This window comes from Streptomyces yerevanensis (genome assembly GCF_000716805.1).
In the GTDB taxonomy this organism is placed as follows: domain Bacteria; phylum Actinomycetota; class Actinomycetes; order Streptomycetales; family Streptomycetaceae; genus Streptomyces; species Streptomyces flaveus.
In genome coordinates, this window is record NZ_JNWJ01000044.1 from 1 (window position 1) to 56832 (window position 56832).

The 56832-nt window shown below is 69.8% G+C and carries 57 protein-coding genes, 2 tRNA genes and 1 pseudogene (1 of these 60 only partly in view); 13 read left to right on the forward strand and 47 right to left on the reverse strand.

The features are described 5' to 3' along the window. Positions 1-185: 185 nt before the first annotated feature. The 6 genes from OP79_RS34630 to OP79_RS34655 form a co-directional block, all read right to left on the reverse strand. Complete coding sequence (locus OP79_RS34630; RefSeq protein WP_033325873.1) at positions 186-1343, reverse strand: FAD-dependent monooxygenase; 1158 nt, start codon at positions 1341-1343, stop codon at positions 186-188. Between the two features lie 154 nt (positions 1344-1497). Next, a complete protein-coding gene (locus OP79_RS34635) occupies positions 1498-2334 on the reverse strand; it encodes an MOSC domain-containing protein (RefSeq protein ID WP_033325874.1) in 837 nt (278 codons plus the stop codon). 25 nt (positions 2335-2359) lie between these two features. Further along, positions 2360-3115, reverse strand: a complete 756-nt coding sequence (locus OP79_RS34640) for an alpha/beta fold hydrolase (RefSeq protein WP_033325875.1) — start codon at positions 3113-3115, stop codon at positions 2360-2362. Continuing rightward, on the reverse strand, positions 3112-3765 hold the full coding sequence (locus OP79_RS34645; protein ID WP_078492189.1) for a HEAT repeat domain-containing protein: 654 nt from the start codon (positions 3763-3765) through the stop codon (positions 3112-3114). The genes OP79_RS34640 and OP79_RS34645 overlap by 4 nt, the downstream gene beginning before the upstream one ends. Positions 3766-3916: 151 nt before the next feature. Beyond that, entirely contained in the window at positions 3917-4336 is a 420-nt protein-coding gene (locus OP79_RS34650) for an Hsp20/alpha crystallin family protein (protein ID WP_033325877.1), read from the reverse strand. A gap of 147 nt (positions 4337-4483) precedes the next feature. Beyond that, complete coding sequence (locus tag OP79_RS34655; RefSeq protein WP_033325878.1) at positions 4484-5464, reverse strand: GlxA family transcriptional regulator; 981 nt, start codon at positions 5462-5464, stop codon at positions 4484-4486. 166 nt (positions 5465-5630) lie between these two features. Here OP79_RS34655 and OP79_RS34660 point away from each other — a divergent pair, with 166 nt between their 5' ends. Next, entirely contained in the window at positions 5631-6212 is a 582-nt protein-coding gene (locus tag OP79_RS34660) for a DUF2269 family protein (RefSeq protein ID WP_033325879.1), read from the forward strand. 27 nt (positions 6213-6239) lie between these two features. Here OP79_RS34660 and OP79_RS34665 read toward each other — a convergent pair whose 3' ends face one another. Beyond that, complete coding sequence (locus OP79_RS34665) at positions 6240-6599, reverse strand: VOC family protein (protein WP_033325881.1); 360 nt, start codon at positions 6597-6599, stop codon at positions 6240-6242. A gap of 74 nt (positions 6600-6673) precedes the next feature. Then, positions 6674-7708, reverse strand: coding sequence for a GlxA family transcriptional regulator (locus OP79_RS34670; protein WP_051745145.1), 1035 nt, complete (start codon positions 7706-7708; stop codon positions 6674-6676). Between the two features lie 44 nt (positions 7709-7752). Between OP79_RS34670 and OP79_RS34675 the strand changes: the two genes are divergently transcribed. Next, entirely contained in the window at positions 7753-9087 is a 1335-nt protein-coding gene (locus tag OP79_RS34675; RefSeq protein WP_051745146.1) for an MFS transporter, read from the forward strand. Here the strand turns inward: OP79_RS34675 and OP79_RS34680 are convergent. Both OP79_RS34680 and OP79_RS34685 read right to left on the reverse strand, forming a co-directional pair. Further along, positions 9082-10590, reverse strand: coding sequence for an MFS transporter (locus OP79_RS34680; protein ID WP_033325882.1), 1509 nt, complete (start codon positions 10588-10590; stop codon positions 9082-9084). The genes OP79_RS34675 and OP79_RS34680 overlap by 6 nt on opposite strands. A 57-nt stretch (positions 10591-10647) precedes the next feature. Continuing rightward, positions 10648-12018 carry a DUF445 domain-containing protein gene (locus OP79_RS34685; protein ID WP_033325883.1) on the reverse strand — a complete coding sequence of 457 codons (1371 nt, stop codon included), beginning with the start codon at positions 12016-12018 and terminating at the stop codon, positions 10648-10650. 220 nt (positions 12019-12238) lie between these two features. On the opposite strand from OP79_RS34685, the gene OP79_RS34690 reads away from it, so the two are divergent. Next, entirely contained in the window at positions 12239-13579 is a 1341-nt protein-coding gene (locus OP79_RS34690) for an SGNH/GDSL hydrolase family protein (RefSeq protein WP_033325884.1), read from the forward strand. A 168-nt stretch (positions 13580-13747) separates the two neighbouring features. On the opposite strand, the gene OP79_RS34695 is transcribed toward OP79_RS34690, so the two are convergent. The 4 genes from OP79_RS34695 to OP79_RS34710 all read right to left on the reverse strand — a co-directional run bounded on the left by OP79_RS34695 (position 13748) and on the right by OP79_RS34710 (position 17322). After that, a complete protein-coding gene (locus OP79_RS34695) occupies positions 13748-14641 on the reverse strand; it encodes a DUF1707 SHOCT-like domain-containing protein (protein ID WP_033325885.1) in 894 nt (297 codons plus the stop codon). Positions 14642-14651: 10 nt separating this feature from the next. Then, entirely contained in the window at positions 14652-15653 is a 1002-nt protein-coding gene (locus OP79_RS34700) for an ABC transporter ATP-binding protein (protein WP_245685554.1), read from the reverse strand. A gap of 3 nt (positions 15654-15656) precedes the next feature. Further along, positions 15657-16421, reverse strand: coding sequence for an ABC transporter permease (locus OP79_RS34705; protein ID WP_051745151.1), 765 nt, complete (start codon positions 16419-16421; stop codon positions 15657-15659). Positions 16422-16521: 100 nt separating this feature from the next. Continuing rightward, entirely contained in the window at positions 16522-17322 is an 801-nt protein-coding gene (locus tag OP79_RS34710) for an ABC transporter permease (RefSeq protein ID WP_033325886.1), read from the reverse strand. Between the two features lie 211 nt (positions 17323-17533). Here OP79_RS34710 and OP79_RS34715 point away from each other — a divergent pair, with 211 nt between their 5' ends. After that, on the forward strand, positions 17534-19897 hold the full coding sequence (locus OP79_RS34715; protein WP_033325887.1) for a transglycosylase domain-containing protein: 2364 nt from the start codon (positions 17534-17536) through the stop codon (positions 19895-19897). A 71-nt stretch (positions 19898-19968) separates the two neighbouring features. Here OP79_RS34715 and OP79_RS34720 read toward each other — a convergent pair whose 3' ends face one another. Both OP79_RS34720 and OP79_RS34725 read right to left on the reverse strand, forming a co-directional pair. Next, positions 19969-20310 carry a GroES family chaperonin gene (locus tag OP79_RS34720; protein ID WP_033325888.1) on the reverse strand — a complete coding sequence of 114 codons (342 nt, stop codon included), beginning with the start codon at positions 20308-20310 and terminating at the stop codon, positions 19969-19971. Between the two features lie 45 nt (positions 20311-20355). After that, entirely contained in the window at positions 20356-20745 is a 390-nt protein-coding gene (locus OP79_RS34725; RefSeq protein ID WP_033325889.1) for a DUF3618 domain-containing protein, read from the reverse strand. Between the two features lie 134 nt (positions 20746-20879). On the opposite strand from OP79_RS34725, the gene bcp reads away from it, so the two are divergent. Both bcp and OP79_RS34735 read left to right on the forward strand, forming a co-directional pair. Beyond that, a complete protein-coding gene (bcp, locus tag OP79_RS34730; protein WP_033325890.1) occupies positions 20880-21347 on the forward strand; it encodes a thioredoxin-dependent thiol peroxidase in 468 nt (155 codons plus the stop codon). A gap of 59 nt (positions 21348-21406) precedes the next feature. Next, a tRNA-Leu gene (locus tag OP79_RS34735) sits at positions 21407-21490 on the forward strand. Positions 21491-21545: 55 nt separating this feature from the next. Here OP79_RS34735 and rdgB read toward each other — a convergent pair. From rdgB to OP79_RS34755, 4 genes are all read right to left on the reverse strand, one after another. Then, a complete protein-coding gene (gene rdgB, locus OP79_RS34740; protein WP_033325891.1) occupies positions 21546-22148 on the reverse strand; it encodes an RdgB/HAM1 family non-canonical purine NTP pyrophosphatase in 603 nt (200 codons plus the stop codon). A 96-nt stretch (positions 22149-22244) separates the two neighbouring features. Further along, positions 22245-22649, reverse strand: a complete 405-nt coding sequence (locus OP79_RS34745; protein WP_033325892.1) for a hypothetical protein — start codon at positions 22647-22649, stop codon at positions 22245-22247. Between the two features lie 170 nt (positions 22650-22819). Beyond that, a complete protein-coding gene (rph, locus tag OP79_RS34750; RefSeq protein ID WP_033325893.1) occupies positions 22820-23557 on the reverse strand; it encodes a ribonuclease PH in 738 nt (245 codons plus the stop codon). A 98-nt stretch (positions 23558-23655) separates the two neighbouring features. Continuing rightward, positions 23656-23955: a PTS sugar transporter subunit IIB gene (locus OP79_RS34755; protein ID WP_342669568.1), complete on the reverse strand. Its 300-nt coding sequence runs from the start codon at positions 23953-23955 to the stop codon at positions 23656-23658. A 210-nt stretch (positions 23956-24165) separates the two neighbouring features. Between OP79_RS34755 and OP79_RS34760 the strand changes: the two genes are divergently transcribed. After that, the gene (locus tag OP79_RS34760) at positions 24166-25431 is read left to right on the forward strand and encodes a PTS transporter subunit EIIC (RefSeq protein ID WP_033325895.1); all 1266 of its coding nucleotides are present in this window, start codon (positions 24166-24168) and stop codon (positions 25429-25431) included. A 78-nt stretch (positions 25432-25509) separates the two neighbouring features. On the opposite strand, the gene OP79_RS34765 is transcribed toward OP79_RS34760, so the two are convergent. The 8 genes from OP79_RS34765 to clpS all read right to left on the reverse strand — a co-directional run bounded on the left by OP79_RS34765 (position 25510) and on the right by clpS (position 31259). Next, positions 25510-26262, reverse strand: a complete 753-nt coding sequence (locus tag OP79_RS34765) for an MBL fold metallo-hydrolase (RefSeq protein WP_033325897.1) — start codon at positions 26260-26262, stop codon at positions 25510-25512. A 357-nt stretch (positions 26263-26619) separates the two neighbouring features. Continuing rightward, on the reverse strand, positions 26620-27570 hold the full coding sequence (locus OP79_RS34770) for a PLP-dependent cysteine synthase family protein (protein ID WP_033325898.1): 951 nt from the start codon (positions 27568-27570) through the stop codon (positions 26620-26622). Positions 27571-27587: 17 nt separating this feature from the next. Continuing rightward, a complete protein-coding gene (locus OP79_RS34775; RefSeq protein WP_033325899.1) occupies positions 27588-27866 on the reverse strand; it encodes a MoaD/ThiS family protein in 279 nt (92 codons plus the stop codon). Positions 27867-27982: 116 nt separating this feature from the next. Continuing rightward, a complete protein-coding gene (locus OP79_RS58305) occupies positions 27983-28078 on the reverse strand; it encodes a putative leader peptide (RefSeq protein WP_020270288.1) in 96 nt (31 codons plus the stop codon). Between the two features lie 79 nt (positions 28079-28157). After that, positions 28158-28580 carry a M67 family metallopeptidase gene (locus OP79_RS34780; protein WP_033325900.1) on the reverse strand — a complete coding sequence of 141 codons (423 nt, stop codon included), beginning with the start codon at positions 28578-28580 and terminating at the stop codon, positions 28158-28160. A gap of 74 nt (positions 28581-28654) precedes the next feature. Further along, on the reverse strand, positions 28655-30085 hold the full coding sequence (locus OP79_RS34785; protein WP_033325902.1) for an amino acid permease: 1431 nt from the start codon (positions 30083-30085) through the stop codon (positions 28655-28657). Between the two features lie 238 nt (positions 30086-30323). Further along, positions 30324-30929, reverse strand: coding sequence for a DUF2017 domain-containing protein (locus OP79_RS34790; protein WP_033325904.1), 606 nt, complete (start codon positions 30927-30929; stop codon positions 30324-30326). 12 nt (positions 30930-30941) lie between these two features. Beyond that, complete coding sequence (clpS, locus tag OP79_RS34795; RefSeq protein WP_033325905.1) at positions 30942-31259, reverse strand: ATP-dependent Clp protease adapter ClpS; 318 nt, start codon at positions 31257-31259, stop codon at positions 30942-30944. 118 nt (positions 31260-31377) lie between these two features. On the opposite strand from clpS, the gene OP79_RS34800 reads away from it, so the two are divergent. After that, positions 31378-32706: a nicotinate phosphoribosyltransferase gene (locus OP79_RS34800; RefSeq protein WP_033325906.1), complete on the forward strand. Its 1329-nt coding sequence runs from the start codon at positions 31378-31380 to the stop codon at positions 32704-32706. Between the two features lie 186 nt (positions 32707-32892). Next, positions 32893-33477, forward strand: coding sequence for a nicotinamidase (locus OP79_RS34805; protein WP_033325907.1), 585 nt, complete (start codon positions 32893-32895; stop codon positions 33475-33477). Between the two features lie 85 nt (positions 33478-33562). Here the strand turns inward: OP79_RS34805 and OP79_RS57345 are convergent. Continuing rightward, positions 33563-33898, reverse strand: a pseudogene (locus OP79_RS57345) (hypothetical protein); the annotation flags it as partial. A gap of 493 nt (positions 33899-34391) precedes the next feature. Here OP79_RS57345 and OP79_RS34810 point away from each other — a divergent pair. Continuing rightward, positions 34392-34643: a hypothetical protein gene (locus OP79_RS34810; RefSeq protein WP_033325908.1), complete on the forward strand. Its 252-nt coding sequence runs from the start codon at positions 34392-34394 to the stop codon at positions 34641-34643. A gap of 9 nt (positions 34644-34652) precedes the next feature. On the opposite strand, the gene OP79_RS34815 is transcribed toward OP79_RS34810, so the two are convergent. After that, a complete protein-coding gene (locus OP79_RS34815; protein ID WP_033325909.1) occupies positions 34653-35288 on the reverse strand; it encodes an RDD family protein in 636 nt (211 codons plus the stop codon). Between the two features lie 93 nt (positions 35289-35381). Continuing rightward, positions 35382-36974, reverse strand: coding sequence for an RDD family protein (locus tag OP79_RS34820; protein ID WP_033325910.1), 1593 nt, complete (start codon positions 36972-36974; stop codon positions 35382-35384). Between the two features lie 323 nt (positions 36975-37297). On the opposite strand from OP79_RS34820, the gene OP79_RS34825 reads away from it, so the two are divergent. Then, positions 37298-37720 carry an SsgA family sporulation/cell division regulator gene (locus OP79_RS34825; protein WP_033325911.1) on the forward strand — a complete coding sequence of 141 codons (423 nt, stop codon included), beginning with the start codon at positions 37298-37300 and terminating at the stop codon, positions 37718-37720. Here OP79_RS34825 and OP79_RS34830 read toward each other — a convergent pair. Then, positions 37698-39104 carry an FAD-binding oxidoreductase gene (locus OP79_RS34830; protein ID WP_033325912.1) on the reverse strand — a complete coding sequence of 469 codons (1407 nt, stop codon included), beginning with the start codon at positions 39102-39104 and terminating at the stop codon, positions 37698-37700. The two genes, OP79_RS34825 and OP79_RS34830, sit on opposite strands and share 23 nt — an antisense overlap. 67 nt (positions 39105-39171) lie before the next feature. After that, positions 39172-40317: a 4-hydroxyphenylpyruvate dioxygenase gene (hppD, locus tag OP79_RS34835; RefSeq protein WP_033325914.1), complete on the reverse strand. Its 1146-nt coding sequence runs from the start codon at positions 40315-40317 to the stop codon at positions 39172-39174. A 122-nt stretch (positions 40318-40439) separates the two neighbouring features. Here hppD and OP79_RS34840 point away from each other — a divergent pair, with 122 nt between their 5' ends. Beyond that, positions 40440-40913, forward strand: coding sequence for an Lrp/AsnC family transcriptional regulator (locus OP79_RS34840; RefSeq protein WP_033325944.1), 474 nt, complete (start codon positions 40440-40442; stop codon positions 40911-40913). A gap of 13 nt (positions 40914-40926) precedes the next feature. Here the strand turns inward: OP79_RS34840 and OP79_RS34845 are convergent, their stop codons facing one another. From OP79_RS34845 to OP79_RS34870, 6 genes are all read right to left on the reverse strand, one after another. Next, positions 40927-41718, reverse strand: a complete 792-nt coding sequence (locus tag OP79_RS34845; protein ID WP_033325915.1) for a S16 family serine protease — start codon at positions 41716-41718, stop codon at positions 40927-40929. 260 nt (positions 41719-41978) lie between these two features. Beyond that, positions 41979-42626: an IclR family transcriptional regulator gene (locus OP79_RS34850; RefSeq protein WP_033325916.1), complete on the reverse strand. Its 648-nt coding sequence runs from the start codon at positions 42624-42626 to the stop codon at positions 41979-41981. 375 nt (positions 42627-43001) lie between these two features. Then, positions 43002-44798: a DEAD/DEAH box helicase gene (locus tag OP79_RS34855; protein WP_033325917.1), complete on the reverse strand. Its 1797-nt coding sequence runs from the start codon at positions 44796-44798 to the stop codon at positions 43002-43004. A gap of 116 nt (positions 44799-44914) precedes the next feature. Continuing rightward, positions 44915-45301: a type II toxin-antitoxin system death-on-curing family toxin gene (locus OP79_RS34860; protein WP_033325919.1), complete on the reverse strand. Its 387-nt coding sequence runs from the start codon at positions 45299-45301 to the stop codon at positions 44915-44917. After that, positions 45298-45498, reverse strand: coding sequence for a ribbon-helix-helix domain-containing protein (locus OP79_RS34865; protein WP_033325920.1), 201 nt, complete (start codon positions 45496-45498; stop codon positions 45298-45300). Before OP79_RS34865 ends, OP79_RS34860 begins: the two co-directional genes overlap by 4 nt. A gap of 76 nt (positions 45499-45574) precedes the next feature. Continuing rightward, positions 45575-47017 carry an MFS transporter gene (locus OP79_RS34870; RefSeq protein ID WP_051745147.1) on the reverse strand — a complete coding sequence of 481 codons (1443 nt, stop codon included), beginning with the start codon at positions 47015-47017 and terminating at the stop codon, positions 45575-45577. A gap of 218 nt (positions 47018-47235) precedes the next feature. Here OP79_RS34870 and OP79_RS34875 point away from each other — a divergent pair. Further along, positions 47236-47307: transfer RNA gene (locus OP79_RS34875), tRNA-Cys, on the forward strand. Positions 47308-47316: 9 nt separating this feature from the next. Here OP79_RS34875 and OP79_RS34880 read toward each other — a convergent pair. The 8 genes from OP79_RS34880 to OP79_RS34915 all read right to left on the reverse strand — a co-directional run. Next, positions 47317-47961 carry an SUKH-4 family immunity protein gene (locus tag OP79_RS34880; protein ID WP_051745148.1) on the reverse strand — a complete coding sequence of 215 codons (645 nt, stop codon included), beginning with the start codon at positions 47959-47961 and terminating at the stop codon, positions 47317-47319. Positions 47962-48163: 202 nt separating this feature from the next. Then, on the reverse strand, positions 48164-50473 hold the full coding sequence (locus OP79_RS34885) for a xanthine dehydrogenase family protein molybdopterin-binding subunit (protein ID WP_033325921.1): 2310 nt from the start codon (positions 50471-50473) through the stop codon (positions 48164-48166). Then, positions 50470-52080 (reverse strand): 2Fe-2S iron-sulfur cluster-binding protein, encoded by a 1611-nt coding sequence (locus tag OP79_RS34890; protein WP_033325923.1) that lies wholly within the window; start codon positions 52078-52080, stop codon positions 50470-50472. The genes OP79_RS34885 and OP79_RS34890 overlap by 4 nt, the downstream gene beginning before the upstream one ends. Next, positions 52077-52970, reverse strand: a complete 894-nt coding sequence (locus OP79_RS34895; protein ID WP_033325924.1) for an FAD binding domain-containing protein — start codon at positions 52968-52970, stop codon at positions 52077-52079. The genes OP79_RS34890 and OP79_RS34895 overlap by 4 nt, the downstream gene beginning before the upstream one ends. A 276-nt stretch (positions 52971-53246) precedes the next feature. Beyond that, positions 53247-54878, reverse strand: a complete 1632-nt coding sequence (locus tag OP79_RS34900) for a beta-N-acetylhexosaminidase (protein ID WP_033325925.1) — start codon at positions 54876-54878, stop codon at positions 53247-53249. Between the two features lies 1 nt (position 54879). Next, the gene (locus OP79_RS34905) at positions 54880-55737 is read right to left on the reverse strand and encodes a carbohydrate ABC transporter permease (RefSeq protein ID WP_245685555.1); all 858 of its coding nucleotides are present in this window, start codon (positions 55735-55737) and stop codon (positions 54880-54882) included. Positions 55738-55751: 14 nt separating this feature from the next. Continuing rightward, entirely contained in the window at positions 55752-56801 is a 1050-nt protein-coding gene (locus OP79_RS34910) for a carbohydrate ABC transporter permease (RefSeq protein ID WP_106972556.1), read from the reverse strand. 5 nt (positions 56802-56806) lie between these two features. After that, positions 56807-56832, reverse strand: partial view of an extracellular solute-binding protein gene (locus OP79_RS34915; protein ID WP_051745150.1) — the end only. It continues 1315 nt past the right edge of the window; the window shows 26 of its 1341 coding nt (coding positions 1316-1341); the start codon falls outside the window, past its right edge; its stop codon occupies positions 56807-56809.

Consider the following 56832-nt stretch of genomic DNA (forward strand, 5'->3'; position numbering starts at 1 on the left):
ACCCATAGGCAGACCATGCTGCTGGTCTCGTTACTCACGCACGTCTTGGACACGCTTGCAGCCTAACCAGCAGCATGATCGACCGGACAAGTCCTAGTCGCGTCGGGATGGGCCAACAGCAACTGTTCCCCGACTCCCCCGTGTTCGCCGCGATGATGCGCGAACCGTTGCACCAGGCGTGACCGTCACCCCAGCCCCGGCGGTGTCCAGTCCGCATGCCGCAGGACCGTGCGGATGGTCGCGCGGGAAGGGGCCAGCCGGAGAGCCGTGTTGCGTGCGGCGACGGCCAGGGGATGTGTCAACTGCTGGCCCATCCGGCCGATTTGGCGGGCAGCGCGGGCGATGGACCGGCAGCGCGGGCGGCGCTCGGCGTCGTAGCGGGCCAGTGCCGATTCGACGGTGGGCTCGGCGGCGAGTGCCGCGGCCAGGACGACGGCGTCCTCCAGTGCCAGGCTGGTGCCCTGGCCGAGGTTCGGGGTCATGGCGTGGGCCGCGTCGCCGAGTAGGACGATCCGGCCCGCGGTGTAGGCGGGCAGGGGCGTCACCAGTTCGTGGATGTCGTGGTGCAGGACCGCGTCGGGCCGGGTCGCGTCCAGCAGGGCGGGGATCGGATCATGCCAGTCGCCGAAGCGGCGGCGCATCGCGGCGAGGCCGTCCGTGTGCCGTACGCCGGGTGGCGAGTTGAGCACCGCGTGCCACTCGGCCCGGCCGTCGGCGAGCGTGATGTGACCGAACTCGGCGCCGTTCGCCCAGGTCAGTTCCAGGTCGCTGGCCAAGTCGACCGGATGGTCGGTGAGGGCGCGCAGCACGGTCGTCCCGCTGTAGGCCAGGCCGGGATGGCCGGGGAAGAGCTGGGCGCGCAGCCGGCTGCCCACTCCGTCGGAGGCCACGACCAGATCCGCCTCCAGGACGGCGTCGTCGAGGGGTATCCGCACCCGGCTCGGGTCGGAGCGGTCGACGGAGGCCACCTCGGTCCCGACGACCAGACACTCGGACGGCAGTTCCGCCCGCAGCAGCCTGTGCAGCACAGCTCGGGTGACACCGAGGACCGGCGTGCCCAGCGCACGCTCCAGCGCGGCCCCGTCCATCCGGGCCAGCCAGCCGCCGCCGGGGACGCGGGTGCCCCCGGTGTACTGAGGCCGGGCAGCCGCGCGCACCGCCTCGCCCACGCCGAGGACGTCCAGGGCCCGGACGCCGTTGGCGTGCAGCGAAATACCCCCGCCCACGTCGGCGAGTACGGGGGCGCGTTCGACAACCGTCACCTCCCAGCCGACCAGGCGCAGACCGATCGCCACAGCAAGCCCGCCGATGCCTCCGCCCACCACCACCGCGCTGCCACCCATACCGCCGGCCTCCCTCGTCCGCCCCGCCGTGGTCCCACGTAATTCTGCCGGGTGGGCGGGGCGGCGCCGCGCCGCAAGTGTCTGCCGGCGGGACGGCCATCGACCTGGCCTGCTCACCAAAACCAGGCCCACGACGGCCGACCTCACCACCGCACTACAACTCCGCCTCACCCCACAAAGCAACCCGCACCTCATCGCCCACGGACAGCTTCCCCGGCCGGAGCACGGCGTACTTCGTGCCGAAGGCCACGCCGCCCCCGCCCGAGACGGCTCGACGGTAGGTCGCAAGGGTGCGCAGGGGTTCGGGGCCGGCCCTCGTGCCGGCTTCCTGGTCGACCAGGGTGACGGCGCAGCGGATGGCGAGCTTGGTGTAACCGAGTTCCGTATCGGCGATGGTGATCCGGCGGACGCGGTCCTCGGTGTGGGGGTCGTCCCAGCCGCCGATGACGATGTTCGGCCGGAAACGGTCCATGGGGAGGGCATCGCCGCCCCGTTCGGTCAGCCGCTCGTTCAGCAGGTCCAGCGTGGACCGTGACAGGACGTGAACGGCGCTGCTGTCGGCGTAGCCGGAAGTGCCGGGGATCCGGCCGTCGGTGACTCGGTCGTGCTCGGGCGGTACGCGTACCAGACGGCTCGGCGCGCCGAGGACTTCGGACAGCCACGCGGCGGCTTCGTCACCCTGGTCGATTCCCGTGAACGGCGCGCCGAACAGGTTCACGTCCCGGCGCGGGCCGGATGTGTCCACGTCGATGTCCAACGCGTACGGGCGACTGGGAGCGTGGAGGGTGAGCCGCTCTCCGTCGGCGCTGATCCCGGGGCGGATCAGCGCCAACCGCGGCCAGCGCCGTTGCGTCCGGTACACGCCTTCCTCGCTGGTGACCATGAAGCTCCGGTCGTGCGCGAGCCCCGCGGGCGTCAGCACCGCGTCGTGCGCCGAGACGCCGGCGCATCCCTTGACCGGGTAATACGACAGCTCTACGACTCTGGCCACGTGCTCCCCTTATCTCGTACGTCGTTCATGCCGTACGTCGTTCATGCCGTGCCCGTGCCAGAAAAGCCCGCACCGCTTCGTACAGGAGCCGGGGCTGGTCCAGGTGCACGTCATGCCCCGCGTCCTGGATGACCTCGGTCTCGGTCGTCGTCGACGTCGGGCGGCGAGTTCGCATCTCCGCCGGCTCCGATGCCGGCATCGTGCCCTGTACACCGCGTACGACGAAGGTGGGGCAGCGGACCTGTTCCCACTCGGTCCAGTACGAGCGCTCGGCCAGTTCCGCCACCGCGGCCACCATCATGTCCCGGTCCGCGAAGGGCACCGGGGACTTGTCCAGCCAACCGCCTATCTCGATCGGCAGGTTGGGGCTCGGACCGGACGGGCCCGCCTCGATCAGGATCAGGGTGTCGATGAGGTTCGGGTGGGCCGCCGCGGTGAGAAACGCCGTGTGGCCGCCCAGGGACTGGCCCACCAGCGTTACCGGGGGCAGGGACAGGTGCTCGATCACGGCCACGGCGTCCGCCACGCAGGACGCCCTCGTCATGTCCCGTGGGCGGCGGGTACTGGCGGCGTGGCCTCGGGCGTCGTACCTCACCACCCTTTGGCCGTCCCTCTGGAGGCGGGTCGTCATGTCGTCCCACTCCCCCATGTGGCCTGCCAGGCCGTGCAGGAGAAGGAGTGGGGGCGACGGGCTGGAGCCACCTTGACCTTGGGTGTCGCTGTACGCGATGCGAGTGCCGTCAGGGACGGTGACATGCCCGGTGGCAGGGGTGGCTGTCATCGTCGGTCGCGGCGGCGTGGGCGTGGAGCCGTGCGGCGGTGGATGGGACCGCCGGGGGCGTACCAGCCTGTCTTCTTGCGGACCATTGGGGACGGGTCCGTCTCGTGGGTGTGGGTCAGGGCTGTCGCTGCTTCGGGGTGGGTGTGGACCCAGCGGCCCACCAGTTCCGCGGCCATGGCTCGTACGTGGGCGTCGGAGTCGTGGTGCAGCAGGTGGATGCCGAGTGGGAGGACCACCGCGCTGTCGGGACGGCAGGCGTCCGTCTTGCAGCGGTCGCAGGACAAGGCGTGCAGGGCGGCGTACCGGACCGGGGCGGCCGGGTCGTCGAGCATGGCGATCAGGTCGTCCAGGACCTCCGGTACGAGGAGGTGGTCCAGCAGGTTGCAGCACTGCTCGCGTACGCGGGGCTGGGGGTGGCGCAGGCCCCGGCGGATCGCGGGGATGGCGGCGGGGCCGTGGCGCATCAGCTCGCGGAAGGCCTCGGGGCGGCGGGGCTCGCTGCCCAGGGCGTGGACCAGGGCGTCCACCTGTACGTCGGGCAGCGCGTCAGCCCGTACGTCTGCCGAGGCTTCTCCCCGCACGACTTCCTGTACGTCGTCCCGTACGTCCGCCCGTGCCCGCGCTTCCTTGGGTGAGTCCGTCGCCGGCATGCGCTCCCCCGTCCACTCGCTCCCCGACGAGTCTGCGCATGCCCTCTCCGCGTCAACAACTTATTTAGCGATGGGCTCCGCCCCGCGGGCGAACCCACGGGGCGGTACGGCACGGCGGCCGTCGCGTTCTGTCAGCTGACGTCAACCGCCGTCAGCTGCTCAGCTGCTTCTTGGATCCGCCGCCGGAGATCTGGATCCGGCGCGGCTTGGCCTGCTCGGCCACGGGGATGCGCAGCGTCAGGACCCCGGCGTCGTACGAGGCGTCAATACGCTCCGTGTCGAGGGTCTCGCCGAGGAACAACTGGCGGGAGAACGTACCGGTGGGGCGCTCGGCGACGACGACCTCCGCGCCGTCGGGGGCGGGGGAACGGCGTTCGGCGCGTACGTTCAGCACGTTCCGTTCGACGTCCAGGTCGATCGACTCCGGGTCGATGCCGGGGAGGTCGAAGTGGACGATGAAGTCGTCCCCGGACCGGTAGGCGTCCATCTGCATCGCCGCGGGGCGAGCGGAGCTGAAGACCTGCTGCGCGAGCCGGTCGAACTCGCGGAAGGGGTCAGTACGCATGAGCATCACGGGTCACTCCTTTCGTGCGGTGGCTGGCTGCGATGCCCTACGGCTTCTTATATAACTCCCTAGAGGAAAGTTGACAAGCCCCGACTCAGCCTCGGGCCGACGAGCCCCTGCCCAGCCCTCACCGGGCCTCCGACCTGCAAGTCCTCAGTCCACGGCCACGCCCCGGAACGCCCTCCGATACGCCTGCGGGCTCGTACCCACCACCCGCTTGAAGCGGTCCCGGAACGCCGTCGGGGAGCCGAAACCCGCCTGCGCGGCAATCCGCTCGACGGGATGCGTGGTGTTCTCCAGCAGGTACTGGGCCCGGCGGACCCGCGCCCGGTGCAGCCACTGCAGGGGCGTCGTGCCGGTCTGTTCGCGGAAGCGGCGGTTGAGGGTGCGGGCGCTGGTGCCCGCGTGGGCGGCGATGTCGTCGAGGGTCAGGTCGTGCTCGGCGTTCTCCTCCAGCCAGCGCAGCAGGGGTTCCAGCGCACCGCCGGCCGGGGCCGGAGGCTGCGCGTGGACGATGAACTGGGCCTGGCCGCCCTCCCGTTCGAGCGGCATGACGGCGAGGCGGGCCGCGTCCGCGGCGACGGCCGAGCCGTAGTCCTTGCGGATCATGTGCAGGCACATGTCGAGGGCGGCGGCGGAGCCCGCCGAGGTGAGGAACTGGCCGTTGTCCACGTACAGGACGTTGGCGTCGACCTCCACGTCCGGGTACATGTCCGCCAGATGCGGGGCGGCCAGCCAGTGGGTGGTCGCCCGCAGCCCGTCCAGCAGCCCGGTCGCGGCGAGGATGAACGCGCCCACGCAGACGGAGGCGATACGGGTGCCGTTCGCGGCGGCCTCGCGCAACGCCTCCCGTACGCCGGGCGGCAGCGGGACGGTGGGATCGGCGACGCCGGGCAGGATGATCGTGTCGGCCCCGGCCAGCCCCTCCAGTCCATACGGCGCCCGCACCGTGAACGAGACCGCGTCCGCCGACCCCGCCAACGAGACCGCACTCACCTCCTCCTGAGGCGCACAGACCCGCACCCGGTAGGCGTCACGGCCGTCGGGCAGCCGGGCGCCCGAGAACGTGTCGATCGGGGCGGAGAGGTCGAAGGGGATGACCTGGTCGAGGGCGAGTACGGCCATGGTGTGCATGGCGAAAGGGTAGGCAAGGTGCGGGGACTGGCCAACGGGTGGAACCGCTGTTCAAGGTGCATGGGTGATACCGAATCCCTGCTGGCGGGCCCATGGCGAGAATCCGTTGCCCCCTGGCAATATCGCCACTTCTCGATGATCCCGTACGCCGCCTACCGTCCCTGGCGTGACCAAGTTCCTTCTCACCGTCCACGTCATCGCCGCGATCGTCGCCATCGGGCCCGTCACCGTGGCCGCCAGCATGTTCCCGCCCGCCGCGCGCCGGGCACTCGCCGAGCCGGGCGATCCGCGGGCGCTGGAGACCGTACGTCTGCTGCACCGGATCTGCCGGGTGTACGCCACAGTCGGAGTCGTCGTCCCGGTCTTCGGCTTCGCCACGGCCGGCAGCATGGGCGTACTGGGCGACGCCTGGCTGATCGTCTCGATCGCCCTCACCACGCTCGCGGCCGCGGCCCTCATCGCCCTGGTCCTGCCGCGGCAGGAGGCGCTCCTCGAAGCGGCGGAGACGGGCGAGACCGCCGGGGCCGGCACCGACAAGAGCACCGAGACAGCCGGGGGCCACAAGAACACCGGCAAGAACGCCGACGACAACACCGGCAAGAGCACAGAGACAGTCGCGGCCACCAAGACGGCCCCGGACACCCGCGCCACCGCTCAACTCGCCATGTACACCGGCATCTTCAACCTGCTCTGGGCGACCGTCACCATCCTCATGATCGTCCGCCCGGGTTCCACCACGGGCGCCTGACCCGGCTTCCGGCTGCCGACTACCGACTCAGCCGCGGTGCGTGAGCACGTTCACGACGCGCCCGTTCGGGTCCCGTACGAAGAAGCGCCGTACGCCCCACTCTTCGTCCCGGAGATCTCGTACGATCTCGGCGCCCGACACGAGTACCTCGGCGTACACCGCGTCGACGTCCTCGACCTCGATGCTCAGGTCGGGGACGACCGGCGCGGTGCGCTCCTCGGTGATGAAGATGAGCTGCGCGGTGGGGTCGGAGGGGGAGGCGAGAGTCATGACCCAGCCGAGATTCATGACCTCCTCAAGCCCCAACCGGCCGTAGAAATCGCGGCTTTGGGCCATCGACTCCTCGGAGTCGGTCTGGAAGTCGGGGACGATCCTGCGGACGGTCATCGGCCCTGATCAGCTCCTCTCAGATCCACTCAGTACGCGTACTCAGCCGTCGCCCGGGCCCTGCTGTCCATGCCCTACTGCCCAGGCCCTACGACTGTGCCCTTGAACGTCGCCCGGTACGCCCCCGGCGACACCCCCAGCGTCGCGTGAAAGTGCTGCCGAAGGGACGCGGCCGTGCCGAAGCCCGCCTCCGCCGCGATGCGGTCGACGGTGTGGTCGGTCTGTTCCAGCAGTTCACGCGCCCGGTCGACGCGGCGCTGGGTGAGCCACTGCATGGGCGTGAGGCCGGTCTCCTCGCGGAAGCGGCGGCTGTACGTACGGACACTCATCGCGTCCCGCGCGGCCAGCTCGCGCAGGGTCAGCGGGTCGGCAAGGCTGGCCAGCGCCCAGGCGCGCGAGGCGGAGGTGGTCGAGCCCGTCAACTGGCCGTCCGGCACCGGGCGTTGGATGTACTGCGCCTGGCCGCCCTCCCGGTGCGGCGGTACGACGGTACGGCGGGCCACGTTCGCCGCGACCGCCGCGCCGTGGTCCCGGCGGATCATGTGCAGGCACAGATCGATGCCGGCCGCCTCGCCCGCGGAGGTCAGTACGCGGTCCTCGTCGACGTACAGGACGTCGGGGTCCACGCTCACCGCGGGGAACGTCCGCGCGAAGAGGTCCGTCGACATCCAGTGCGTGGTCGCCCGCAGGCCGTCCAGGAGTCCGGCCGCGGCGAGGACGAACGCGCCTGTGCAGATGGAGGCGATACGCGCACCACGAGCGCGGTCCAGCGCTTCGGCCAGCTCCGCGCTCAGGCCGCCGGGCTTCAGGTACTCGTCCTCCTCGTGCGACGACGGGACGATCACCGTGTCGGCGGTCGCGAGGGCCTCCGGGCCATGGGGCGCGTAGATCGGGAAGTCCGCGTCCGTACGGATCATGCCGGGCGTGACGGCGCAGGTCAGGAGGGTGTAGAGCGGCCGGCCCGAGCGTGAGGCCGCGTTGCCGAACAGCTGGTGGGCCAGGCCCAGCTCCATCGGCAGGACGCCGTCCCGGACGAGGACGGCCACTCGGTGCGGCGCCTTTTCTGCCATCACGCGGTCCATGGCCAGATTCTTGCACATCATGGCCATCTGGCCACTCGTTGTGGTGCCTCCGGAAGCGGAGGGTCGACGTCATGACCACGGACACGCCCCGGACACCGGCCACCACTCGGATCTCGAACCGCACCCGGACCCCGAACCGCACCCCCTGGATCGTCGCCACCGCCGCCGCCCTCGCCATCGTCACCGCCGGGGCCTTCACCACCCTCGCGGGGCTGCTCGTCGGGCCGTTGCACGAGGAGTTCGGGTGGTCGCGGGGCACGATCGGGCTCGGGACGTTCGTGAGCATGGCGCTGTACGGGGCTACGGCGCCGTTCGCGGCCGCGCTGATGGACCGGTTCGGGATGCGGCGGGTCGCGACCACCGCCCTCGCCCTCGTCGCAGCGGGCGCCGGGCTGACCACGACGATGACGGCGTCCGCCCAGTTCGTCCTGTACTGGGGCGTGTTCGTGGGGCTCGGCACGGGTGCCACGGCGACGGCGTTCGCGGCGACGGTCACCGAGCGGTGGTTCGTGGCGCGGCGCGGGCTGGTCACGGGGCTGCTGACGGCGGCGAGCGTGGTGGGGCAGTTCGTGTTCCTGCCGGTGCTGTCGGAGGTGATCGACGCGCACGGCTGGCGGTCCGCCGCGCTCGCCCTGGCCGTGGCGGCGACGGCCGCCCTGCCCCTCGTATGGCTGCTGCTGCGGGACCATCCGGCGGATGTCAACCAACCTCCGTACGGGTCACGGGAGTTCGTGCCCAAGCCCGCGCCCGTGCCGGGTGCCGCCCGGCGTGCGGTCCGCGTCCTCGCCCGCGCCACGCGCACGGCGCCCTTCTGGCTGCTCGCCGGCACCTTCGCCGTCTGCGGGGCGTCCACCAACGGCGTCATGTGGACGCACTTCGCGCCCGCCGCACACGACCACGGGATGCCGGTGACCGTCGCCGCCTCGCTGCTGTCGCTCATCGGGATCTTCAACGTGGCCGGAACGGTCGGCTCCGGACTGCTGACCGACCGCCTCGACGCGCGCCGGCTGCTCGCCACGTACTACGCCCTGCGCGGCCTCACCCTCCTCGTGCTGCCGCTGCTGCTCACCGCGACCGTCGGGCCGCCGATCGTCACGTTCGTCATCGTCTTCGGGCTGCTCGACGTGGCGACGGTCCCGCCGACGCTGGCCCTGTGCCGCGCGTACTACGGTTCCGACGCACCGGTCGTCTTCGGCTGGGTCAACGCCGCCCACCAACTGGGCGCAGGACTCGTCGCCTTCCTCGGCGGCGCGGCCCGGGACGCCTTCGGGTCATACGACTTCGTGTGGGTGGCGGCGGGAGCCCTGTGCGCGATGGGCGCGCTGATGGCCCTGACGATCAGGCGGCCGACACAGGACGAACTGACCACAACGGTCCAGGAGCCGTACCGGACCGGCAGCCTATGAGCCGTACCGGGCCGCTGTCCCCGGAGCAGCCATCGTGGTCGTTGCCGTCAGCGGGCGGGCGATGTCCTCCAGGGAGCGGCGTTCGGCGCGTATCGCGAGGGCCGCCGCGACGAGGCCCGCCGCGCACATCAGGGCGGCGCCGATCTGGAAGGCGAGGACGGTGTCGGCGACGACGCCCGACTCGGTCAGCTTGGCGAAGAGCAGGGGGCCGCTGATGCCACCGGCCGCGGTGCCGATGGCGTAGAAGAAGGCGATGGCCATGGCGCGGGTCTCCATCGGGAAGACCTCGGAGACCGTGAGGTACGCGCTGGACGCGCCCGCCGAGGCGAAGAACAGCACCACGCACCAGCAGGCCGTCAGGGTCGTCGCGCTCAGCGAGCCCCTGTCGAAGAGCCAGGCCGTGCCGAACAGCAGCAGACCCGAGAGCAGGTACGTCGACGAGATCATCACCCGGCGGCCGACGGTGTCGAAGAGCTTGCCGAGCAGGAGCGGGCCGAGGAAGTTGCCGGCCGCGATGACGGCGAAGTAGTAGCCGGTGTCGGAGGTCGAGACGTCGAAGAACGTGGTGAGGATGGCGCCGAAGCCGAAGGTGATCGCGTTGTAGAGGAACGCCTGGCCGATGAAGAGGGAGAAGCCGAGCACGGCGCGACGGCGGTACTGCGAGAAGACCGTACGGGCGATGGTGCCGAAGCCGATACTCTCGCGCTGGCGGATGGTGATCTCCCCTGCGGGACGCGGGAGTTCGCGGCGGCCGGTGTGCTCCTCGTGTTCCTCGGCGACCTGCTCCTCCACCGAGGAGACCAGCCGTTCCGCCTCCTCTTCCCTGCCGTGGATGAGCAGCCAGCGTGGGCTTTCGGGGACGTTGCGGCGGACGAGGAGGATGACCAGGCCGAGGACGACGCCGAGGGCGAAGGTGAGGCGCCAGCCGACGTTGATGGCGAACAGGTCCGTGTTCAGCGCGACGATCGACAGCAGGGAGCCGCCGATCGCGCCGAGCCAGAAGCTGCCGTTGATGATCAGGTCGACCCGGCCGCGGTAGTGGGACGGGATCAGCTCGTCGATCGCCGAGTTGATCGCCGCGTACTCGCCGCCGATGCCGAAACCGGTGAGGAACCGGAAGGCGAAGAACCACCAGGAGTGGAAGGAGACCGCGGTCAGGGCCGTGGCGCCCAGATAGACGGCGAGCGTCACCATGAACAGCTTCTTGCGGCCGAAGAGGTCGGTGAGCCGGCCGAAGAACAGCGCGCCCGCGCAGGCCCCGGCGACATAGAGGGCGGCGGCGATGCCGGTGACCTGCGCGGAGGAGATCGGCAGTCCGCTGCCCTCCTCGGAGAGGCGTCCGGCGATGTTGCCGACGACGGTGACCTCTAACCCGTCGAGGACCCACACCGTGCCGAGGCCGATCACCACCGTCCAGTGCCAGCGTGACCATGGGAGGCGGTCGAGGCGGGCGGGGATGGCCGTGGTGACGGTACTGCCGGTCTGCGGCTCGGTGACGGACATGGGCTCGGCTCCCTCCTCGTCGAGCGAACCCCGGACGGGTCCCCGACTGCGGAGGGGTTACGCCCCCAATGCCCGCGACACCGTGTAGATGACCAGCCCCGCCAGCGAGCCCACCACCGTGCCGTTGATCCGGATGAACTGCAGGTCGCGGCCGATGTGCGCCTCGATCTTCCTGGTGGTGTGCTCGGGGTCCCAGCCCGCGACGGTGTCCGTGATGAGGGAGGTGATCTCGTCGCGGTACGTCGTCACCACGTACACCGCCGCGTCCTCGACCCAGCCGTCGATCTTCGACTGGAGGTTCGGCTCGGTGGACATCCGCCGGCCGAGCGACAGCAGCGAGGCCCGGACGCGCAGCCGCAGTTCGCTGCGCTCGTCCTCGGCGGCTGACACGATCATCTGCCGTACGGAGGACCAGGCGGAGGCGATGATGTCCTGCACCTCGCCACGGCCGAGGACCTCGCGCTTGAGGTTCTCCACGCGGCCGCGGGTGTCGGTGTCGGACTGCAGGTCGGCGGCGAAGTCGGTGAGGAAGCGGTCGAGGGCGCCGCGGGCCGGGTGGGCGGGCATGTCGCGCATCTCGGTGACGAAGCGCAGCAGCTCCTTGTAGACGCGCTCGCCGACCCGCTTGTCGACGAACCGCGGGGTCCAGCCGGGGGCGCCGCCCTGCACGGCGTCCATCACCTGGTCGTTGTGCAGGACCAGCCAGTCGTGGGCCCGTACACAGATCAGGTCGACGGCACGTTTGTGGCCGCCTTGCGCGACGATGCCCTCCAGCATCTTCCCGATACGCGGGGCGATCTCCGCCGAGTCGGCCCGCCGGTTGATGGCCTCCCCGACGATGGCCTGCACATCGGAGTCGCGCAGCACGGCGAGAGCGCCCCGCAGCGCGGTGGACAGCTCCGCGGTGACCCGGTCGGCGTGCTCCGGCTCGGCGAGCCACACACCGAGGCGGCTCCCGATGCCGACGGCGCGCAGACGTTTCCGTACGACCTCGTGCGACAGGAAGTTCTCGCCGACGAACTCGCCCAGGGAGACGCCCAGCTGGTCCTTCTTGGTCGGGATGATCGCGGTGTGCGGGATGGGCAGGCCGAGGGGATGGCGGAACAGGGCGGTGACGGCGAACCAGTCGGCGAGCGCGCCGACCATGCCCGCCTCGGCCGCCGCCGCGACATACCCGGCCCAGGCACCGGCGCCCGCGTGGGACGCCCACTTGGCGAGTACGTAGATGACGGCGACCAGGAGCAACATGCCGGTGGCCGTGATCTTCATCCGGCGGACGCCGCGGCGCTTCTCCTCGTCGGCGGCGCTGTAGTAGCCCATGGCCCGGTTGCTGGTGCGGCTACTGGTCCGGTTAGTGGCGCGGGCCGGCTGGGCACTTGGCCCTATGAGCTCGGTGCGCTCGACTTCATCCGCTTTCGTACGTTCCATCCACTCCACCCGTTCGCAGAACCCGTACCCATTGTCCCTTTCCCGCCGCCATCCCCCTTCCTGACCGACTCCTGGAACGGAACAGGAGTTCCCGGCGTCTTCCATTCGGGGGTTCGAGACGGGAACGGGGGGCCCGTCGGACACCTCCCGCGCCATGCCTCATCATGAGGTCATCACATCGGAGCCTTGGGCTCCCACTGCTCTAGGAGACCTGCACCGCATGACCAAGCGTCACGGTTATGCCCTGCTGTCGGCGATCATCGCCATGATCATGGCCGTTTCCGCGGCCATCTACGTCGGAGTCGGCTTCGACGACGGCGCCGCCCGGGACACGATGGCGGGCGGCCGTGGCCCGCACAACAACCCGGCGGCTCCCGCGTCCACCGGCGTCTGGGTCGGCACCTGGTCGACATCCCCGGCCGGTGCCGAGCCGGGCACCGAGACGAACGGCATGGCCGGCCGTTCCGTACGCAATGTCGTGCACGCGGGCGTGGGGGGCACCGCGGCGCGCGTCACCCTGTCGAACCTGTACGGGCAGCAGCCGCTCAACATCGCGCACGCCTCGATCGCCGTGGCGGCCACCGCGAACAACGCCGCCGCTGCCGCCGACACCATGCGCCGCCTCACCTTCGGCGGCAGCCCTTCGGTGATCGTCCCGCCCGGGCAGCAGGTGGTCAGCGATGCGGCACGGCTGCTGATCCCGCACGACACGGACATCCTGGTGACCACGTACTCGCCCACGCCGTCCGGTCCGGTCACCTATCACCCGACGGCGCGGCAGATCTCGTACACCGCTCAGGGTGACCGTACGGAGGACGTGACCGGGGTTCCGTACACCGGGCAGACCCAGGTCTGGCGCTATCTGACGGCGGTGGACGTGCTGAGCAACGAGTCCGAGGGCACGGTCGTCGTGATCGGCGACTCGCTCACCGACGGCGTGACCTCCAGCATGGGCGAGAACCGGCGCTGGACCGACGCCCTCGCCGACCGGCTGCGGCTGCGCGACCGAGACCGAGACGGCTCGGACGTGCCCCGCTACAGCGTCGTCAACCAGGGCATCAGCGGAAACCGTGTGCTGGCCGGCGGCGGGGGCCGCCCCGCCGGGAACCCGAGCGCACTGAACCGCTTCGACCGTGACGTCCTCGACCGCACCAACGTCAAGGCCGTCGTCATCGCCCTCGGCGTCAACGACATCCTGCGCACCCCGCACCAGACCGACCCCGACAAGATCACCTCCGGTCTGCGCGAGCTGACAGAGCAGGCCCACAACCGCGGGCTACGCGTCATCGGCGCGACCCTCATGCCGTTCCAGGGCCACCGCGGCTACCGCCCCAACCTCGAAGCCACCCGCCAGGCCGTCAACGCCCAGATCCGCTCGGGCGACATCTTCGACGACTACGTCGACTTCGACGAGGCGGTCCGCGACCCGTACAACCCGCGCCGCCTCAACCCCCTGTACGACTCGGGGGACCATCTGCACCCGAGCGACCGGGGGTACGAGCAGATGGCGAAGAAGTTCGACCTGGACATGCTGAAGGGGGCGGCTCCGGCGGAGCTGTGACGCTGGGGCCGCACCCCTGAGGCTGAAGGGGGCGCGGGAAGGCGCAGCGTCTTTGGGGCCGCGGGAACGCAGGCTTCGCGGGGAGGCGCAGTCTTTTAGGGGCGCAGGGAACTGCGCGACCAGCCCCGACGGACCCGCAGCCGACATACCGCCTCCCCCGCCGAGCTCTTAGTCCCGCTCGCGCCGCCGCTCGTCACGCTCCTCGTGACGAGCCCGGCGCCGCTCCTCCCGATGCTCCCGCATCAACTCCCGATGCTGCTCCATCGCATCACGGTGGACGGACCGAGCCTGGTCAAGCGCGTCCCGGGTCGCGGAATGACCCATGTCCAGCGCGTCCTGGTAGGAGGACCTGCCCTCCAACTCCTCCCGTTCCCCTTGGCGGCCAGCCTTCCGCTCAAGCTTCTCCTGACGCCGCTGCTCCTTGATCCGCAACCGCTCCGCCCTGGTCAGCTTCCGCTCAACCCCGACACCGCCCCAGAAGGCGAAGCCCGTCACGATCACGCGTGGCGCGCCGGGATCGCCGCGCACGCCCTCCTCGCGCTGGTCGAAGCCGCCCATGATGCCGATGCCGCGGACGACGACCTCGACGCCGGGCGGCACGATCACATCCAGGCCACCCATGATCGCGACGCAGTTGACGACGACCTCGCGGTCCGCGAAGTCCGCCTCACGCAGATCAATGGCGCCGCCACCCCAGAACGCGAACGCGTTGAACCGCCTCGGCATGGTCCAGCGCCCCTTGCGCTCGAACCCCGACATGATCGCGACGCCCCACTGCGACGAACCCTCACCCCCGACGATCCGCCCCGCCCAGTCACCCGCCCCGGACTCGGCGGGCTCCTTGACCATCGACACAGGGGACGGCGGCGTCACCCCGGCGGCAGGCAGATCGCGCGTGATCGGCGCGAGCTCCCCGTACGTACGCGCCTTGTACGTCGCGTCGAGCCGTTCCTCGAACTCCTCCATGTCGAGGCGGCCCTCCGCGACGGCCTCCCTGAGCACTTCGGCGACTCGTTCACGGTCTGCGTCTGACGCCCGCAATTCGGGGAGTTCTTCGGTCATATACCGAAGCCTACGAGGTTGCCTTCTCCGCGTACATGCGGCTGATGACGGCCTCGATGTCCGGTTCCCGTACCGAGAGGTCCACCAGCGGATACTCGGCGGCGATCCGCGCGACGAGCGGCGCCGCCGACGCCGAGGCCGGGAAGGCGAGCCACTGCCGCGGCCCTTCGACCTTCACCACACGCGCCGACTCGACCTCGATGGGCGGCAGTTCGCGCTCCAGGTCCACCACCAGGGTCCGCTCGCTGTCGCCGATCTCGTGCAGCCCGGTGAGCGGGCCGTCGTACATCATGCGCCCGTGGTCGATGACCATCACCCGCGAGCACAACTGCTCGATGTCCTGGAGGTCGTGCGTGGTCAGCAGCACCGTCGTGCCGCGCTCGGTGTTCACTTCCCGCAGGAACTCCCGGACATTCGCCTTGGAGACCACGTCCAGGCCGATCGTCGGCTCGTCGAGGTAGAGCACCTCCGGATCGTGCAGCAACGCCGCCGCGATGTCCCCGCGCATCCGCTGCCCGAGGGAGAGCTGCCTCACCGGGACGTCCAACAACGCGCCCAGATCGAGGAGTTCGACGAGACGGTCGAGGTTCTCACGATAACGGCCGTCCGGGATGCGGTACATGCGGTGCATCAGCTTGTACGAGTCGATCAGCGGAAGGTCCCACCACAGCGTCGTACGCTGCCCGAACACCACCCCGATCCGGTGCGCCAGCCGCGTCCGCTCACGGGACGGATCGATGCCGGCGACCCGCAGCCGGCCGCCGCTCGGCGTGAGGATCCCCGTCAGCATCTTGATCGTCGTCGACTTGCCCGCACCGTTCGGCCCGATGTAGCCGACCATCTCGCCGCGCGCCACGGAGAAGGAGATCGAGTCGACCGCCCGTACCTGGTGCCGCTCCCGGCGCAGGAAGCCGGTCTTCTTGCGTACGTCGAAGACCTTCTCGACACGGTCGAGCTCGATGAAACCGCCCGTCACACCGCCTGCCCCGACACCCGTCACACCATCTGCCACTGACTAACTCCCTGTACTCCGGTACGAACGAAGCCCCGCCCGCCACAGCACACCCGCCAGCGCACAGCACACCCCGGCGGCGAGCGGCGACAGATACGTCACCCATGTCGGCAGATCGAGCGGATACGGCCGCCCCAACACATAGGACGCGGGCAGCCAGTTGACGAATGCGAGCGGCAGCACGAAGGTCACCCCGCGCACCAGGTCCTTCCCGAACAGCGTCGGGGGGTACTGCAGCAGCGTGGTGCCGCCGTACGTGAACGCGTTCTGCACCTGGGCGGCGTCCTGCGCCAGGAACTGGAAGGCCGCGCCCGCGACGAAGATCGCCCCGAAGATCACCGCGCCGCTGACCAGCATCACCGGCACCAGCAGCGCCTTCGGCGCACTCCAGTCGACGTCGACGGCGAACAGCGCCCAGCCCAGCACCAACGACCCCTGTATGACCCGGCCGAACCGGCGCAGCGGGAACTGGTCCGCGGCGACCTGCGCGAGCACCGGAACGGGACGTACCAGCAGCGTGTCGAACGACCCGTCGCGTATCCGGGTGCCCAGGACCTCCGACGAGCCGAGCAGCAGGTCGGTGATCCCGAACGCCGTCACCGACAGGCCGTACAGGAAGGCCACCTCGGGCAGCGTCCAGCCGCCGAGCGAGTCGACCTGCGAGAACATCAGCAGGATGCCGACGAAGTCAAGGCCGGACAGCAGCAGGTTGCCGAAGACCGTGACGACGAAGGAGGTGCGGTAGGTCATGCCCGCCCGGATCCACATCCCGGCGATCAGCAGGTAGGCCCGCAGACCGTCCGTGAGCCTGGAGCCGACCGTGGAGCCGGTCGTCGTGGATGCGGTCGTGGAGTCGACCTTGGTTGTCTCACCCACCCTGCACCACCACCCGCCGCGTAGCCGCCGACTGCAACAGCCGCCCCACCGCCAGCAGTGCCACCGCCCACGCCGCCTGGAAGGCGAACGCCCCGAGCGGGGCGGTCTCCCCCATCAGGACATCCGCCGGGATCTGCAGCTGCGCGGCCCACGGCAACGCCTGGACGAGGTCACCGAGCGCGTCCGGGAAGGCGTTCAGCGGCAGTGTCATGCCCGAGCAGAAGATGCCCGTGACCATCAGGGCCTGCATGACGCCCCTGGCGTCCATGAGCCAGAACACGCTCAACGCCGCCAGATAGCGGATCCCGAAGCTGACGACCGCCGCCAGCAGCAGCGCGACCAGGAACGCCGCCCAGGTGCCGAAGTCCCCCGGCAGGGCCATCGGGAAGAACAGCGCACCGAAGACGAACGGGATCACGCCCCGCCCCGCCAACTGGAACAGCATCCGCCCCAAGTCACTTGCCAGCCACCACAGTTGGAGATCGGCCGGCCGGTACAGGTCGACCGCGATCTCACCGGTGCGGATGCGCTCCATGAGCTCGACCTCGAAGCCTCCGCCCTGGAGGGCCAGCGCCGCGAACAGCGCCTGCCCCAGCCACACATAGGTCACGGCCTGCGCCTGGTCGTACCCGCCCAGATCCGGCCGCTCCTCCCACAGCGCCAGATACGTGTACACGAGGATCAGCCCGAACACGGTGTTGGTGAACACCCCCGCCGCCGTGGCCACCCGGTACGTCGCGTACCGCCGGAAACTCCCCACCGCGACGGCCGCATACAACCGCCCCGCGCCCACGACCACACTCCTCCCGCGCGCCCGCCCGCCAGACACCGAAGCGCAGGAGCCTAGTCCCCGGACCGTACGCCGTGCCAGGCATTTTCCGAGCACAAAGCGTGTGCCTCGGGCAGGGAACGGAACGCACGGTGCGAGAGTCTTCAAGAGCGGGCAACAGACAGTTAAGAGGGCGTACAGGGACGTACGCCGTGAAACGGGAGTACGGCACGACATGAACGACCAGCCGCAGCCGCAGCAGCCGAGCACCGCGCCCCCGAGACGGCGCACCGGCCGGCGCCGGCTGATCCCGACCTGGCGGACGGTGCTCGGCACCTTCCTCGGCGCACTCCTCCTGCTGATCGGCCTGTTCGCCCTCGGCTACTTCCTCGTCGAGATCCCCGCGGCGAACGCGGCAGCGACGAAGCAGAGCAATGTCTACCTGTACGCGGACGGCAGCCGGCTCGCCCGCGACGGCGAGGTCAACCGGGAGAACGTCACCCTCGCCCGGATCTCCAAGAACACCCAGCACGCCGTGCTCGCCGCCGAGGACCGGGACTTCTACTCCGAGTCCGCCGTCGACCCCCAGGCCATGATCCGCGCCGCCTGGAACACCGTCACCGGCAAGGGAAAGCAGTCCGGCTCGACGATCACCCAGCAGTACGTCAAGAACTACTACCTGGCGCAGGAGCAGACGGTCACCCGGAAGATCAAGGAGTTCTTCATCGCCATCAAGCTCGACCAGGAGGTCAGCAAGGACGACATCCTCGAGGGCTATCTCAACACCAGCTACTTCGGCCGCAACGCCTACGGCATCCAGGCCGCCGCCCACGCCTACTACGGCGTTGACGCCAAGGACCTCACGGCCGCCCAGGGCGCGTACCTCGCGACGCTCCTCAACGCCCCCAGCAAGTACGACGTGACCGCGCACCCCGAGAACAAACCGGCGGTCGTGGGCCGCTGGAACTACGTACTCGACGGCATGGTCAAGAAGAAGTGGCTGCCCCCCTCGGAGCGGGCCGCACTGAAGTTCCCGGCACCCAAGGAGGCCAAGGGCTCCGCCGGACTCTCCGGGCAGCGCGGCTACCTCGTGCAAGCCGTCAACGACTACCTCACCGGCAGCGAGATCATCGACGAGGACGCCCTCGCCACCGGCGGCTACCGCATCACCACCACCATCCAGAAGGACAAGCAGGACGCCTTCGTCAAAGCGGTCGACGACCAGGTGATGAACCAGCTCGACAAGAAGAACCGCGAGATCGACCGCAACGTCCGCGCCGGCGGCGTCTCCATCGACCCGGCCACCGGCAAGGTCGTCGCGATGTACGGCGGCATCGACTACACGAAGCAGTACGTCAACAACGCCACCCGCCGCGACTACCAGGTCGGCTCCACCTTCAAGCCCTTCGTGCTCACCTCCGCCGTACAGAACGGCTCGACCACGCAGGACGGCCGCCTCATCACCCCGAACACCGTCTATGACGGCACGAACCAGCGGCCCGTCGAAGGCTGGCAAGGCGCCTCGTACGCGCCCGAGAACGAGGACCAGGCCTCGTACGGCCCGATCTCGGTCCGCGAAGCCACCGACAAGTCCGTCAACGCGGTGTACGCACAGATGGCGGTGGACGTCGGCCCCGAGAAGGTCCGGCAGACAGCCCTCGACCTGGGCATCCCCTCCTCCACCCCCGACCTGACGGCCTCCCCCTCCATCGCCCTCGGCCCCGCCACCGCAAGCGTCCTCGACATGGCGGAGGCGTACGCCACGCTCGCCAACCACGGCAAACACGGCCGGTACTCACTCGTCTCCGAAATCACCAAGGACGGCCAGGACGGCACCGAGGGCGCCATCACACTGCCCTCCCGCGACACGGGCGTCAGGCAGGCCGTCAGCCGCGAGGCCGCCGACACCACGACAGCGGTCCTACGAGGCGTCGTCGAAGGCGGCACCGGCACCGCCGCACAGGCCGCGGGCCGCCCCGCCGCCGGCAAGACCGGCACCGCGGAGGAGGACCAGGCCGCCTGGTTCGCCGGCTACACCCCCGACCTCGCCACCGTCGTCGCCGTCATGGGCCAGAACCCGAAAACGGGCGCCCACACCCCGCTGTACGGAGCACTCGGCCAGGACCGCATCAACGGCGGCGGCTACCCGGCGCAGATCTGGGCCCAGTACACGCAGGCCGCGCTCGAGGGCACGGAGGCGAAGGACTTCGACCTGCAGATCCAGGCGGGCGCGGAGGAACCGGAGCTCCCGACGGAGGAGCCCTGGGAGGAGTGGCCGCCGGACACGGGCGAGGAGAACAACGGCGGCACGACGGACGGGAGCGACGGATCGAGCGGGCCGGAGGACGGGGGGCCGACCACCGGCAGCGAGGAAACCCCGAGCACACCTCCGGCCTCGACGGCCCCGGACCAGCCCAGCGGCGGAACGTCGACCGACGGCGGCACGACGGGCGGGACGGCCGGAGGGAAACCGACGGACGGCGGCACGACCGACGGAAGCACGTCGTCGACGGGCGGCGACACGTCCACGGGAGGCGGCGGCACAACGGACGGCGGCGGGATCACGGCGGGCAGGACCGAGGGCGGAGCGACCTCGTGACCTTCAGAAGCGCCGGATGGCTACAGGCCCCTGGATACCTACGGACTCCTGGATACCTGCAGGCCGACTGGCTACAGGTACAACCCCGTCGAGTCCTCGGAACCCTCGAACCGGTCCGCCGCCACCGCGTGCAGATCGCGCTCGCGCATCAGCGCGTACGGGACACCGCGCACCTCCACCTCGGCGCGGTCCTCCGGGTCGAACAGGACACGGTCGCCGGGCTCGACGGCCCGTACGTTCTGCCCGACCGCGACGACCTCGGCCCAGGCGAGCCGACGGCCCACGGCCGCGGTCGCCGGGATCAGGATGCCGCCACCGGAGCGGCGCTCGCCCTCGGTGGTGTCCTGCCGCACGAGCACGCGGTCGTGCAGCATCCGGATGGGCAGCTTGTCGTGATGGGTGTTCGCACTCACGCCCCCGAACCTACCTGGCTTTGCGCGACACGTACGCGGCCGGGGTCAGCGCTTGCGCCGCCGGGAACCCGAAGCGCGGCCCCGAGAGCCCACGGCGCCGCGCCGGGAACCCACGGCGAGCATCCCGACCACCCCGACCACCCCGACCACCACCAGGGCCACCGGCACGATGCGCTCGAGCCGCGGCGCGCCCTCCTCGTTCACCAGCTGGCTCTTCACATCGCTGACCGCGCGGTTCACACCGACGTAGGCACGGCCGAGGGTGTGGTCGATGCTCGAGACGACCTTGGCCTTCGCGTCGCCGACGATCGTCTTCGGGTGCACCCGCGCACCGATCTCGTCGAGCGTCTCGGCGAGGGTCTCGCGACGGCGCTTGATGTCCGCCTCGATCTGCGCCGGAGTTCTGATGTCCGGCGTGCTGGACGTATCCGACACCGCGCTGCCTCCGTGGTCGTATGTGGCCGTTTGCTCTGGCCGACAGTCTGTCAGCTCCGTCCGCCACCCACCCCCCTGGCACCCCCATTACGCTCGGATCCGTATCCACCACCCCGCAAGGAGACCGAACCGAGATGAGCGAGCGACTCCAGCCCGGCGACACCGCCCCCGCCTTCACCCTGCCCGACGCCGACGGCAACGAGGTCTCCCTGGCCGCCCACAAGGGCCGCAAGGTCATCGTCTACTTCTACCCCGCCGCCCTCACCCCCGGCTGCACCAAGCAGGCCTGTGACTTCACGGACAACCTCGACGTCCTGGCGGGCGCCGGCTACGACGTCATCGGCATCTCCCCCGACAAGCCGGAAAAGCTGGCCAAGTTCCGCGAGAAGGAGTCCCTCAAGATCACCCTGGCCGGCGACCCCGACAAGACGGTCATCGAGTCCTACGGCGCCTACGGCGAGAAGAAGAACTACGGCAAGACGTACATGGGCGTCATCCGCTCCACGGTGATCGTGGACGAGGAGGGCAAGGTCGAACGGGCGCTGTACAACGTGCGGGCGACCGGCCATGTCGCCAAGATCATCAAGGACTTGGGGATCTGAGGGGAAAGGCGACACCTCACTGACGCCAGCCGCCAGCCCGGTACCATGACTGACGACTGGCGGCGGTGGTGCAATGGCGACACAGCTGGTTTAGGTCCAGTGACCCGTGACAGGGTTTGAGGGTTCGAATCCCTTCCGCCGCACCCTCCAAGGGCGCCCTCTCGCAGGGCGCCCTTTGTCGTACGCACCCGACAGGTGTCAGCCCAACAACTCCCGCAACACCGGCACCAGCCCCCGAAACGCCTTCCCTCGGTGGCTGATCTCGTTCTTCTCCTCCGGAGTGAGCTCCGCGCACGTCCGCGTATCCCCGTCCGGCTGGAGGATCGGGTCGTAGCCGAAGCCGTGGGTGCCGGCCGGCTCGCGGCGGAGGGTGCCGCGGAGGCGACCCTCGACCACGCGTTCCGTTCCGTCCGGCAGGGCCAGCGCCGCGGCGCAGGTGAAGTGGGCGGCGCGGTGTGGGTCGGGGATGTCGCTGAGCTGGTCGAGGAGGAGGGTGAGGTTGGCGCGGTCGTCGCCGTGGGAGCCGGACCAGCGGGCGGAGAAGATGCCGGGGGCGCCGCCGAGTACGTCGACGCAGAGGCCGGAGTCGTCGGCGACGGCGGGGAGGCCGGTGGCCTGGGCGAGGGCGTGGGCCTTGAGGAGGGCGTTCTCGGCGAAGGTGACGCCGGTTTCCTTGACGTCGGGGATGTCGGGGTAGGCGTCCGCGCAGTCCAGTTCGTAGTGGAGGTCTGCGGCGGCGAGGATCGCCTTGAGCTCGGTGAGCTTTCCGTGGTTGCGGGTGGCGAGGATCAGGCGGGTCATGGCTCTCACAGTAGTCACGTCGCCGGTGGGGGGGCGCCTCTCGTTCAGGGCGCCCCCCGGTTCCGTAACTCCTGGATCACGTAACCCCTGGATCATCTACGAGGTGCAGACCTTGGTCAGTTCGCCGGCGGCGTCCGTGACCGGGCTGATGTCCGGTGTCTCGTCGCCGTTCTTGATGGAGTCGCGGACGTTGGTGACGGCTGCCTGGAGGTCGTCGACTGCCTTGTTGACGTCGGTGTCCTCGGTCTTGTCGCCGATCTCGTTGAGGTTCTTGTCGATGGAGTCGAGCGCTTCGCTGGTCTGCGTCGGGTCGTTCGCCGCGTTTTCGACGGCCTGTTGGAGTTCGGTGACGCTGGTGGCGATGGCGTCGGCGGTCCTGGCGCAGTCCAGCGCCTTGTTGACGGCGTCGCAGCCGGTGGTGAGCCCGGCGGTCAGCGCGACGGCTGCCACTGCGGCGGCGATGGTGGTACTGCGACGTCGCGGGCGTCGGCTCGCGGCCATGGGACAGTCCTCCCGTTGCTTCAGGCCCTCGATGGGCCTGTGTGGTGCGGCGGGGGCGTACGGCGGTGTGCCGTACGCCCGTACTGGTAGGGACGCGGGGGCCGCTGCCGTGGTTGCCCGTGGCGCTGCGGCTCCTCTTGGTGCGGAGTTGGCGCGTCCTTTACGGTCCTTTACCTTTCGAGGACCGTATCAAGTGCCTTGCGCTGTACGGCAGCTAGTTCTGTGCAGCCCGAAACGGCAAGGTCGAGCAGGGAGTTGAGTTCTTCGCGGGCGAAGGGTTCGGCTTCGGCGGTGCCTTGTACCTCGACGAAGCGGCCGTCGCCGGTGCAGACGACGTTCATGTCGGTGTCGGCGCGTACGTCTTCCTCGTAGCAGAGGTCGAGGAGGGGTACGCCGCCGACGATGCCGACGGACACGGCGCTGACGGTGCCGGTGAGGGGCTGGCGGCTGGGCCTGAGGATTTTTTTGGTGCGGGCCCAGGTGACGGCGTCGGCGAGGGCGACGTAGGCGCCGGTGATGGCGGCGGTGCGGGTGCCGCCGTCGGCCTGGAGTACGTCGCAGTCGAGGACGATGGTGTTCTCGCCGAGTTGCTTGTAGTCGATGACTGCGCGCAGGGAGCGGCCGATGAGGCGGCTGATCTCGTGCGTACGGCCGCCGATCTTGCCGCGTACGGATTCGCGGTCGCCGCGGGTGTTGGTGGCGCGGGGCAGCATGGAGTACTCGGCGGTGACCCAGCCTTCGCCGCTGCCTTTGCGCCAGCGCGGGACGCCTTCGGTGACGGAGGCGGTGCAGAAGACCTTGGTGTCGCCGAAGGAGATGAGGACGGAGCCTTCGGCGTGCTTGCTCCAGCCGCGCTCGATGGTGATGGGGCGGAGCTGCTCGGGCGTGCGGCCGTCGATTCGTGACATGGCGACGAGCCTAGCCTCCCGAATGGGAGGGGCCGCCTCCAGTGAGGAGAGCGGCGCCTCAGGCAGGAGCCCTGCGGCTCACATCATGTCCCCGCGGCTCACATCATGTCTTCGATGTCCGCCGCGATGGGGTCGGCGTCCGTGCCGATGACGACCTGGATGGCGTTGCCCATCTTGACGACGCCGTGTGCGCCGGCGGCCTTCAGGGCGGCCTCGTTGACCAGGCTTGCGTCTACGACCTCGGTGCGGAGGCGGGTGATGCAGCCTTCGATCTCTTCGATGTTGTCGATGCCGCCGAGCCCGGCGACGATCTTCTCAGCCTTGGTGGCCATGTCCTTCTCCCTGATCCGGTCCGTTGCGCCGCTGTGCCGCGTTGCCTGGTTGACGCTGTGCCGCAGTAACGCACAGGTCTACACCAGTTTGCAACGGTCGCCAAACGCGGGGTTGGTGAGGGTTGGCGAGAAACGAAAGTGCGGGTTCCTTATCCTCCCTTCACCGTGCTACAACAGGTCTACACCACTGAGTGGTGTAGACCAGCGGCCGATGGATCATGGGTCGCTCCCATGTCGCTCCCATACGGAGACACCACCGTTCCCCAGGAGGAAGTTGTGTCCACGGCCAGCGCCGCTCCCGCGGCCGACAAGAAGAAGGGCTCCGGCGCGATGGCTGTCATGCAGCGCATCGGCCGCAGCCTGATGCTGCCTGTCGCCGTCCTGCCCGCGGCCGCGCTCCTGGTGCGCCTCGGCAACACCGACATGCTCGGCCGCGAGTCGTTCCCCGGATTCCTTACCAAGATCGCCGGCTTTATGTCGGCGGGCGGCAACGCGATCCTCGACAACATGGCACTGCTGTTCGCGGTGGGTATCGCGATCGGTTTCGCCAAGAAGTCGGACGGCTCGACCGCGCTCGCGGCCGTCGTCGGCTACCTGGTCTTCAAGAACGTACTTGCCACGTTCACCGACAAGAACCTGCCGCAGGTCGCGGAGGTCGTCGACGGCAAGATCGTGATGGTGGACGCGCCCGTGGACGCCAAGGTCCTCGGTGGTGTGGTGATGGGCATCGTCGTCGCCCTGCTGTACCAGAAGTTCTACCGGACCAAACTGCCGGACTGGGCGGGCTTCTTCGGCGGCCGGCGCCTCGTGCCGATCCTCTCCGCCTTCGCGGGTCTCGTCATCGGCATCGTCTTCGGCTACATCTGGCCGGTCCTCGGTACGGCGCTGCACAACTTCGGTGAGTGGCTGGTCGGTTCGGGTGCCGTCGGCGCGGGGATCTTCGGTGTCGCCAACCGTGCGCTGATCCCGGTCGGCATGCACCACCTGCTGAACTCCTTCCCGTGGTTCCAGGCCGGCGAGTACGAGGGCAAGAGCGGTGACATCGCGCGCTTCCTGGCCGGTGACCCGAGCGCCGGGCAGTTCATGACCGGCTTCTTCCCGATCATGATGTTCGCGCTCCCGGCCGCCTGCCTGGCGATCGTGCACTGTGCCCGTCCCGAACGCCGCAAGGTCGTCGGCGGCATGATGGTCTCGCTGGCGCTGACGTCGTTCGTCACCGGTGTCACCGAGCCGATCGAGTTCACGTTCATGTTCATCGCGCCGGTCCTGTACGCCATCCACGCCGTCCTCACCGGTGTCTCCATGGCGCTGACCTGGGCGCTGGGCATGAAGGACGGCTTCGGCTTCTCGGCGGGCGCGGTCGACTTCTTCCTGAACCTCGGGATCGCGACGAATCCGTGGGGCCTGGTCCTGGTGGGTTTGTGCTTCGCGGCGGTCTACTACGTGGTCTTCCGCTTCGCGATCACCAAGTTCAACCTGCCGACTCCGGGGCGCGAGTCGGACGAGGAACTGGCGGAACTGCAGAAGGCGGAGGCCAAGTAGGCCTCAAGCAGCCCTCTGCCCGTACGTACGAGAAGGCCCCCGGAAGAGACTCCGGGGGCCTTCTCGTACGTACGGGCTCTAGATCTCGTACGTCACTCGCGGCGCCGCCACTTCCACCGGGCCCGTGTACGTCTCGCGGGCGTCCGCGAGGTTGACCTGGGGGTCCGTCCACGGCGGGATGTGGGTGAGGACGAGGCGGCGGGCGGCGGCGCGGGCGGCGATCTCGCCCGCCTCGCGGCCGTTGAGGTGCAGGTCCGGGATGCACTCCTTGCCGTGGGTGAACGCGGCCTCGCACAGGAACAGGTCGGCGTCCCGGGCGAGTTCGACGAGCGGGTCGCACACGCCCGTGTCTCCGGAGTACGTGAGCGTCCGGCCGCCGTGCTCGATGCGGATGCCGTACGCCTCCACCGGGTGGCTCACCTTCTCCGTGTGCACCGAGAAGGGGCCGATCTCGAAGGAGCCCGGCTTGACCGTGTGGAAGTCGAAGACCTCGCTCATGGAGGAGGCGCTGGGGGTGTCGGCGTAGGCGGTGGTGAGGCGGTGCTCGGTGCCCTCGGGTCCGTAGACCGGGATGGGGGCGGCGCGGCCGCCGTCGTGCCGGTAGTAGCGCGCCACGAAGTAGGCGCACATGTCGATGCAGTGGTCGGCGTGCAGATGGCTGAGGTAGATCGCGTCGAGGTCGTAGAGACCGCAGTGGCGCTGCAGCTCGCCGAGGGCACCGTTGCCCATGTCGAGAAGCAGCCGGAAGCCGTCGGCCTCGACGAGGTAGCTCGAGCAGGCCGATTCCGCGGACGGGAACGACCCCGAGCAGCCGACGACGGTGAGCTTCATAAAGCAGAAACCTCCGCTGGCGGGGAGTGAAGTCGGGGGTCGTGCGGTCCGTCGAGCGTAAGGCGCAAAACCTCCGGTCGCTCCTCCGTAAGGGGGTCTTGTGGGCGAACTCACCTGCGGCGTCACTGATTCGGGGGTGGTTCGCCCCCGCCGCCCTTACCCGTCCCGTACCAAGGGGCTCCGCCCCTGGACCCCGCTGGGGCTGCGCCCCAGACCCCCATCGGCCTGAACGGCCTCGTCCTCAAACGCCGGACGGGCTGACTTGATGCCGGACTCGGCTGCACAGTCCAGCCCAGTCCGCGCAAAATCAGCCCGTCCGGCGTTCGAGGACCGGGGGTCCAGGGGGCGGAGCCCCCTCTACGCCCAGAGCTGCCCCTGCAACTTCTCGATCGCTTCCTCCGTCGTCGCCGCCGTGTAGACGCCCGTCGACAGGTACTTCCAGCCGCCGTCGGCGACGACGAAGACGATGTCGGCGGTCTCGCCGGCCTTCGCCGCCTTCTTGCCCACACCGATCGCGGCGTGCAGGGCGGCCCCCGTGGAGACTCCCGCGAAGATCCCCTCCTGCTGCAACAGCTCCCGCGTGCGCGTCACCGCGTCGGCGGAGCCGACCGAGAAGCGGGTGGTCAGGACGGAGGCGTCGTACAGCTCGGGGACGAAGCCCTCGTCGAGATTGCGGAGGCCGTACACGAGGTCGTCGTAGCGTGGCTCGGCCGCGACTATCTTGATGTCCGGCTTGTGTTCGCGCAGGAAACGGCCGACGCCCATCAGCGTGCCCGTCGTCCCCAGGCCCGCCACGAAGTGGGTGACCGAGGGGAGGTCGGCGAGGATTTCGGGGCCTGTGGTGGCGTAGTGGGCGCCCGCGTTGTCGGGGTTGCCGTACTGGTAGAGCATCACCCAGTCCGGGTGCTCGGCCGACAGCTCCTTGGCCACGCGTACGGCCGTGTTGGAGCCCCCGGCCGCCGGGGACGGGATGATCTCGGCGCCCCACATGGCCAGCAGGTCCCGGCGCTCCTGCGAGGTGTTCTCGGGCATGACGCACACGATGCGGTAGCCCTTGAGTTTGGCGGCCATGGCCAGGGAGATGCCGGTGTTGCCGCTCGTCGGTTCCAGGATCGTGCAGCCGGGTGTGAGGCGGCCGTCCTTCTCCGCCTGCTCGATCATGTGCAGGGCGGGGCGGTCTTTGACCGAGCCGGTCGGGTTGCGGTCCTCGAGCTTCGCCCAGATGCGGACGTCGGCGGACGGCGAGAGCCGCGGCAGGCGCACCAGAGGGGTGTTGCCCACCGCGGCCAGCGGGGAGTCGTAGCGCATCAGGGATCAGAGCCCGGTCAGACCATGCCGCCGGCTACCGCCGGCAGAATCGTCACGTTGTCGCCGTCGGTCAGCTTGGTGTTGATGCCGTCGAGGAAGCGGACGTCCTCGTCGTTGAGGTAGACGTTCACGAAGCGGCGCAGTTCGCCGGCGTCCACGATGCGAGCCTGGATGCCCGAGTGGCGGGTCTCGAGGTCGGCGAACAGATCGGTGAGGGTGTCCCCGTTGCCCTCCACCGCCTTCTGGCCGTCGGTGTACTGGCGGAGGATGGTGGGGATGCGGACCTCGATGGCCATGGTTGCGGGCTCCTGTCGGAAGATGTCAGGTCGGTGGGCGCGCGGCAGCGCGGAAAGCAGGGTGGTACGCGATGAACCGCGCCGCGGCTCTCACAGCCGTACGGCGGCAGGCGGCATCAACAGATGGCGCTGGCGAGCCTGCACAGGTCGACGTGCAGCCGCGCCACGAGCAGCATGCCCGGCGTCTTGTCGCTCACGTCGTGGAAAACCATGGGCTCATCGTATCGATTCCCGGTCCGGGTTCTGGAATGTGATCTCGCATCGTGGATGATTTCTGCCCGCATCGCGGGATCAGTAGGCCTGTACGACCTTGACCTCCTCCTCCGTGACCTCGCCCTCGACGATCCGGTACGAGCGGAACTGGAAGTCGCCGAGCCCGTCGGTGTCGGCGGTGGACACCAGCACGTAGTGGGCGCCGGGCTCGTTGGCGTACGAGATGTCGGTGCGGGACGGGTACGCCTCGGTGGCCGTGTGGGAGTGGTAGATGACGACCGGTTCCTCGTCGCGGTCGTCCATGTCCCGATACAGCTTGAGGAGATCGCCGGAGTCGAATTCGTAGAACGTGGGCGACATGGCCGCGTTCAGCATGGGGATGAACCGCTCGGGGCGGTCCGAGCCCGCCGGGCCCGCGATGACGCCGCACGCCTCGTCGGGGTGGTCCTGGCGCGCGTGCGCGACGATCTGGTCGACGAGGGCCTGGGTGATGGTGAGCATGCTCGTCAGGATAAGCAACAGGGCAGCCCCGTACCGAGGAGTGGTACGGGGCTGCCCACATGCTGGGCGGCAGTTCAGCCGACCTTGGTCTTTTCGAGATCCGGGTCGCGGCGCGCGGTGACCTCCGGGTTGCGGGACTTCAGCACGAGCCAGCCGATGCCGAGGGCGGCCGCCCACCCGGCCATGACGTAGAGGCTGACGCGGGCCTCGTGGTCGTAGGCGATGAGGCCGGTGACGAAGAGAAGGAAGACGATGGCGATCCAACTGCCCGTCGCACCGCCCGGCGCCGGGAAGGAGGAGGCGGGCAGACGGCCCGCGTCGACCGCGCGGCGGTAGCGGACGTGGCTGATCAGAATCATCAGCCAGGTCCAGATACCGGCCCCGGTGGCGACGGAGACGACGTACTCGAAGGCCTTCTCCGGGACGATGTAGTTCAGGACGACACCGATGCCCATGAAGATCACCGAGAGGCCGATCGCGAGCGCGGGCGTCTTGCTGGCGGACAGCTTGTTGAAGGCCTTGGGGGCCTCGCCGCTGTCGGCCAGGGTGCGCAGCATGCGGCCCGTGGAGTACATGCCGGAGTTGCAGGAGGACAGGGCCGCGGTCAGCACGACGAAATTGACGATGCCGGCTCCGGCCGGGATGCCGATGACCGCGAAGGCCTTCACGAAGGGGCTGACGCCCTCCGAGAATTCCGTCCACTTCACCACGCAGAGGATGACGGTGAGGGCACCGACGTAGAAGAGCGCGATGCGCCAGGGCAGGGTGTTGATCGCCTTGGGGAGGGTCTTCTCGGGATTCTCGGACTCACCAGCGGTGACGCCGACCAGTTCGACGGCGAGGTAGGCGAACATCACGCCCTGGAGGGTCATCAGGGACGAGCCGATGCCCTTGGGGAAGAAGCCGTCGAAGGCCCAGAGGTTGGAGACGGCCGCGGTGTCGCCGGCGGCGCTGAAGCCGAAGGTGAGGACGCCGAGGCCGATCACGATCATGCCGATGATCGCGGTTACCTTGATCATGGAGAACCAGAACTCGATCTCGCCGAACAGCTTCACCGAGATCAGGTTCGCCACGAACAGGACGACCAGGAAGACGAGCGCGGAGACCCACTGCGGGATCTCCGGGAACCAGTAGTTGATGTAGATCGCGGCGGCGGTCAGCTCCGCCATGCCGGTGACGACCCACAGCAGCCAGTACGTCCAGCCGGTGAAATAGCCGAAGAACGGGCCGAGGAACTCGCGGGAGTACTCCGCGAAGGAGCCCGAGACCGGGCGGTAGAGCAGGAGCTCGCCGAGGGCCCGCATGATGAAGAAGATGATGACGCCGGCGACGGCGTACATCAGGATGAGGCTCGGTCCCGCCTTGGCGATGTTCGCCCCGGCGTTGAGGAAGAGCCCGACGCCGATGGCGCCGCCGATCGCGATCATCTGGACCTGACGGCTGCCGAGCCCGCGTTCGTACCCCTCCTCGGGTACGTGCTCAGTGTCGACCTGCGCTGAGGTCATGAGTAATGCGCCTTTCTCCAGACGTACAGGTGGTGTCCGCCGCGCGGTCGTGAAGATTTATCACGGCCGCCACTTTGATCACCTGTACATCATGTGACGCAGTACACACGGAGAAGCGGGCAAAGCGCGCCTGGAAAGGCATAGGGGTCGAGCACGGTGACGTGATCGTTATCCGGATTTGAGCGTCCGCTGAGCGAACACAAAACCATCACATCTCGGGGCATATGCGCCCCGCATCTCACGGCATGAGCGTTTCGACGAGCGTCTCCTGGAGTCCGCCCAGCCACAGATACGCCATGACCATCGGCTTGCGCGGATCGTCGTCCGGCAGCCGGTAGAGGAGGTCGGTGTCCTCCTCCTCGATGACGTCGAGCCGGGAGCCGATCGCGAGCCGCAGGTCGTTGAGGGCGCCCAGCCACTGCCGGGACTCCTCCGTCGACAGCTTGAGCACCGCTCCGCCCTTGCCGGCCGAGGCGAGCGCGTCCAGGGAGTGGATCACCACGAGGGCGTTGTCGCGCTTGCCCGCGCGCAGGTCGTTCTCGGTGAAGCGGCGGAACTCCGAGGAGTACTGGCGCTGTTCCTCGGCCTGCTCGGGCGAGGTGGCCTCGACGTCGGGGCCGCTGTAGGCGTCGGGGAAGAGGCGTTGCAGTACGGGGTCGGCGGGCGGCTCGCTGGGGCCCTCCGAGAACAGCTCGGCGAGCGGGTCGTCGGAGGCGTCCTCCGCGGGTCCGGGACCGATGAGCTCCAGGAGCTGAACCGCCAGGGAGCGGATGATGGAGATCTCGACCTCGTCGAGGGCGACGGCCGCGCCGCCGCCGGGGAGCGGTTCGAATTGTCCTGGCATGGAGTGAGTTCGCTACTTCCGGTCCTGCTGGAGGGTGGCCCACAGACCGTAACCGTGCATGGCCTGCACATCGCGCTCCATCTCCTCGCGGGTCCCGCTGGAGACGACGGCACGGCCCTTGTGGTGGACGTCGAGCATGAGCTTGGTGGCCTTGTCCTTCGAGTAGCCGAAGTACGTCTGGAAAACGTACGTCACATAGCTCATGAGGTTGACCGGGTCGTTGTGGACGATCGTGACCCAGGGGACATCCGGCTCGGGTACGACGAAGACCTCCTCGGCTGACTCGGTCTTTTCGGTCTCTAGAGGTGCGGGAGCCGTCACGTGGCCCATGCTGCCACCAGAGGGGGGTACGCGGCCAAACGGCCCCTCCGGAACGCCGTCTGGAAAGCTCCGGGAACCTCACACTCCAGAAATCGTCAAAGTGACGAGATGGGGGTACTATCCCGTCATGAACACTGCGGACCTAGGGCTGCCGGTGGACGTCCCGTCGACAGCGCTCTTCACCGATCACTACGAGCTGACCATGCTGCAGGGCGCCCTCGAAGGCGGCACCGCCGAGCGGCATTCGGTCTTCGAGGTCTTCACGCGCCGGCTGCCTGAGGGACGGCGCTACGGCGTCGTCGCGGGTACCGGGCGAGTCCTTGACGCGGTCGAGAACTTCCGGTTCGACGCGGACGTCCTCGGCTTCCTGCGCGAGCGCCGCGTCGTGGACGAGCCGACCCTGGAGTGGCTGTCCTCGTACCGTTTCAGCGGCGACGTGTGGGGCTACCCCGAGGGCGAGGTCTACTTCCCCGGCTCGCCGATCCTGCGTGTGGAGGGCACGTTCGCCCAGTGCGTGCTCCTGGAGACGGTGATCCTCTCGATCCTCAACCACGACTCGGCGATCGCCGCCGCCGCCTCCCGGATGACCTCGGCCGCGGGCGGGCGGCCACTGATCGAGATGGGCGCCCGGCGCACCCATGAGCTGGCCGCCGTGGCCGCCTCGCGCGCGGCGTACGTCGGCGGCTTCACGACCACCTCGGACCTGGCCGCCGGCTTCCGCTACGACATCCCCACCGTCGGCACCAGCGCCCACGCCTTCACGCTCCTGCACGACAGCGAGCGGGACGCCTTCCAGGCCCAGGTGCACTCGCTCGGCCGGGGCACGACGCTGCTCGTGGACACGTACGACGTGGCCGAAGCCGTACGGACGGCGGTCGAGATCGCCGGGCCCGAGCTGGGCGCCGTGCGCATCGACTCCGGTGATCTGCTGCTGGTGGCGCACCGGGTGCGGCAGCAGCTCGACGAGCTGGGCGCCGTCGACACGAAGATCACCGTGACCTCGGACCTGGACGAGTACGCGATCGCCTCGCTGGCCGCGGCGCCCGTGGACGCGTACGGAGTGGGCACCCAGCTGGTGACGGGATCCGGCCATCCGACGTGTTCGATGGTCTACAAGCTGGTCGCCCGTGCCGAGTCGGCGGATCCGAAGGCTCCGCTCATGCCGGTGGCGAAGAAGTCGACGGGCGGCAAGACGTCCATCGGTGGCCGGAAGTGGGCCGCGCGGCGGCTCGACGAGGAGGGCGTCGCCGAGGCCGAGGTGATCGGCACGGGCGCCGTCCCGGCGGAGCTGGCCGACCGTCAGTTGCTGGTCGAGCTGATAAAGGGCGGCCAGGTCGTCGCCCGCGAGCCCCTGGACGTCGTACGCGACCGGCATGCGGCGGCCCGTGCCAACCTGCCGCTGTCCGCGACCCAGCTGTCCCGGGGGGAAGCGGTGATCCCGACCGAATACGTCTGAGTACGCCCGCGTACGCCCGATGAATACGCCCGGGTACGCCCGTTTACGTCCGCCGGGAGCGAAGCCGCGGACCGCGGTACCCGGGAAACAGCTCCGGACAGGCTTGCCCCAAAGGGGCATGAATGAGCGGGGAGCGGGCAATGCAACCGCAACACCCGCGCCCCTCAAGGGGGAAGGACACCGACCATGCGCCGCGCCTTGATCGTCGTCGACGTGCAGAACGACTTCTGCGAGGGAGGCAGCCTCGCGGTGCCCGGAGGGGCAGACGTGGCCGCCGCGATCACGGAGCTGATCGGGCAGGCGCCCGCCGGCTACCGCCATGTCGTGGCCACCCGCGACCACCACATCAACCCGGGCAACCACTTCTCCGAGAACCCCGACTACGCCCACTCCTGGCCCAGGCACTGCGTGGCGGGCACGGAGGGCGTGGGCTTCCACCCGAACTTCGCCCCGGCGGTCGCCTCCGGCGCGATCGACGCGGTCTTCGACAAGGGCGCGTACGCGGCGGCGTACAGCGGCTTCGAGGGCGCCGACGAGAACGGCGTCACGCTGGCGGACTGGCTGCGCGCCCGCGAGATCACCGACATCGACGTGGTCGGCATAGCCACCGACCACTGCGTCCGCGCCACCGCACTGGACGCGGCCCGCGAGGGCTTCCGTACGACCGTGCTGCTCGACCTCACGGCCGGGGTGGCCGAGGAGACCACCGAGCGGGCTCTGGAGGAGCTGCGCGAGGCGGGTGTGGAGCTCGCAGGGAAGCCCGTGGTGTAGCGGCCTCGGGAGCCTGAGCGGGGGGTTGAGCGGGGACGGGAGCCTGCGTGGGTACGGAAGCCTGCGTGGGAGCGGGAGCCTGAGTGGGGGCCGTACGCCGCTTCAGGGCGCGGATCGGGCGCCACAGCTCCGGGGTGGTGGCTATGGCGGTGGCGTCTCCGACGGGGGGCGTGCGCCATATGAGGCCGTCGGGGTGGTGCAGGACCGCGGTGATCTCATCCGGGGTCGGCGGCTCGGAGTTGCCCCGCAGATACACCGCCCGCATGCCGAGGTTGCGCACCCGCGTCAGCGCGCGGGCCCGGTTCTGGGCGTGCACGAGAACGCGTACGCAACCGGCGCCGCCCATGGCGGAAGGGGTGGGCAGGTTCAACGCCACCACCACGCTGCCGTTCGGCAGTTTGCAGAAACCTCCTGCGGCCACGTCACACCCCCGTGAGAAAAAGTGTCAATAAGAGAACCACAGGACGCACCTAAACACGATCGGCCGCGACCCGCCAGAGGGTCGCGGACGATCATGTTCTGACCTGCGAAGACGCCGTTCACTTCGTCGCGGCCGAGACCTTCGCCGTGATCGTCGAGCCGTCGCGGGACTCCTTCACGATCGCGATCTTGATGCCGGTGTCAGTTACTGCGGTACGCGGCACCCCGAGTTGGTGTACCGCTCAACCGGCGCGCCGGACCGTCCAGTTGGTGGACTCCATGACTCCGTGCGCCCCCTGTGCACCGGCACCGTGGGTTAGGTCACGCTTACCGCTCGTTCCACTCGGGCAGACAGCCGAATAGAGTCGGCTGGCGGCGCGCTGGGAACTCAGCGGATTGCCAAGCCGACACCCATGTCGGCACCCCTGACTCGTATCTGCAACCTCCCCCTTGGCGAGAGGCACGGGGGGAGACCCCCGACCCGAGGAATGCTCATGCCTCGTCCGACCGCCGCACAGCTCACCTACGGCTCATGCACCGTGATCTTCTCCACGCTCGCCATGCTGCTGCTGTCACAGACGAGTTCGGGCCCGGGAATCGCGGTGATCGCGCTCTCCGCACTCGCACTCGGCCTCCTCGTGGCCCTGACGGTTCCCGTCCCGAAGAAGCCGGCACCCATTGCCACGTCCGTCGCCCGGGAGCGTGTCGCCGAATCCGTACCGGTGGCCAGCGGCAGCGAGCGCTGACCAACCTCCTCAACCGGTGCTGACCACCACGGTCTTCGCCGGCTTGTCGTGCAGGCCCTGCTTGTAGGGCTTGTCGAAGAAGCTCCAGCCACCCGTGATCGCGGTCCAGATGCACGCGCAGCAGAACGCGAACGGCAACCACAGGACCAGCGCGCGGATCAACGAGCTCTGCCAGGAGGGCGTCGAGCCGTCGTTGAGGTTCGCCACCCGCATGTGGAACAGCTTCTTGCCGAGGGTCTGCCCGGACTTGGTGGTCAGGACGGTGTCGTACGCGACGTAGAGCACCGCGGCGATCACGGACTGGCCGACGGAATCGCTGTACTCGACGTTCCCGCCGTCCACGTCGTAGTCGGTGGCCCCGAACGCCCACGCCAGCAGCCACACCACGACACCCACCAGGATCATGTCGATGATCCGCGCCAGTACGCGCTTGGGGCTGTCGCCGAGGGGCGGCATCCCGGCGAGGGGCTCATTGCCGTACGGGCCACCGCCGTAGGGGTCGCCCGCGTACGGCGGGGGTGTGGTGTCCCCGCCCTCCGAGCCCTCTGACGGAGTGCCGTACGGAGAGCCGCCGCCCTCACCGGGTGGCGGCTCACGCTTCTTGAACGGATCGTCTTCCGGGGGAGGCGGCGGCTCGGTCGTCATACTTCGAGTCGACCGCGAACCCTCCGGCGGCGCAATGGGCGGGGAGCCGTCCGGGGCATGGCTCGTACGCCGGTCCGCTGCTCAGCCTGCTGGTCAGCCCGCTACGAACGTGTGCGCCGCCTTGTCGTGCCAGCACTGGCGCCACGGGCGGTCGAACAGGCCCCACAGGACACCCAGCACACCGATGCCGAGAAGTCCGGGCACGCTGTAGACGAGCCAGCGGCGCAGGGCCGCGCCGAACGACGGGGGCTCGCCGCCCTCGATGTCCCGCACCTGGATACCGCACAGCTTCTTGCCGAGCGTACGGCCCCACTTGGCGGTGGGCAGCGCCTCGTAGAGAACACCGAAGATCAGCAGGACGGCGAGGACGATGCCCAGGTAGACGCCCGTGGTGCCGTCCAGCAGCCAGACCGTGACGGTCTCGCCGGACAGCTTGGCCGCGTCGATCTTGTCGTTGACGTGGTCGAGGGCCCTGATGCCCAGCGGCACGGCAGCCGCGCCCGTGACGGCACCCAGCACGAGCGAGTCCACGAGCCGGGCTGCCAGCCGCTTCCCCAGGCCGGCGGGACGCGCGGACGCCTGCGCCCGGGCGGCGGCCTGGAAGGGGTCCTCGGACACCGGCTTCCAGGGGACGACGGGCGGCTCGCTCTCGGGCCCGGCGAGACGGTGCACCTGCTGAGCCCAGGAGGGCTGTCCGCCGCCGACGCCCGCGGCCATGGGCGTGGACTGCTCGGGTGCGGAGGGTGTGGAGGGCGCGGAGGGGGAAGAAGGCGTGGAGGGAGGGGCTGGGGAACTCGTGGACTGGGCGGGCGCGGCGGGGGTCTGGGTACCGGCGGACGCGGCGATGGCGCCCTGGGAGAGGCCCGCGCGGGCGGCGGCTGTGCCTCCCGCGGTCGAGCCCCTTGCCGCTGCGCCTCCCGCGGTGGGGCCGGGGGCCTGGGGATCGCGCAGCTGCCTCTGACGCGGAGTGACGGCCCTGAACGCCATCGTGCCCTCGGTAGCAAGAGGGTTACGGGCGCTGGGGACACCGGAGGCTCCGGCCCTGGGCTGAGGCGAGTCGGCCTGGGACGAGCCGGACGGCTCCTCCTCCGACCCCGGGGTCGGCTTCACCCGCCCCGTCGGTCTGCGGAACGCCACCGTGCCGCCGGAAGCCGGAGGCCGGTCGTCCCGGGGCTTGTCCCGGGGCTTGTCCTCGATCCGGTCCTCGGCCTTGGGCGCGCGGAACGTGACCGTACCGTCGGTGTGCTCGGACCTGCCCTCGGGCTGGGCCGACTCGGACGGTACGCGCGGATCGGCGGGAGAACCCCAGGAGACCCGGCGGTCCTGCTCACCGCCGAAACCGGTCTGCCGGGAGCGGTCGGCGCCCCACGCGGTCGCGGGCTCGGGGCGGCTGCCGTGCTGGGCCTCGGCGGGCGAGGGGGCCGCGGCGGGCGGGTCCTCGTCGAAGAAGTGCGGGCCCGTCTCCTCCATGGGGGCGGGGCTGGTGGCGGCGGGACCCGCGGCGGCCGGGGCGGAGCGGCCGGCGGGTGGTACCGGTAGCGATTCGCCGTCGGAGGGCGCCGGTCGGCTGGTGCCCGGTACCCATGAGGCACCGTTCCAGTACCGGACATATCCAGGAATGGACGGGTCCGGGTAATACCCTTCGCGGGGCCTGTCGTCGCCAGCGGCCGGGGTTGGGGCGCTCATGTCCGTCGTCCCGTATCTGCTCGGGGGTCGTGTGGGGCATCCACATCTATCAGACCGGAGCAAGAGTCACGTCCGGTCCGCCAGTACCTACCCCGTTCGGGCAAGGTTCCGCTACGTCTTCCCGAATACCGGACTGAGGACGGGCTGATGACGGACCACTGAAAACGGCCTGAGGACGGGGCGGATAACGGGCCGGTACCGAGCGGGTACCGAGCAGATACCGGCGAAGGAACTTCCCCGAATACACGTAATGCCCCGCGCCCCGCCCCGTCTCCACTCGTACGGGCCCGCCCCCAGGCCCCGAACGAAAGGAAACGGACGACATGCACACCGTGGTGGAACGCGAGCTCGACATGGAACTCGTCCTGTCGCCGGAGCGCAGCATCCCCGTACCGGCGCGGCTCAGCTACCGCAGCGACGACCCGTACGCCGTCCACTTCACCTTCCACGTCGGCTCCGAGCTCGCCGTGAACTGGACGTTCGCCCGGGAACTCCTCGTCGAGGGCATCCTCCGGCCGTGCGGGCACGGCGATGTGCGGGTGCGGCCGGTGAAGGCGGGCAGACGCGGCGTCATCCTGATCGCGCTGAGTTCACCCGGCGGAGACGCCCTGCTGGAGGCGTCGGCGGCCGAGGTCTCCGACTGGCTGGAACTCACCCTGCGGGCGGTCCCGGAGGGCTCCGAGGGCAAGCGGCTCGGTATCGAGGACGGACTGGTCGAGCTGTTCAGAAGACCTTGCCAGGGTTGAGGATGCCCAGCGGGTCGAAGGCCGCCTTGATCGCTCGTTGCATCTCCACGCCCACCGGGCCGATCTCGCGGGCCAGCCATTCCTTCTTCAGTACGCCCACGCCGTGTTCACCGGTGATCGTGCCGCCGAGTTCCAGGCCGAGGGCCATGATCTCGTCGAAGGACTCGCGGGCGCGGCGGGACTCGTCGGGGTCGCCGGCGTCGAAGCAGACGGTGGGGTGGGTGTTGCCGTCGCCGGCGTGGGCGACGACCCCGATGGTCAGCTGGTGCTTCTCGGCGATCCGCTCGACGCCTTCGATCAGGTCTCCGAGCCGCGAGCGCGGTACGCACACGTCGTCGATCATCGTCGTGCCCTTGACCGCTTCGAGCGCGGTGAGGGACAGGCGGCGGGCCTGGAGCAGGAGTTCCGATTCGGCCGCGTCGTCCGCCGGTACGACCTGGGTGGCGCCCGCGGCCTCGCACAGGGCGCCGACCGCGGCGAGGTCGGCGGACGGGTCCGGGGTGTCGAAGGCAGCGAGGAGCAGGGCCTCGGTGGTCTCGGGGAGGCCCATGTTCGACAGGTCGTTGACGGCCTTCACCGTCGTACGGTCCATCAGTTCGAGGAGAGACGGCACGTGCCCGCCCTCCATGATCCGGCACACGGCTTCACAGGCGGCGGACGCGGACGCGAACTCGGCGGCCAGCACCAGCTGCTGGGGAGGCTGCGGCTTGAGGGCGAGTGTCGCCCGTACGACGATGCCGAGCGAACCCTCCGAGCCGACGACGAGGCGGGTGAGGTCGTATCCGGCGACACCCTTCGCCGTGCGACGGCCGGTGGACATGAGACGGCCGTCGGCGAGGACGACGTCCAGGCCGAGGACGTACTCGGCGGTGACTCCGTACTTCACACAGCACAGGCCGCCGGAGGCCGTGCCGATGTTGCCGCCGATCGTGCACATCTCCCAGCTGGAGGGGTCGGGAGGGTAGTACAGGCCGTGTTCGTTCACGGCGCGGGAGAGCGTGGCGTTGATGACGCCGGGTTCGACGACGGCGATCCGGTCGACGGGGCTGATCTCGAGGATCCGGTCCATCTTGATCAGGGACAGCACGATGCAGCCGTCGGAGGCGTTGGCGCCGCCCGACAGTCCGGTGCGGGCGCCCTGCGGGACGACCGGGACGCGCAGCTCCGTGGCGATGCGCATGACGTGCTGGACCTCTTCGACGGTCCGCGGCAGCACGACGACGGCGGGGGTGCCGGCCTCGCAGAAGCTGGCCATGTCGTTGGCGTACGAGACCGTGACGTCCGGGTCGGTCAGGACCACGTCGGCCGGCAGTCCCGCGAGCAGACGGTCGAGAAGGTTCCCCGTCACTTCATCGCGAGGGGCTTCGATACGGCTCATGATCACAGCGTCGCATCCGGGGGCGACGGTGTGAAGCCGTCTGCACGCGGGGCCGGCCGGCCAAGAGCCGGAACTAGAGGTTGCCCCGCTTCTCCTGCTCCCTCTCGATCGCCTCGAACAGGGCCTTGAAGTTGCCCTTGCCGAAGCCCATCGAGCCGTGGCGTTCGATGATCTCGAAGAAGACGGTCGGACGGTCCTGAACCGGCTTGGTGAAGATCTGCAGCAGATAGCCGTCCTCGTCGCGGTCGGCCAGGATCTTCAGTTCGCGGAGGGTGTCGACGGGGACGCGGGTGTCGCCGACCCATTCCCCCAGCGTGTCGTAGTACGAGTCGGGCGTGGCCAGGAACTGGACTCCGGCCGCCCGCATGGTGCGTACGGTCTGGACGATGTCGTTCGTGTTCAGCGCGATGTGCTGGACGCCGGCGCCGCCGTAGAACTCCAGGTACTCGTCGATCTGGGACTTCTTCTTGGCGATGGCGGGCTCGTTGATCGGGAACTTGACCTTGAGCGTGCCGTCCGCGACGACCTTCGACATCAGCGCGCTGTACTCGGTGGCGATGTCGTCGCCCACGAACTCCTTCATGTTCGTGAAGCCCATGACCTTGTTGTAGAAGCCGACCCAATCGTTCATCCGGCCGAGCTCGACATTGCCGACGCAGTGGTCGATGGCCTGGAAGGTGCGGTGGGCGGGCGGCTCGACGATCGGGGCTGCGGTCACGAAGCCGGGCAGGTACGGGCCGTCGTATCCCGTCCGCTCGACGAGGGTGTGCCGGGTCTGCCCGTACGTGGCGATCGCCGCGAGGACGACGGTGCCGTGCTCGTCCTTCATCTCGTAGGGCTCCTCGACCGAGCGGGCGCCGTGCTCGATCGCGTACGCGTACGCCCCGCGCGCGTCCGGGACCTCGATGGCGAGGTCGATCACGCCGTCGCCGTGCTCGGCCACATGCTCGGCGAGGAAGTGGCCCCAGGTGGTGGCGGGCTTGATGACGGAGGTGAGGACGAAGCGCGCCGAGCCGTTGGTCAGGACGTACGAGGCGGTCTCGCGGCTGCCGTTCTCCGGTCCGGAGTACGCGACGAGCTTCATGCCGAAGGCGGTGGAGTAGTAGTGCGCCGCCTGCTTGGCGTTGCCGACGGCGAAGACGACCGCGTCCATTCCCTTGACCGGGAAGGGGTCTGCCTCGCGCGCGGTGCCAGGGGTGTGGTGGATGGTCTCAGTCATGGCGATACGCTCCCTCCGTTTGGCAAGGTGCGCAATAGTTTGCTTATTCACTGGACAATGTGTGCAGCGACTGGCCCGTACGACCGAGCCTTCTGTACAGGATGACCACCCGGGAGGCCTCCATGGGGATCGATCAGCTGGACGGCCGGCTCCTCGTGCTGCTGGCGCGCGAGCCGCGCATCGGCGTGCTGGAGGCCTCGCGGCGGCTGGGCGTCGCACGCGGGACGGTCCAGGCCCGTCTCGACCGGCTTCAGTCGAACGGCGTCATCCGCGGATTCGGGCCGCAGGTGGACCCCGCGGCACTCGGGTACCCCGTCACGGCATTCGCGACGCTCCAGATCCGCCAGGGGCAGGGCGCGGACGTACGCACGCACTTGGCGACCGTCCCAGAGGTGCTCGAACTGCACACCACCACCGGCAGCGGCGACATGTTGTGCCGCCTCGTCGCCCGCTCCAACGCCGATCTTCAGCGTGTGATCGACCGGGTCGTCGGCTTCGACGGCATCGTCCGGGCCGCCACGGCGATCGTCATGGAGAACCCCGTCCCCCTGCGGATCATCCCGCTGGTGGAGCAGGCGGCGGAGGATCAGGCGTAGCCGGGCCGGGGGTTCAGCAGCTGGGGACGGAGCCGGTGCCCGTCTCCAGGGCGCGGAGGGATTCGACCGTGCTCTTCAGCGTCGTCACCGGGATCAGCCGCAGCCCCTTGGGCAGCTCCGACTCCGCGTCCGAGCACTCGGCCTTCGGTACGAGGAAGACGGTCGCGCCGTCGCGTTTGGCGGCCTGCGTCTTGAGCGCGACACCGCCCACGGCGCCCACCGTGCCGTCGGCGTCGATGGTGCCGGTGCCCGCGATCGTACGGCCGCCTGTCAGGTCGCCGCCGCTGCCGTCACCGTCCAGCTTGTCGACTATGCCGAGCGAGAAGAGGAGCCCGGCACTGGGTCCGCCGACGTCGGCGAGCTTCAGGGTGACCTTGATGTCGTCCGGGTCCTCGCCGAGATAGTTCAGCGCGGCCTCGGTGGCCGTGTTCTGGGACTCCCGCATCGCCTCGGCGTTGTGCTCCTCGATCTCCTTGACGGTGTCACCGCTCGGGTACACGGAGTCCCGCGGCATCACGGCCCGGTCCGTGTCGAACCACCCGTCGATCACAGCCCCCAGGCGCACATCCGCATCGGGCCCGGTCGCCTCGATGGTCGTCATCCGCAACTGCCCACGCGTCCGGTGAGTCTGAGCCCCGCTGATGGTGATCACCGGCTCTCCCCGGTTCTCCCCCAGCACATCCGCCGTCATCCCGGGCTGAGCCACCGCAAACGGCAACGGCACGAAAGCCGCCGTGGCGAGCAGAGCCACGACGGGAAGAGCGAACAAGGCGACGGCCCGGGGGCGCGAGAGCTGAGAGAGCACGGGATCAATCTAACGTGAGGGGGAATTCCGGCCGCGGGCTGGTGGGCGGGCTTGGGGACAAGCAGGGCTGCGCCCCGTAAGGGGCGCGGGGAACTGCGCGACCAGCCACGACGGCCCTGCAGCCGCGACACGACTGTCACCCACCACCCCCTGGCGGGGGGCCTGGGGGCGCAACCCTCTCACGCGGCGGAGCCGCAAATTGATACAGCCGGGAAGGGGCGGGGCTGGGGAAAGAAAAACCCACCCACGCCCACCCCTGGCTAGCGCAAAGCCTCGGCCACTTCCTTCGCGGCATCCACAACCCGCGCCCCCACCCTCTCCGGGACGGAATCCGCAAGCATCACGACCCCCACGCTCCCCTCCACCCCAGTCACCCCGAGCAGCGGCGCAGCCGCCCCACTCGCACCGGCTTCCAGCTCGCCGTGCGTAAGCGTGTACCCGGGATCCGCCAACGTCCCGGCCGCGGCCCGCGCCGCAAGGATCGCCTTGCCCGCGGCGCCCCGCTCCAACGGATGCCGAAACCCCGCCCGATACGCCACGTGGTAGTCCGTCCACGTCGGCTCCACCACGGCGACGGCCAACGCTTCCGTCCCGTCGACCAGAGTGAGATGCGCCGTCGCCCCGATGTCCTCGGCCAGCGACCGCAACGCGGGCAACGCGGCCTCACGTACCAACGGATGCACCTGCCGCCCGAGCCGCAGCACCCCGAGCCCCACCCGGGCACGGCCACCCAGATCACGGCGTACGAGAGCATGCTGCTCAAGCGTGGCGAGCAGCCGGTACACAACGGTCCGGTTCACTCCGAGCTTGGTGGACAGCTCGGTGACGGTCAGCCCGTGATCGGTGTCGGCGAGCAACTTGAGGACACGCAGTCCTCGGTCGAGCGTCTGAGAGGTCTCCGCGGTCACGACGCCCACTCCTTAGTGGTGAGAGTCGACGGCCCCCTCCGCGGCGGTTGCGTCACCGGTCCCGACGGCGACGCGCTTCAGAGGCCGCCGGTCGGCAAGCGTCCCGGGTACTACCCGGGCGGCACCGGCTGCGCTCCGCGGCGGCGCTGCCACGGGGCGTGTGCGTAGCGGGACAGTAGCGACCTGGTTCGCTCAGCGGAAGACTCCGTCCAGAATCCGGTCAGTGTCCGGCAAGAGTGTTGCCGTGTTTGCCCTGGTACGCCCGGCGCATATCACTCCCTGTGCACTACCCTCGCACACCCTGCACACGCCAATGCGCCGGTCCCGTACGCAACGAGACCGGCGCTCTGATCCTCGTACTCCTGCATGCGTGTGTCACCGCATACGGGTCGCCCACTCCTGCACCTTGGCGATCCGCTGCCTCAACTGCCCCGCCGTCGCCTCCGCGCTCGGCGGCCCGCCGCACACGCGCCGCAACTCGGTGTGGATCACGCCGTGCGGCTTGCCGCTCTGGTGGACGTACGCCCCGACCATCGTGTTGAGCTGCTTCCTCAGCTCCAGCAGTTCCTTGTGCGTGACCACCGGCCGCCGCTCGGCGGGGAGTTCGAGGAGGTCGGCCTCGTCGGCGGGCTTCTTGCGGCTGTGCGCGATCTGGCGCGCCTGGCGCTTCTGCAGCAGCATCTGCACCTGATCGGGTTCGAGAAGCCCCGGAATCCCGAGGTAGTCCTGCTCCTCTTCACTCCCCGGGTGCGCCTGCATGCCGAACTCGGCGCCGTCGTACAGCACGCGGTCGAAGGTGGCCTCGGACTCCAGCGCCTCGAAGGCGAACTCCTCCTGCTCGCCGGTGTCCTCGTCCTGCTCCTTGTTCGCCTCCTCCATCTCCTTCTCGGATTCGGCGTACGGGTCCTCCTCGCCCTCCTTCTTCGGCTTGTCGAGGGCGTGGTCGCGCTCGACCTCCATCTCGTTGGCGAAGGTGAGGAGGTCGGGGACGGTCGGCAGGAAGACGGAGGCGGTCTCGCCGCGCCGCCGGGACCGTACGAAGCGGCCGACGGCCTGCGCGAAGAAGAGCGGCGTGGAGATGGTGGTCGCGTACACGCCCACGGCAAGGCGGGGCACGTCCACGCCCTCGGACACCATGCGGACGGCGACCATCCAGCGGTCGTTGCTGTGGCTGAACTCGTCGATCCGCTCGGACGCGCCGGTGTCGTCGGACAGGACGAGGGTCGCCTTGTCGCCCGTGATCTCGCGGATCAGCTTGGCGTACGCCCGTGCCGAGTCCTGGTCGGAGGCGATGACGAGGGCGCCGGCGTCCGGGATGCCCTTGCGCACTTCCGTGAGCCGCTGGTCGGCGGCGCGCAGCACGCTCGGCATCCACTCGCCGCGCGGATCGAGGGCGGTGCGCCAGGCCTGGCTGACGGCGTCCTTGGTCATGGGCTCGCCGAGGCGGGCGGCGATCTCGTCGCCCGCCTTCGTACGCCACCGCATGTTGCCGCTGTAGGAGAGGAAGATGACGGGCCGGACCACGCCGTCGCCGAGCGCGCTGCCGTACCCGTAGGTGTAGTCGGCGGCGGACCGCCGGATCCCGTCGTTGCCTTCCTCGTACGCCACGAAGGGGATGGGGTTGGTGTCGGAGCGGAACGGCGTACCCGTGAGCGCGAGACGGCGGGTCGCGGGCTCGAACGCTTCGAGGCAGGCCTCGCCCCAGGACTTCGAGTCGCCGGCGTGGTGGATCTCGTCGAGGATGACGAGCGTCTTGCGCTGCTCGACACGGTTGCGGTGCAGCATGGGCCGTACGCCCACACCGGCGTACGTGACCGCGACCCCCTGGTACTCCTTGCTGAGCGGCCCCGCGCTGTACTCCGGGTCCAGCTTGATCCCTATCCGCGCCGCCGCCTCGGCCCACTGCTTCTTCAGATGCTCGGTCGGCGCGACCACCGTCACCTGCTGCACGACATGGTGGTGCAGCAGCCACGACGCGAGCGTCAGCGCGAAGGTCGTCTTCCCGGCGCCGGGCGTGGCGACGGCAAGAAAGTCACGCGGCTGCTCCTGGAGGTACTTCTCCATCGCCCCCTGCTGCCAGGCACGCAGCTTGCCGGCGGTGCCCCAGGGGGCACGGCCGGGGAAGGCGGGCGACAGGTGGTGTGAGGAGGGGGTGTTGGCGGTGGTAGTCACGGTCTCCGTGGGTGGTTGGGCGGCTCGGCTGGCGTACGACAACCGGGCCACCCTATCGGCGGCCCGGTTGTGCCGGCGCGCGGGCTACGCCGCCCGACCCGTGGATGGGATCCAGCTCACAGTTCCGCTCGTAGGGCGCGCAGTCGACTCGCGATCACCCCGATATCGCCCTCGGCACCGGAGGCCACATCGATGACCAGGTCGTACGCCGTGTCCTGATCGCACGTCGCGAGGCCCACGCCGTTGGTGGCGAGAAACGTCGCAGCGGCCAGCCAGGCGGTGCGCTTGTTGCCGTCGACGAGAGGGTGGTTGGTGGCGAGGCCGTGCAGGAGCGCGGCGGCCTGCTCGTACAGGTCCGGATAGGCGGCCGTGCCGAACATGCGGGCGCGCGGCCGGTGGACGGCCGAGGCCAGCAGACCGGGCTCCCGGGCCTCGGGCGCGCGCCCGCCGAAGGCGACCTCGGCGATGTCGGTGACCTCGGCGACGGTGAGGTGACGGGTCACTCTCCCAGCCTCCTCAGCAACTCGGCGTGCTCCTTCGCGATCCGCTCGGCGAGGGATCGGACGAGCCTGCCCTCCGCGTGCAGGTACCCGCGTACGGCCTCCTCCGCGAGCTCTTCGGGCCGACGGCCCTGAGCGTCCGCGAGGTCGTCGAGAGCCTGCCTCAGGCTGGCGTCGAGGCGGATGGTCAGCTCTTTCATGAGGCGAGCGTAAGGCTCGCGATCACCTGGTTTCGACCGGTTTACGATCAACGCTCCCGGACCATGGCCCACTTGGTCACCGTTCCCGCACCCGCGTAGTCACCCAAGCCCCCACCAACGCCACCCCCGCCATCGGCAGGAACACGGCGGCGAAGGCGGCCGGGGGTGTGCCGGCGCCGGAGGCTGACGTGGCCGCGTGCGTGACCGTACCGCCGCCCAGGGCCGCGAACGCCGCCCCGCCCGCCGCCAGCAGAAGCACGTTCGACAGACCGTCGGATATCTGGAGCGCGGCGGAGTTGGCGCCCGCCTCCTCGGGTGCGGAGAGGTGGAGCAGCAGAACGCTGGTGGAGGAGATCACCAGCCCCATTCCGAAGCAGCCGAACGCCCAGGTCACGGCCAGCGTCCACACCGGCACCGCATCGATCAGCACACTCGGCGCCGCAGCGATCGCCGCCGCCACCAGCACCATCCCCAGGCCCATCAGCCGCTCCCGGTACGGCTCCACCCGTGCCCTCGACTGCACGAAGGACCCCAGCGCCCAAGTCCCCCCGCCCGCCGCGAGCGAGAACCCGGCGAGCGTCGGCGACAGCCCCCGCTGCGTGACCAGCATCAGCGGTACGAAGGACTCCGCCGCGATGAACGACCCGGCCGCGACCCCGCGCAACAGCACCACGGACGGCAACCCGCGCGCCGCCCGGTACGTCCCGCGCGGCAGCAGCCCCAGCACCGCCGGCACCAGCAACGCCATGCCCGCCACGGCCGGTGCGGCCGACAGCCACCCCAGATCTTGCGCTGCGTACTGCAGCAGCCCCGCGCCCAGCGAGATCCCCAGCGCCAGCCGGATCCGGCGCCGGTCGAAGGGCGCGGCGACGGCACCCTTCGTCGGACCGGACGCCAGCCGCCGTATCTGCGGCAGGGCGAGCGCCAGCGGGAACACCACCAGGACCGGTATCCCGATGAACACCCAGCGCCAGCCGAGCTGTTCGGTCACCGAACCGGCGGCGAGCGGCCCGACTATGGACGGGATCACCCAGCTCGCCGCGAACGCCGCCATGATCGACGGCCGCAGTCTCTCCGGATACGCCCGCCCCACGACCACGTACAACGCCACGATCACCAGCCCGCCGCCCAGCCCCTGCACCGCCCGGCCGAGGATGAACAGCCACATCACCCCCGCCGTCCCGGACAGCGCCAGCCCTGCCGCGAACGCCCCGATCCCCGCGGTCAGCGACGCCAGCGGCCCACCCCGGTCCGACCACTGCCCGGCCAGCACCATCCCGAACAGACTCGTCGTGAAGTACGCCGAGAACGCGAACGCGTACAACGAGACCCCGTCGAGCTCCCGCGCCGCCACCGGCATCGCGGTCCCCACTGCCGTCGCCTCGAAGGCGATCAGCAGCACGACGGAAACGATCCCGATGCTGAGCGCCCGGTAGGGGCGGCTGAGCACGCTGTCCTCGGCGCCGGGTTCGGCCGGTGCGGGCGCGGTGTCTGCGACGCTCGGTTCCCGGGTGGTCATGGTCGTCAGCGTAAGGGGCACAATGCGCGTTGGCCCCTGTCGCGAGACGGTGGCCGCCTGGGACCTTGGTCGTACGCCCTCTCTCCTTTCATGAACGCGGTATGGCAGTCCCATTGCAGCCCCAGTCCATCCCTTGAGCGTCCCGTCCCCCGCGGCCTACGGTCGACGACATCGAGTTCGGAACGAGCGATTCGGAAGAAGCGCATTGTTCCCAACCCGGCCGTGTGCCCGAGTGGTTGAGGGGCTCGCCTGCAAAGCGAGTTACACCGGTTCGAATCCGGTCACGGCCTCGAGTGTGGTTACGGCCTCGGGCAACTTGCGCGGTGCAGCAACCAGAGCGTGAACGCGAGCGTGGATATGTCGGCGTTGAGCGGTCGCAGCCCGGCGTCCGAGGCGGACCACTCGTGGAGCTCCCCGGTGGTGCCGTCGACGAGGAGGTCGGTGTCCTCGATGACGAGACGGCCCGGGCGACCGAGACAACCAAGGCGACCGAGGCGGATCAACCGGTCGGCCCCGTCCGGGAGTTGGCTCTCGGGGACCTGGGCCTCCTCCGTCCGCTCGGCCGCGTAGCGCTCGGCGAGTGTCTGCAGCGGCACATCCATCTCCAGCTGGAACATGCCCCCGTCCTCCGGAAGACCCGTCTCCCGGAGGAAATGGCGGGTCGGCTCGTGCGTGAGCGTGGCCGGGAAGTCGACGTCCTCGAAGCGCATGATCGCGCCCGCGCCGAACTCCTCGTCGAGCAGCCGGGCGGGCAGGTCGAGCAGGAGACCCGCGCACGGGTCGGCGATCCGGGTGAGGGCATGGACCAGCGCGGCCATGCGCCAGTACGCCGCCATCTCCCCCCGCGCAGTCGCCTCGGCCGCCACCTCCAGCCCGCACCCCGGGCCTCCGTACTCGGCGTCGGTCAGCGTGATCGCCTCCGTACCGGCGTCAATCGTCCTCATGGCTCCCCCGTGCATGTGATCGCATAGTGCATCCCCAGCAGTGCACAGCCGCCGTCCCAGCGGCCGCTCCCCACTGATCGAAAACCATACGCCGCACCACTGACAACGCCCCAAAACCCAAGCGCCACAAGGCTTCCGGCGCCCAGTCGCGACACCAGCCGCAGACCGTCAACAGCCTCAGACCATCAACAGCCGCAGGCCGTCACTGCCCCGTCGTCACCACGGCCGCCTGCGGCCGGATCGGCAGCCGGTTCACCGGGCGCCCCGTCGCCGCCCGGACGGCGGAGGCGATGGCCGCCGGGGTGGTCACCACCGGCACCGCGCTGACCGACTTCGCTCCGAAGGGGGCGACCACGTCGCGTTCCTCGAGGAGTTCGACGATGCGGATGTCGGGAGTGTCCAGGGCGGTGGGCAGGGCGTAGCCGGTGAGGTCGGGGTGGCGGACCAGGCCACGTGCCGTGCGGAGGTTCTCGGTGAGGGCGGCGCCCACGCCCTGGGTGACGCCGGCTTCGATACGGGCCGTGAGCTGTGCGGGGTTCAGGATCCGCCCGACGTCCTGGGCGAGCGCCAGTTCGACGACACGTACGGAGCCCAGCTCGATGTCGACGTCGACGACCGCACGGATCGCGCAGAAGGCCATGCCTACGAAGGCGTCCCCCTGGCCGGCTTCGTCCAGTGGCTCGGTGGGGTGCGGGCGGCACTGCGCGGTGGCCCACAGTTCCTTGCCCTCCAGCGCCTCCGTGACAGTGGTCGACAGCACGCCGTCGTACGAGGTGATCTTGCCGTCGGTGATCTGGAGCAGCTCCGTGGACATCCCGAACTTGTGCGCAAGGGGCTGCAGAAGCTGCGTACGGACCATCTTGGCGGCCCGTTCGACCGCGCCGCCTGAGACCCAGGTGTGACGGCCGCGGCAGCCCGGTCCCGCCGGGGGCTGATCGGTGTCCACGGAGGCGACGTGCACCTCTTCGATGCCGAGCGTCTCCTGGACGATCTGCCTGGCCAGCGTGGCGAAGCCCTGGCCGGTCTCCACGGCCGCGCAGAGCACCGTGGCGACACCGTCGTGGACCTTCACGGTGGCCGTCGAGACCTCGTCCGCGCCCTCGGCGCCGAGCATGTGGACCATGCCGAGGCCGTAGCCGACACCGCGCCGCACCGCGCCCGGTTCGCCCGCGCCCTCGGGGCCGCCCGGCAGCAGCCAGTCCTCCTCGGGGGTGTCCTTGGGGAGGGCGGGGAGCGGGAAGTCCCGTACGGCTTGGAGGAGTTCGGCCACGGGGGCCGGGCAGGTCACCGACTGGCCGGTGGGAAGTACGTCCCCTGTAGTCATCACATTGCGCAGGCGCAGCTCCGCCGGGTCGATGCCCAGCTTCTTGGCCAGCTTGTCCATCTGCGCCTCGTAGGCGGCACAGACCTGCATGGCGCCCTCGCCGCGCACATGGCCGGAGGGCGGGTTGTTGGTGCGTACGGCCCAGCCCTCGATGAAGGCGTTCGGGACGACGTACGGGCCGCAGGCGAAGGAGACCGCGGCGGCCAGCGCCTGGGACGACGTGTCCGCGTACGGGCCCGCGTCGAGCAGGATCTGCGCCTCGACCTTCACCAGCCTGCCCTCGGCGTCCGCGTGGTGGCGGTAGCGCAGGAGGGTGGGGTGGCGGTGGACGTGTCCGAGGAAGGATTCTTCGCGCGTCGCGGCGAGTTTGACCGGGCATCCGGTCTTCAGGGCGAGCAGTCCCAGGGGGAGTTGGAAGCCCTGGTCCTCACGGTCGGCGGTGGCGCCGGGCACGCCGGTGACGACGACCTTCACGCGCTCCGGTTCCAGGCCGAAGCAGGCGGCGGCGGTGTCGCGGTCGGCGTGCGGGTCGGTGGACGCCAGGTAGAGCTCGACGCCGCCGTCGGGGCGGGGCACGGCGAGGCCGGCCTCCGCGCCGATCGGGGCCGGGTCCTGGCGGCCGATGCGGTACAGGCCCTCGACGACGATCTCGCCGGCGGCCTCGGAGTCGCCGTGCCGCAGCGGGATATGGCGGATCAGGTTGCCGTCGGGGTGCAGGGGTTCGGCTTCGAAGGCCTGCTCGGGGTCGGTCACCGGGTCGAGTACTTCGTACTCGACGATGACGGCGGCGGCGGCCATCCGCGCGGTGTCCGGGTGGTCGGCGGCGACGGCCGCGATGGGCTCCCCGTGGTGGCGTACGACCTCCGAGGCGAACACCGGGCGGTCGGCCGTGCCGCGGCCGTACATCGCACTGCCCGGTACGTCCTCGTGCGTGACGACGGCCCGTACGCCGACCATCTGGAGCGCGTGGCTGGTGTCGATGGAGACGATGCGCGCGTGCGGGTGCGGCGAGCGCAGCACGGCGGCCCACAGCAGGCCCTCGGCCCACAGGTCCGCCGCGTACGGGAAAGTGCCCTCCGTCTTGGCGCGGGCCTCGGCGGGCGGCAGGGACGCGCCCAGGCCGTACTGCGGCGACGGGTCAGCGGAAGCGGCCTCCACGGTGGTCGTGGTGGCGGTTTCGTTGCTCACGCCTGGCCTCCGTCCTGACCGTAGGACCGCTCACGCGGATCGTAGGGCTGCTCACGCGGCACTGAGGCCTCGTACGCGGATGGGTTGACGCTACCCCCGCCGGGGCCCGCCTGGTGCGGGATACGGGTCTCCTCGGCGTCCTGGGCGGCTTCGGCGGACGCGTGCGCCTCGCGTTCGGCGACGACATCGCGCACGGCGTCGAGGACGCCGCGGTAGCCGGAGCAGCGGCACAGGTTGCCGGACAGCGCCTTGCGGGTCTCCAACTCGGAGGGCGCCGGGTTGCCCTCGAGAAGGTCGTGCACGGTCATCGCCATGCCGGGGATGCAGAAGCCGCACTGCACGGCGCCGCACTTGGCGAGGGCCCGCTGTACGTCCGAGGACTGCCCGTCGGCGGCGAGCCCCTCGACCGTGCGGACCTCGCTGCCCGCGGTGGTCACGGCCGGTACCAGGCAGGACGCCACGAGCCGTCCGTCGACCTGCACGTTGCAGGCTCCGCACTCGCCCTGCGAGCAGCCGTCCTTGGCGCCGGCGAGTCCGAGCCGTTCGCGCAGCACGTAGAGGAGCGATTCGCCGATCCAGGCGGCCGTCACGGGCCGGTCGACGCCGTTCACCCGCAGGACGTACGAGGCCAGGGGGTGCATCTCGTCGTGCGGAAGCGCACTCGGGGAGTCGTCGGCCTCGTCCTCCTCGGCGCCGTCTTCAGGGGTGTCGGCGGACGCCGCGGGCTCATCGGGCTCCTCGCGCACCTCCTGGGACACCGCTTCGGACTCGGTGCCCGGTTCGTCTGCGGATTCCGGAGTGCCGTGCTCCGGAGTGCTGTACTCGGGCGGCTGCTCCACCGGCTCTTCGCGCTCTGCGAAGACGCTCTCCGCAGAGGCTCGCTCCGCCGAACCGCTCTCTACGGAGACGGCGATTTCGTCGGCGTGCTCTCCGGAGACGTCGATGATCTCGGCGGCCTCGTCGGCCCGGGCAGCCGCGGAACTCTCGGCGTGACGGGCTGCCTCGTCCGATGCGGCGAGATGCTCGGCGGCCTGCTGCTCGGATACGTGCTGCTCAGGTGCGTGCTGGTCGGGTGTGTGCTGCGCCCAGGTCTCCTGCGCCCAAGGTGCCGCCGCCCCGCCCGGCAACGTTGCCGGAGGGCTCCCGCCCCACTGCTCGACCAGGGCCGAGGTGGTGAACTCGCCGGACTCATCGGGCAGATCACCGTCGGCGACGGGGATGGACCACTGTCCGGTCACGTCGTGTCCGGGAGCGCCCGAGCCCTCCTGTACAGGCGCTGCGGGCTCCTCGAAGGTCCACTGGCCGGTGGCTTCCGGGCGGTACGAGAAACCGTCGTGAGCGGGCTGCCACGGCTGCTCCTCGGGCTGTGCGTTCGGGGTCGGCCACCGCACCTCCTGCGGTGGCCCGGCCTCGACCTCGGCCTCGATGTGCGGTGGTACGTAGCCGTGGCCGGGTGCGGCGAGCGGGGAGTCGGAGAGGAGCGCGTCGATGCCCCCTTCGGGGAGCTGGACGAAGGCGGTGGCGCCGTCGTCGTAGTCGCCCTGGGGCAGCGGATCCCAGCGGCTGCCCGTCCGGGGCGTGCCCTCTTCGTGCTGGTCGTCGGTCACGAAAGTGCCCTCCCCAGTGCTCGTCGGGCCAGCGCGGCGACGGTGCGCCGCAGGTGCAGTACAGCGGGCGGCAGCGGCTCCACGGAGCCGTCCTCCGCGGGGACCGGGTCGGGGATGCAGGCCGCCGCGACGTACTCGCCGAACGCGTCCCGCGCCTCCGGCACGATCGCGCGGTTGTTGTCCCAGTCGATCAGCGAGGCGACCCACTGCTCGGCCTCCAGAGGCCGCAGTGGCATCGGCGCTATGGCGCCGACGGCGCACCGCACTCCGCGCCGGGCGGGGTCGAGGACGAGCGACACGGACGCCAGGGCGCGTCCGGGGCCGGTCCGTCCGGTCGCCTTCAGGAAGACCTGCGGGGCGTGCAGCAGCGGCACGCGCACGTACCCGATGAGTTCACCGGCGCGCAGCATCTCCACACCGGCGAGCAGATGCGAGACGGGGATCTCACGGCGGGCGCCACCCTGGCCCGCGATGATCAACGTCGCCTCCAGAGCGGCCAGTACCGGAAGCGCGTCCCCCGTAGGGGCGGCCGAGGCGATGTTGCCGCCCAGGGTGCCCGCGTTACGGATCTGCGGGGGGCCGGCGGCTCTCGCGGCGGCCGCGAGGGCAGGGATGAGGGCCGCGAAGTCGGGGCGGCCCATGCGGGCGTGCGTGAGGCCCGCGCCGAGCAGCGCGTGGCCGTCCTGGTACTGCCAGCCGCGGATCTCGCTGATCCGGCCGAGGCCGACGAGCGCGGCGGGCCGCAGCTGCCCGGAGTTGACGGAAGTCATGAGGTCGGTGCCGCCGGCCACGGGAACGGCCGCCGGCATGGCGGCGAGCGCCGCCACGGCCTCGTCGAGAGAGACGGGCAGCGTCACGGTCTGCGCCGCCTGCGGTGCGTGCGTGGTCAAACCGGTTTCCCCTTCCCGCTGCCCCACCTGGTCCCACCTGTGCTGCCGTACGGTACGTGCTGACAGGGCGGACGTGGCAACTCTGGCACATCTTCCTCCCAGCACGACGCGGGGGTCCGCTAGGAGGCATTCGTCACGCCACCAGCGAGATAGCCCGATTTCGCACGACATCACCGGTCGGAGCGAATTGGCACCCTTCACGGATCCTTGGGTGCCTTTCGCCCGGGTGCCACCGTTCCAGGGCGGCCGGTTCACGGCACCCCCTCGGGAGTCGGCTCACACGTTTGGAGGCGCCCCCTCGATCGGGCGTCCGAGCACCCCCGGTCGCCGCTGCCAGGGCAGCGGGCCCGCAGGCGGGCGATAGGCCACTCCCAGGGCGTCAAGCCTCCTGTAGTGGGCGGTCATCCGCTGCTCGAAGCCCGCGAAGTCGCGTTCCGCGGGAGCGGGCAGCGCACTCCACGCGACCTCGGCGAAGGCCGCGAGCCGCGGGAACGCCTGATAGTCCACGCGCGCGTGGTCCTCCATCACCTCGGTCCACACGTTGGCCTGCGTGCCGAGGACATGCCGTGCCTGATCGGGGGTCAACTGCGGTGGTACGGGCTCGAAGCGGTAGACGTCCTCCAGGGTGCGTACGTAGCCGATGGGCACCGGTTCGTCGGCGCCGCCGTCCTGGCGGTGGTCCAGGTACACCTGCTGCTCCGGGCACATGACGACGTCGTGGCCCGCCTGGGCGGCCGTGATGCCGCCTTGGTAGCCGCGCCACGACGAAACAGCGGCGCCCGCTGCAAGGCCGCCCTCCAGGATCTCGTCCCAGCCGATCAGCCGACGCCCGCGCGCGGTCAGCCAGTTGTCGAAGTGCCGGATGAACCACGACTGCAACTCGTCCTCGTCCGCGAGCCCCAGGTCCCTGATTCGCGCCTGCGCTGTGGGCGACTGCCTCCACTGTTCCTTGGCGCACTCGTCGCCGCCGACATGGATGAACTCCGAGGGGAACAGCTCCAGGACCTCCTCGAAGACTCCCTCGTAGAACCGGAGGGTGTTGTCAGTGGGGGCCAGTACGTTGTGGGAGACGCCCCAGTTGTCCCAGACGGAGAGGGAGGTCGTGTCGATGACATCGGTGTTGCCGAGTTCCGGATATGCGGCGATGGCGGCCTGCGAGTGGCCGGGGATGTCGATTTCGGGGACGACGGAGATATGCCGCTCGGCGGCGTATGCGACGATCTCGCGGATGTCGTCCTGGGTGTAGTAGCCGCCGTGCGGCTTCTCCTCCCAGAGAGGCGAGGCGCGATGGCCGAATTTCGTACGCGCCCGCCAGGATCCGGTCTCCGTGAGCTTGGGGTGACGCTTGATCTCGATGCGCCAGCCCTGGTCGTCGGTGAGGTGGAAGTGGAAGACGTTCAGCTTGTGCGCGGCCATCAGGTCGAGATAGCGCAGCACGCCGTCCTTGGGCATGAAGTGGCGTGAGACGTCGAGCATGAGGCCGCGCCAGCGGAAGCGGGGGGCGTCCTCGATGATCTGGTGCGGAATTCCGTACCTGATTCCGGGCCTGACCGGAGCGCGCCGGAAGGCGTCCGGGCCGATGAGCTGACGCAGTGTCTGGGCACCCCAGAAGACACCGGCAGGCCCGCCGCCCCGGATCTCGATGCCCCAGTTGACGACGACACCGAGCCGGTACGCCTCCGGTTCCAGGGTGTCGTCGATCCGCAGGCGTACGGAGTTCCTGGCGTCCTCCTCGCCGGGCGGCAGCGCAATCCCCAGGGCCGCGCCGAGGGTGGAGCGCAGCCAGCGTTCCGTGGTGTCCGTTCCGGGTCCGGCCCACAGCGTGGTAGCGGCGTCGAGCAGGACGCCGCAGCGCATGGGGCCCTCGATGGTGCGGGGCGCCGGAATCACATCCGTCAGTGAAGTCACGTCAGTCCTTTACCGCGCCGCCCAGTCCGGAGACCAGCCGCCGCTGTACGAGTACGAAGAAGACCAGCACCGGAATCGTCATCACCGTGGACGCCGCCATCACACCGCCCCAGTCCGGCCTGTCCGGGTTGTAGAAGACAAGGAGGGCCATCGGCAGAGTCGACTGCGAAGTGTCGCTGATGATGAAGGACCTGGCGAACAGGAAGTCGTTCCAGGTGGAGATGAAGGAGAAAACGCTCGTGGCGACGAGCCCCGGAAAGACCAGGGGGAAAAGGATCTGCCACAGGAAACGCGCCCGGCTCGCCCCGTCGATGTACGCGGCCTCCTCCAGCGCCTCCGGGACCGCCTTCACAAAGCCGCGCAGCATCCAGATCGCGAACGGCAGGGAGAACGCGATGTGCGGCAGGATCAGCGAGCCCAGCGTGTTCAGCTGACCGAAGTCCCGCATCAGGAAGAAGAGAGGGATCGTCAGCGCCTCGATCGGCACCATCTGCGCGATGAGGAACATGATCAGCAAGGTCGTACGGAAACGGAAGCGGAACCGCGTCACCGCCGTCGCCGCGAGAAACGCGATCAGTGCGGAGACGACGACCACGGTGACCGCGACGAGAAGGCTGTTGAGGAAGTAACGGCCGAATTCCTGCTGCCCGAAGACGCGTCGGAAGGAGTCCAGGGACGGGGTGAGCGTCCAGGGTCGGGGCTCGGTCGACTCGATCTCGCCGGCCGGTTTGAAGGCGCTCAGCACCATCCAGTAGAGGGGGAACGCGACCACGGCGGCGATCAGCAGAGCCGATGCCTCCGCGGCCAGCCGCCAGGGCCTCCGCACCCGCAAACGTGCGGGGAAACTCAACGACCTCACCGAACTCAACGCACTCACAGCTCCTCCCCCTGCCTGCGCAGCAGCCGCAGGTACACCAGCGTGACCGCCAGCAGAATCAGCAGCATCACCACTCCGATCGCCGAGCCGAGGCTGTACTGCGAGGACGCGAACGCCTTCTGGTACGCGTACACGTTCAGCACGAGGTTCTGACCGGCGATACCTCCGCCGTTCGTCATGACGTAGATCTGGGTGAAGACCTTGAAGTCCCAGATGACCGACTGGATGGTGACGACCACGAGGATCGGCCGGAGCATCGGCGCGAGCACGGAGCGCCAGATACGCCACTGCGAGGCGCCGTCCAGGGCCGCCGCCTCCAGCACCTCACCGGGGACGGCGCGGATGCCCGCGTACACCGTGACCATCACGAACGGGAAGGAGCACCAGACGACTTCGAGCAGTACGAGGGCGAAGGCGCTGTAACGGCCGTACGTCCACGAGTGGTCGCCGAGCCCCAGCATCCGGTTGACCGGTCCGAAGTCGGGGTCGAACAGCAACAGCCACACCGTGGACCCGGTGATCGCGGGCGTGGCCCACGCGCCCAGCGCGGCCAGCATCAGGGCGAGCCGCGGCAGCGCCCGTACGCGCGTCAGCAGCACGGCGAGCGCGCAGCCGACCGCGAGCGTCGACACCACGCACGCCGCCGCGAACACCACGGTGGCGAGCAGCACCTGCCAGAACTGGTCGTCCCCGAAGAGCGTCGCATAGTTCCCGAAGCCCTGGAAGGTCGTCGGCTCCCCGCCGCTGACCTGGGCCTGCGTGTACTCCAGGAAGGAGATCAGCCCGAGCTGGTAGACGGGATAGACGAGCAGCCCACCGATGACGACAAGGGCGGGGGCGAGATAGAGCCAAGGCGCCCAACCCCCGCCCCCAGGTCGCGACTTCCGGCCCGCAACTCCGGCCCCGCGCACCCGGTCGCCCCCACGCGCCGGGCCGGGCGAGGCCGTCGCCCCGCCCGGCGAACCGGCGGCAGGACCACCGCCGACCGGAGACTTACGGGTCACCACCGTGCCACCGCGCCGCTGCGGGGGCGCACCCTCGGTCATCCGCTTCACCCCACGGAGCTGAACGCGGCGT

Coding starts and splice junctions, on each gene's coding strand:
- OP79_RS34630 (WP_033325873.1), bottom strand. CDS start 1,343: ATGGGTGGCAGCGCGGTGGTGGTGGGCGGAGGCATCGGCGGGCTTGCT.
- OP79_RS34640 (WP_033325875.1), bottom strand. CDS start 3,115: ATGACAGCCACCCCTGCCACCGGGCATGTCACCGTCCCTGACGGCACT.
- OP79_RS34645 (WP_078492189.1), bottom strand. CDS start 3,765: ATGCCGGCGACGGACTCACCCAAGGAAGCGCGGGCACGGGCGGACGTA.
- OP79_RS34650 (WP_033325877.1), bottom strand. CDS start 4,336: ATGCTCATGCGTACTGACCCCTTCCGCGAGTTCGACCGGCTCGCGCAG.
- OP79_RS34655 (WP_033325878.1), bottom strand. CDS start 5,464: ATGCACACCATGGCCGTACTCGCCCTCGACCAGGTCATCCCCTTCGAC.
- OP79_RS34665 (WP_033325881.1), bottom strand. CDS start 6,599: ATGACCGTCCGCAGGATCGTCCCCGACTTCCAGACCGACTCCGAGGAG.
- OP79_RS34670 (WP_051745145.1), bottom strand. CDS start 7,708: ATGGCCATGATGTGCAAGAATCTGGCCATGGACCGCGTGATGGCAGAA.
- OP79_RS34675 (WP_051745146.1), top strand. CDS start 7,753: ATGACCACGGACACGCCCCGGACACCGGCCACCACTCGGATCTCGAAC.
- OP79_RS34680 (WP_033325882.1), bottom strand. CDS start 10,590: ATGTCCGTCACCGAGCCGCAGACCGGCAGTACCGTCACCACGGCCATC.
- OP79_RS34685 (WP_033325883.1), bottom strand. CDS start 12,018: ATGGAACGTACGAAAGCGGATGAAGTCGAGCGCACCGAGCTCATAGGG.
- OP79_RS34690 (WP_033325884.1), top strand. CDS start 12,239: ATGACCAAGCGTCACGGTTATGCCCTGCTGTCGGCGATCATCGCCATG.
- OP79_RS34695 (WP_033325885.1), bottom strand. CDS start 14,641: ATGACCGAAGAACTCCCCGAATTGCGGGCGTCAGACGCAGACCGTGAA.
- OP79_RS34705 (WP_051745151.1), bottom strand. CDS start 16,421: ATGTGGATCCGGGCGGGCATGACCTACCGCACCTCCTTCGTCGTCACG.
- OP79_RS34715 (WP_033325887.1), top strand. CDS start 17,534: ATGAACGACCAGCCGCAGCCGCAGCAGCCGAGCACCGCGCCCCCGAGA.
- bcp (WP_033325890.1), top strand. CDS start 20,880: ATGAGCGAGCGACTCCAGCCCGGCGACACCGCCCCCGCCTTCACCCTG.
- rdgB (WP_033325891.1), bottom strand. CDS start 22,148: ATGACCCGCCTGATCCTCGCCACCCGCAACCACGGAAAGCTCACCGAG.
- OP79_RS34745 (WP_033325892.1), bottom strand. CDS start 22,649: ATGGCCGCGAGCCGACGCCCGCGACGTCGCAGTACCACCATCGCCGCC.
- rph (WP_033325893.1), bottom strand. CDS start 23,557: ATGTCACGAATCGACGGCCGCACGCCCGAGCAGCTCCGCCCCATCACC.
- OP79_RS34765 (WP_033325897.1), bottom strand. CDS start 26,262: ATGAAGCTCACCGTCGTCGGCTGCTCGGGGTCGTTCCCGTCCGCGGAA.
- OP79_RS34770 (WP_033325898.1), bottom strand. CDS start 27,570: ATGCGCTACGACTCCCCGCTGGCCGCGGTGGGCAACACCCCTCTGGTG.
- OP79_RS34775 (WP_033325899.1), bottom strand. CDS start 27,866: ATGGCCATCGAGGTCCGCATCCCCACCATCCTCCGCCAGTACACCGAC.
- OP79_RS58305 (WP_020270288.1), bottom strand. CDS start 28,078: ATGGTTTTCCACGACGTGAGCGACAAGACGCCGGGCATGCTGCTCGTG.
- OP79_RS34780 (WP_033325900.1), bottom strand. CDS start 28,580: ATGCTCACCATCACCCAGGCCCTCGTCGACCAGATCGTCGCGCACGCG.
- OP79_RS34785 (WP_033325902.1), bottom strand. CDS start 30,085: ATGACCTCAGCGCAGGTCGACACTGAGCACGTACCCGAGGAGGGGTAC.
- OP79_RS34790 (WP_033325904.1), bottom strand. CDS start 30,929: ATGCCAGGACAATTCGAACCGCTCCCCGGCGGCGGCGCGGCCGTCGCC.
- clpS (WP_033325905.1), bottom strand. CDS start 31,259: ATGGGCCACGTGACGGCTCCCGCACCTCTAGAGACCGAAAAGACCGAG.
- OP79_RS34800 (WP_033325906.1), top strand. CDS start 31,378: ATGAACACTGCGGACCTAGGGCTGCCGGTGGACGTCCCGTCGACAGCG.
- OP79_RS34805 (WP_033325907.1), top strand. CDS start 32,893: ATGCGCCGCGCCTTGATCGTCGTCGACGTGCAGAACGACTTCTGCGAG.
- OP79_RS34810 (WP_033325908.1), top strand. CDS start 34,392: ATGCCTCGTCCGACCGCCGCACAGCTCACCTACGGCTCATGCACCGTG.
- OP79_RS34815 (WP_033325909.1), bottom strand. CDS start 35,288: ATGACGACCGAGCCGCCGCCTCCCCCGGAAGACGATCCGTTCAAGAAG.
- OP79_RS34820 (WP_033325910.1), bottom strand. CDS start 36,974: ATGAGCGCCCCAACCCCGGCCGCTGGCGACGACAGGCCCCGCGAAGGG.
- OP79_RS34825 (WP_033325911.1), top strand. CDS start 37,298: ATGCACACCGTGGTGGAACGCGAGCTCGACATGGAACTCGTCCTGTCG.
- hppD (WP_033325914.1), bottom strand. CDS start 40,317: ATGACTGAGACCATCCACCACACCCCTGGCACCGCGCGCGAGGCAGAC.
- OP79_RS34840 (WP_033325944.1), top strand. CDS start 40,440: ATGGGGATCGATCAGCTGGACGGCCGGCTCCTCGTGCTGCTGGCGCGC.
- OP79_RS34865 (WP_033325920.1), bottom strand. CDS start 45,498: ATGAAAGAGCTGACCATCCGCCTCGACGCCAGCCTGAGGCAGGCTCTC.
- OP79_RS34870 (WP_051745147.1), bottom strand. CDS start 47,017: ATGACCACCCGGGAACCGAGCGTCGCAGACACCGCGCCCGCACCGGCC.
- OP79_RS34880 (WP_051745148.1), bottom strand. CDS start 47,961: ATGAGGACGATTGACGCCGGTACGGAGGCGATCACGCTGACCGACGCC.
- OP79_RS34910 (WP_106972556.1), bottom strand. CDS start 56,801: ATGACCGAGGGTGCGCCCCCGCAGCGGCGCGGTGGCACGGTGGTGACC.